This window comes from Herbaspirillum sp. LeCh32-8 (assembly GCF_017814915.1).
Taxonomy (GTDB): Bacteria; Pseudomonadota; Gammaproteobacteria; order Burkholderiales; family Burkholderiaceae_D; genus Herbaspirillum.
On sequence record NZ_JAGIPZ010000005.1, the window covers coordinates 57,672 to 114,505 of the forward strand.

Here is a 56,834-nt window from a genome sequence, read left to right on the forward strand (position 1 = left end):
CCATTGCAGTTTTAGTATTGGCGCCGGATCACGAATTTCATGCGCCGCGCAGGCGCCCTTTCACCGGAGCAAGCAATGAACAGCAAGGCCATCAGCAACGAGCAACTGCAGCAGCGCAAGAACGCCGCCACCCCGCGCGGCGTGGGCGTGATGTGCGACTTCTACGCCGAGCGCGCGTCCAATTCGGAGCTGTGGGACGTCGAGGGCCGCCGCTTCATCGACTTCGCCGCCGGCATCGCCGTGCTCAACACCGGTCACCGTCATCCCAAGCTGCTCGACGCCATGCGCGCGCAGATGGAAAAGTTCACCCACACCGCCTACCAGATCGTGCCCTACGCCAGCTATGTGGACCTGGCCGAGCGTATCAACGCGGTCACCCCGGGCGACTACGCCAAGAAGACCGCGTTCTTCTCCACCGGCGCCGAAGCGGTGGAAAACGCCGTCAAGATCGCCCGCGCCCATACCGGCCGCCCGGCCATCATCGCGTTCTCCGGCGGCTTCCACGGCCGCACGATGATGGGCATGGCGCTGACCGGCAAGGTCGCTCCCTACAAGCTGGGCTTCGGCCCCTTCCCCGGCGAAGTGTTCCACGCGCCCTACCCCAGCGCGCTGCACGATGTCAGCAGCGAAGACGCGCTCGACGCGGTCAAAGCCTTGTTCAAGAGCGACGTCGAGCCCAAGCGCGTGGCCGCCATCATCCTGGAGCCGGTGCAAGGCGAAGGCGGCTTCTATGCCGCGCCGGCAGAATTCATGCGCGGCCTGCGCGCGCTGTGCGACGAACACGGCATCCTGCTGATCGCCGATGAAGTGCAGACCGGCTTCGGCCGCACCGGCAAGCTGTTCGCCATGGAACATTACGACGTGCTGCCCGACCTGGTCACCATGGCCAAGAGCCTGGCCGGCGGCATGCCGCTGTCGGCCGTCTGCGGCCGCGCCGAGGTGATGGACGCGCCGGCCCCCGGCGGTCTGGGCGGCACCTATGCCGGCAACCCGCTGGCGGTGGCCTCGGCGCTGGCGGTGCTGGAAGTGATGGTCGAGGAAAACCTGGTGGCGCGCGGCGCCCGCCTGGGCGACAAGCTCAAGGCGCAACTCAACGAGCTGCGTTCGGCCGTGCCGCAGATCGCCGAGGTGCGCGGCCTGGGCGCCATGGTGGCCGTGGAATTCGCCGACCCCGCCACCGGCAAGCCGGATGCCGAGTACGCCAAGAAGGTCCAGCAGCATGCACTGAGCAAGGGACTGCTGCTGCTGACTTGCGGCAGCTACGGCAACGTCATCCGCTTCTTGTTCCCGCTGACCATTCCCGATACCGTGATGGATGAAGCGCTGGGCATCTTGTCGGCCGCCATGCGGCTGGCCTGACGTTGGCCCGACTTTTGCATCAGCGCCAAGGACAGACACATGAACGGAGACCAACATGGCGGCTAACGCTTTGAGGAAAGAGGACGCGCCGGCGCGCACGGCGACGTCCGACACGCTGGTGCAATTCTGCGGCGTGAAGAAGACCTACGATGGCGAAACGCTGATCGTCAAGAACCTCGACCTGGACATCCGCCGCGGCGAATTCCTGACCCTGCTCGGGCCCTCCGGCTCCGGCAAGACCACCTGCCTGATGATGCTGGCCGGCTTCGAATTTCCCACCGGCGGCGAGATCCGCCTGGACGGCCAGTTGCTCAATCGGGTGCCGCCGCACAAGCGCAACATCGGCATGGTGTTCCAGAACTACGCACTGTTCCCCCACATGACCATCGCCCAGAACGTGGCCTATCCGCTGTCGGTGCGAAAGATGGATCGCGCCGCGCGCGAAGCCAAGGTGAAGCAGGCGCTGGACATGGTGCAGATGGGCAAGTTCGGCGACCGCTATCCGACCCAGCTCTCCGGCGGCCAGCAGCAGCGCGTGGCGCTGGCCCGCACGCTGGTGTTCGATCCGCAGCTGGTGCTCATGGACGAACCGCTGGGCGCGCTTGACAAGCAGTTGCGCGAGCACATGCAGCTGGAACTGAAGGCGCTGCACAGGCGGCTCGGCGTGACCTTCGTCTACGTCACCCACGACCAGAGCGAGGCGCTCACCATGTCCGACCGCGTGGCCGTGTTCGACCAGGGCGTCATCCAGCAACTGGCGCCGGTGACCGACCTGTACGAATACCCGGAGAACGAATTCGTCGCCAACTTCATCGGCGACAACAACCGCTTCAAGGGCAGCGTCGACAGCGTCCAGGGCGAGCACTGCAGCGTGCGCCTGGCCGACGGCACGCGCTTGAACGGCATCAACGTGCACCGCGCGCATGCAGGCCAAAGCGTCACCGCCTGCGCCCGACCCGAGCGCATTCAGCTGGCAACAAGCGGCGACGCCCAGCACCTGCGGGCGCGCATCGCCGGCCTGATCTACTTCGGCGACCACGTGCGCGTGCGCTGCGCGGTAGCCGGCCAGGATGACTGCTTCGTCAAGCTGTCGCTATCGGATCCGGCGCTGGCCGGCTTGGCCGAAGGCAGCGAAGTCGGTCTGCACGTGGCGCCGCAGTACCTGCGCTGCTTCCTCTGAAGCGCGCTCTATCTCCCATCAAGGCAACCCAAGATTGCCGGCAGTTCCAACGCAGTCAAGCATCGCAACACATTACAAGTACAAAGTAACGATCTGCAAGATAACCAACGAGGAACACATGAAACGCCTATCTATCGCCCTGCTCTCCCCGCTCGCCCTGGGCATGCTGTTTTCCGCCGGCGCTGCGGCCGCGGCCGAACTGACCGTGGTCAACTTCGGCGGCGCCAACGCCAATGCGCAAAAGGTCGCTTACGTCGAGCCGTTCCAGAAGAGCACCGGCAACAAGGTGGTCAGCGCCGAATTCAACGGCGAGCTGGCCAAGGTCAAAGCCATGGTGGAAACCAAGAAGGTCAGCTGGGACGTGGTCGAAATCGACGGCGGCGACCTCAACCGCGCCTGTGACGACGGCCTGATCGAGAAGCTCGACCTGGCCAAGAGCATCAAGAAGGACGACTACATCCCCGAAGCGACGGTGAGCGAATGCGGCATGGGCGCCTTCGTCTGGTCCACCGTGCTGGCCTACAACGCCGACAAGCTCAAGACCGCGCCGACCGGCTGGGCCGATTTCTGGGACACCAAGAAGTACCCCGGCAAGCGCGGCATGAAGAAGAGCGCGCAGTTCAACCTGGAGTTTGCGCTGATGGCCGACGGCGTACCGACCAAGGACGTCTACAAGGTGCTGGCCACCAAGGAAGGCGTGGAGCGCGCCTTCAAGAAGCTGGACCAGCTCAAGCCGAACATCCAGTGGTGGGATGCAGGCGCACTGCCGGCGCAGTTCCTGGCCTCTGGCGACGTGGTGATGGCCAATGCCTTCAACGGCCGTATCGATGCCGCCCAGCGCGAGGGCAAGAACCTCAAGGTGGTGTGGGCCGGCAGCGTCTATACGCTGGATTACTGGGTGATTCCGAAGGGCTCGCCGAACAAGGCGCTGGGTGAGAAATTCATCGCCTTCGCCAGCCAGCCGGAAAACCAGAAGACCTACGCCAACCACATCGCCTACGGCCCGGTCAGCAAGGCCGCATTGAAGCTGCTGGACGCCAAGACCCTGGCCAACCTGCCGACCTCGGCCGCCAACGCCAAGGATTCGGTGCAGCTGAGCCTGCAGTTCTGGACCGACCATGGCGAGGAACTGGAACAACGCTTCGCCGCCTGGGTCGCGAAGTAAGAACGCCCGCGCCCTCGCCTGCAACTACACGACGGCCCGCCACTGACGGCGGGCCGTTGATGCAGGCGGCGCAGCAGGCGCTGCCGCCCACCATGCCGCACCACAGCCGCACATCAGCTGCAACCCGCCGCACCGGGAACACCGACACATGAACACCATCGCCACCAGCTCCGCCGCAGCCATGCCACTGGCCGAACCGACGCCCCAGCAACTCAAGCGCGACCTGCGCGCCGCGCAGACCCGCAAGCGGCTGGGCGCCCTGGCGCTGATCGCGCCGCTGGCGATTTTCCTGCTGCTGACCTTCGTCGCGCCCATCGTCGCCTTGCTGCAGCGCGCGGTGGAAAATCCGGAAGTCGCCACCACCCTGCCGCGCACTGTGGCCGCGCTGGGTAAATGGGATCGCCAGACGCTGCCGCCCGACCAGGCCTACGCCGAACTGGCCGAAGACCTGGCGCGCGCCAAGGAAGACACCACCGCCGGCCCGCTGGCGCGCCGCATCAACGTCGAGATTTCCGGCTCGCGCTCGCTGATCATGGGCACCACCCGCGCCATGCCGCTGCGCGATGCCAACGGCAAGCCGCTGCCCGCGCCCGCCGCCAGAGATGCGCTGATCGCCATCAACCCGCAATGGGGCCAGCCCGAGATCTGGCGCGTGATCGCGCAAAACGGTTCGCCGTATTCGCCCTACTATCTGCTGGCCTCGATGGACCTGCGTCAGAATCCCGACGGCCATATCGTCCAGGCCGCGCCCGAGGCCTCGATCTACCGCACCATCTTCGCCCGCACCTTGTGGATGAGCGCGGTGGTGACCCTGATCACGCTGCTGCTGGCCTATCCGCTGGCCTATTGGCTTTCCACCATGAGCGAGCGTCGCGCCAACCTGCTGATGATCCTGGTGCTGATTCCGTTCTGGACCTCGATCCTGGTGCGCGTGGCGGCCTGGATCGTGCTGCTGCAATCCGAGGGTCTGGTGAACAAGGCGCTGATGCTGAGCGGCCTCGTCCACACGCCGCTGGAAATGGTCTTCAACCGCGTCGGCGTATACGTCTCGATGACGCACATCCTGCTGCCGTTCATGATCCTGCCACTGTACAGCGTGATGAAATCGGTGCCGCCCACTTACCTCAAGGCCGCCGTCTCGCTGGGCAGCCATCCCTTCGCCGCCTTCTGGCGCGTGTACGTGCCGCAGACCTACCCGGGCGTCGGCGCCGGCGTGCTGCTGGTGTTCATCATGGCCGGCGGCTACTACATCACGCCGGCGCTGCTGGGCGGGCCGAATGAGCAGATGGTGAGCTACTTCATCGCCTATTTCATCAACACCACCATCAACTGGGGCATGGCCTGTGCGCTGGGCGCGCTGCTGCTGACCGGCACCCTGGCGCTGTACACCGTGTACCGCCGTTTTGCCAGGATCGACGTCGGCATCGGCTGACGCGCATCACCGCATCCACCCGATTCCGGAGACCGACATGAAAAAGCCGCCCCTCTTCCCGCCCTACGTATCGCTGGCCGAACGCGTATGGTTCTTCGCACACCGCAGCTTCAGCCTGCTGGTGCTGCTGTTCCTGGTACTGCCGATCCTGGTGATGATCCCGTTGTCGTTCTCCGACAGCAGCTTCCTGATGTATCCGATCAAGGGCTGGTCGCTGCGCTGGTACCAGAACCTGTTCGCCTCCGACGACTGGATCCGCGCCGCACAGAACAGCTTCATCGTCGCGCCCGCGGCCACCGTCATCGCCACCGTGCTGGGCACACTGGCCGCCGTCGGCCTGAACAAGGCCGACTTCCGCGGCAAGGGCGTGCTGATGGCGATCCTGATCTCGCCCATGATCGTGCCGGTAGTGGTGGTCGGCGTGGGCGTATACATGTTCTTCGCCCGCATCGGCCTGGCCGACAGCTACCTCGGCCTGATCCTGGCGCATGCAGCGCTGGGCGCGCCGTTCGTGGTCACCACCGTGCTGGCCACGCTGCAGGGGTTCAATCACAACCTGGTGCGCGCCAGCCTGAGCCTGGGCGCCGGGCCGCTGCGCACCTTCTGGCGCATCACGCTGCCGGTGATTGCGCCGGGCCTGATCTCGGGCGCGCTGTTCGCCTTCGCGACCTCGTTTGACGAAGTGGTGCTGACGCTCTTCGTGGCCGGCCCCAATCAGGCCACGCTGCCGCGCCAGATGTTCGCCGGCATCAAGGACAACATCAGCCCGACCATCGCCGCGCTGGCCACCATCCTCATCATCTTCTCGACCTGCCTGCTGCTGGCCCTGGAATGGCTGCGCGGGCGCAATAAGGCGGCCGCGCGCATCTGACGCGCCGCCCCATCACACTGGAACCCTCGCCATGCTGCAACTGAACGATCCCTCCCTGCTGCGCCAGCAAGCCTACATCGACGGCGCCTGGTGCGACGCCGATGACGGCGCCGCCTTCGACGTCGTCAACCCGGCCAACGGCCGGCGCTTGGGCCAGGTACCCATGATGGGCGCGGCCGAAACGCGCCGCGCCATCGAAGCCGCCGACGCCGCCTGGCCTGCATGGAAAAAGAAGACCGCCAAGGAGCGCAGCGTCATCCTGCGCCGTTGGCACGAACTGATGCTGGCCAACGCCAACGACCTGGCGTTGATCATGACCGCCGAACAGGGCAAGCCGCTGGCCGAAGCCCGGGGCGAGATCGGCTATGCCGCGTCCTTCATCGAATGGTTCGCCGAGGAAGGCAAGCGCACCTACGGCGACACCATTCCCTCGCCGTCGCCGTCCAGCCGCATCGTGGTGGTGAAAGAGGCGATCGGCGTCTGCGCGGCCATCACGCCGTGGAATTTCCCGGCGGCGATGATCACCCGCAAGGCCGGACCGGCGCTGGCCGCGGGTTGCCCGATGATCTTGAAGCCGGCCGAAGCCACGCCGTTCTCGGCGCTGGCGCTGGCGGTGCTGGCCGAACGCGCCGGCATCCCTGCCGGGGTGTTCAGCGTGGTCACCGGCTCGCCCAAGGAGATCGGCGGCGAAATGACCTCCAACCCCATCGTACGCAAGCTCTCCTTCACCGGCTCCACCGCCGTGGGCAAGCTGCTGATGCAGCAATGCGCCGCCAGCATCAAGAAGTTGTCGCTGGAGCTGGGCGGCAATGCGCCCTTCATCGTGTTCGACGATGCCGACCTGGACGCCGCGGTAGAGGGCGCGATCGCCTCCAAGTACCGCAACGCCGGCCAGACCTGCGTGTGCGCCAACCGTATCTATGTGCAGGACGGCGTCTATGACGCCTTCGCCGCCAAACTGGTGGCTGCGGTGCAACGACTGAAGGTCGGCGACGGCATGGAAAACGGCGTCACCACCGGCCCGCTGATCAACGAGCAGGCAGTGCAAAAGGTCGAGCAGCACGTCGCCGACGCCGTCGCCAAGGGCGCGCGCGTGCTGCTGGGCGGCCATCGCCATGCGTTGGGTCACGGCTTCTTTGAGCCGACCGTGCTGGCCGACGTGACGCCGGCCATGCGCGTGGCGCGCGAGGAAACCTTCGGCCCGATGGCGCCGCTGTTCCGCTTCAAGACCGATGAAGAAGCGGTGGCGCTGGCCAACGATACCGAGTTCGGCCTGGCCAGCTATTTCTACTCGCGCGACATCGGTCGCATCTGGCGCGTGGCCGAGGGGCTGGAGTCTGGCATGGTAGGCATAAACACCGGTTTGATTTCGAACGAGGTGGCGCCTTTCGGCGGCGTCAAGCAGTCCGGCCTGGGACGCGAGGGCTCGCACTACGGACTGGACGACTACCTGGTCATCAAGTACCTCTGCATGGGCGGCATCTGACGCGCCGCCCCCTTCTTTTTTCCCGATTTGCAGGATAGGAACCGGGACACTTTCCCGCCGTACGGCTCATCCTGAGCCGTGCGGCGCCGCCGCATTTGCGCCCGCCGCAAACCCGCGCCCAGTCTGGACGCACATAAGTCTGAGCAATATGCAAAATTAGAAATCATAATTTTTCTTATGACAACGAGGGACGTATAAATCTGTTCTCGCACCATCACTTCATAAAATAAACGGGAGAGCAGAACATGAGCAGCAGCATCGCCACTCAGCGTCACCAGCCGGTCCGCGCATCGCTGGCCGCCTTCGTCGGCACCATGATCGAATGGTACGACTTCTATATCTACGCCACGGCCGCCGCACTGGTGTTCGGCAAGCTGTTCTTCCCCACCACCACGGGCTTTTACGGCACGCTGGCCTCGTTCGGCACCTTCGCCGTCGGCTTCCTGGCGCGCCCCTTGGGCGGTGCGGTGTTCGGCTACGTCGGCGACCGCATCGGCCGCAAGAAGTCGCTGGTAGTGACCCTGTTGATGATGGGCACGGTCACGGTGCTGATCGGCCTGCTGCCGACCTACGCCAGCATCGGCGTGTGGGCCCCGGTGGCACTGGTGGCGCTGCGCTTCATCCAGGGCATCGCGGTAGGCGGCGAATGGGGCGGCGCGGTGCTGATGGCCAGCGAACATTCGCCCGATCGCAGCAAGCGCACCTTCCTGGCCTCCTTCGCCCAACTCGGCAGCCCGGCGGGCCTGATCCTGGCCACGCTGATGTTCAAACTGGTCAGCTCGCTGGACAACGAGGTCTTCCTCGACTGGGGCTGGCGCGTGCCCTTCCTGCTGAGCGCCGTGCTGCTGGCGGTGGGCTTTGCGATCCGCCTGTCGGTGAACGAATCGCCGGACTTTCTTGAAGAGCAGGCGCGGCGCGAGCAAGCCTCCCGCGAAGCCCGCGCCGCCAAGGACAGCGCGCCGCTGGCCGAAGTGCTCAAGAGCGCGCCCGGCCTGCTGGCCCTGGCCATCGGCGCCAACGTGCTGGGCATCGCCGGCTTCTATTTCACCAATACCTTCATGCTGGTCTACACCACGCAATACCTGCACCTGCAGCGCGGCCTGGTGCTGAACTGCCTGCTGGTGGTGTCGGTGATGCAGTTCTTCATCACGCCGCTGTCGGCGCACATCGCCCGCAAGGTCGGCAACCACCGCTTCCTGGTGCTGGCCTCGGCCTTGTCCATCCTTTCACCCTACGTCATGTTCTCGCTGGTGGACATCGGCTCGCTGCCGGCCGTCACGCTGGGCGTGGCCGTCGCGATCCTGTTCATCGGCGCCTATTACGCGGTGATCGCCGGCTTCATCAGCGACGCCTTCCCGACCCGCATCCGCTATACCGGCATCTCGATGGCCTACCAGGTCTCGGGCGCCATCTTCGGCGGCCTCACGCCGCTGCTGGGCACCGTGCTGGCGGAAAAATTCCAGGGCCACTGGTGGCCGCTGGCGTTGCTGTTCTCGGGCATCTCGCTGATCTCGCTGTTGTGCGTCTCGCGCCTGGGGCCGCAACGCCAGGCCGCCGCCGCCGCCTTCAAGCTGCAGCAGGAGATCTGATGAAAGCCTTCTACCATCCCGACCAGAAACTGCATCATCCGCAAAGCTACTATTCGCGCGGCAAGATGCGCGTGCCGCAGGAGGTGCCGCAGCGCCTGGACGAGCTGGCCGCGCTGGCCGGCCGCATCGGCTTCGACGTGCAGCGGCCGGCCGATGCAGGCGCGGCCGCCATCGGCGCCGTCCATGCGCTGGACTACCTGCAGTTCCTGCAGGACGCTCACGCGCAATGGATGGCCCTGCCCGACGACTGGGGCAACGAAGTAGTCTCCAACATCTTCGTGCGCGAACCCAACCCGCTGCGCGGGGTGCTGGCCAAGGCGGCGCACTACCTGGCCGACGGCAGCTGCCCGGTGGGGCCGCAGACCTGGCGCTCCGCCTACTGGTCGGCGCAATGCGCCATTGCCGGCGCCCAGGCGCTGCTGCAGGGTGAGCGCCAGGCCTACGCCATCTGCCGCCCGCCCGGCCATCACGCGCGACGCGATGCCGCCGGCGGTTTCTGCTACCTCAACAATGCCGCCATCGCCGCCCAGATGCTGAGCGAAAAGCACCAGCGCGTGCTGGTGCTGGACACCGACATGCACCACGGCCAGGGCATCCAGGAAATCTTCTACAGCCGGCGCGACGTGATGTACGTCTCCATCCACGGCGACCCGGAAAACTTCTATCCGGTAGTCGCCGGCTTCGAGGACGAGCGCGGCAGCGGCGAAGGCCATGGCTACAATCTCAACCTGCCGATGCCGCACCATTCGCCGGAGTCAGTCTTCTTCGAGCGGCTGGCGCAGGCATGCCGCGCCATCGAGCTGTACCAGCCGCAGGCGCTGGTATTGAGCCTGGGCTTCGACATCTTCGAGAAGGATCCGCAGGCCATGGTGGGCGTCACCGCCGCCGGCTTCGAGCGTCTGGGCCGAGCGGTCGGCCGCTTCGGCCTGCCTACGCTGGTGGTGCAGGAAGGCGGTTACTATATCGAGGGCCTGCAGGACAATGCCGAGCGCTTCTTCGCCGGACTGGCGCATCCTTGAGCGCCATCGGCGGCTGGCGGCCGGCTGCGGGCCGATGACCAACCACCCAGCCAGCCGCCCGATGACCATCGCCGACCACACCGCCCCGCGCCTCCTGCATCCCTCGCTCTCCTCCGAGCGCATGGACTGGAACCTGCTGCGCACCTTCATGTTCGTCGTCCAGGAGCGTGGCGTAGGGCGCGCCGCCAACGTGCTGTGCCTGAGCCAGCCGGCAGTCAGCCAGGCGCTGCGCCGGCTGGAGGAGACCGTGGGCGGGGTGCTGCTGCACCGGCGCAACGGCGAATTCCGCCTGACCACGCTGGGTGAGGAAATCTACGCCGTGGCGCGCGAGATGTACGGCATGGTCTCGCGCATCGACGGCGCCGCCGGCCATGCCACCGACGACGTGGCCGGCACCTTGCGCCTGATGCTCATGAGCCGGGTGCAGAGCGCGGCCTACGACGATTTTCTCGCGCAGTTCCACCGCCGCTACCCCAAGGTCGAGTTCCGCATCGACGTGATGCAAAGCGCCGCCATCCTCGATGCCCTGGCCAAGGGCACCACCGCGCTCGGCTTGTGCCTGTGCCGCAAACCGGTGGAAAAACTCGAACGCCGCCTGTTCCTGCGCCACCGTTACGTGATCGTATGCGGCCGCCACCACCCCCTGTTTGCCCAACGCGCGGTCGGCATCGACGACATCCTCGGCCAGAACTTCGTCTGCTTCGCCAGCGACCAGCTGGGCGATACGCTGTCGCCGTTGACGGTATTTCGCGACCAGCAGGGCTTCACCGGCCACATCGCCGGCACCTCGCCGCATGTGGAGGAAATCCGCCGCATGGTGGTGGCCGGCGTCGGCCTGAGCTTCCTGCCCGAGCATCTGATCCGCCAGGACGTCGCCGACGGCGAGCTCAAGATCCTGCAGGCCGGCGGCCCGGTGGCCGAGATCGATGTATTCCTGACCTGGCACCGGCAGCGCAAGCTGTCGGCGCCGGAGCAGGCCTTCCTCGATGCGTTCGAGCGCTTCCTGCAGCGCGTGCCGCTGGAAGTGCGCACCGCCTAGGCCGCCCCTGATCGTCAGGGTTGCGCAACATCCCCTTCCCCAAGTTCGAATTTCGACTGCGAAAAAAAAGCGGGCCGCAACATCCGCCGCGGCCCGCCAAGGTCATCGCCGCATCATGCAGCGCGACCGCCCAGGTACAGCTCCCGCACCTGCGGGTCGTTCATCAGCGCGTCGGCCTTGCCGGTCAGCGCCACCGCGCCCATCGACAACACATAGGCACGGTCGGAGATGCGCAGCGCCTCCATCGCGTTCTGCTCCACCATGAGGATGGTGACCTCCTCCTTGGCGCGCACCTCGCGGATGGCCTCGAACACTTCCAGCAGCACCTTGGGCGACAGGCCGGCCGAAGGCTCGTCGAGCAGCAGCAGGCGCGGGCGCGGCATCAGCGCGCGCGCCAGCGCCAGGATCTGGCGTTCGCCGCCGGACATGGACGCGGCCGGCGCGTTGAACTTCAGCTTCAGCACCGGATACAGCTCGCACAGCTCCTCCATGCGCAGGCGCGCATCGCGCTCGCGCATGTAGTGGCCGCCGACCTGCAGGTTCTCGCGGATGGTCAGCGCCGAAAACACGTTCTCGGTCTGCGGCACGAAACCGATGCCGCAATGGCGGATCTTGTGATGCACCGGCAGCGCCGAGACATCCTCGCCCAGCAGCGTGATGCTGCCCTCGCGCGGCTTGAGAAAGCCGGCGATGGTCTTGAGCAGCGTGGACTTGCCGCAGCCGTTGGGCCCCAGCAGCGTGACGATTTCCGCATGCGCGGCTTGCAGCGTCATGCCCTTGAGGATGTCGACCTCGGGGCTGTAGCCGGCGACGACGTGGTCGATGGTGATCATTGCGCGGCCTCCCCGGTCACGGTTTGCGGATGGACTTCCCGGTGCGCGCCGCCGCCCAGATAGGCTTGCAGCACGCGCTCGTTGGACGACAGCTGGTCCGGATGACAACTGGCCACGATGTGGCCGCGGTCCAGCACGATGCAGCGGGTGCAGACTTCACGGATGAAGTGCATGTCGTGCTCCACGATCACCAGCGTCATGCCCTGGCGGTTCAGACGCTTCAGGGCCTGCACGATGTCGTTGCGCAGGTTGGGGTGCACGCCGGCGGTGGGCTCGTCGAGCATCACCATCTGCGGGTTGCCCATCAGCGCGCAGACGATGCCCAGCAGCTTCTTCTGCCCGCCCGACAAGGCGGCGGCCGGCAGGTCGCGCACGTGGGTCAGCAGCAGCTCGTGCAACAGGCGCGTGGCCTTGTCGCGCGCGGCCGCCTCGGCGCCGCGCACGCCGGTGCTGTTGAGCAGCGTCTCCCAGAAGCCATGGTGGGTGGTGGCGGCGGCCATCGCCACTTCCATCACCGACATCATGGCCGGCATCGACGGCAGCTGGAAGGTGCGCGCGATGCCGCGGGCGACGATGCGGTCCGCGGCCAGCCTGCCGATCTCCTCGCCGCGATAGCGGATGGAGCCGCTGTCGATGGCCTCGAAGCCGGTGATGGTGTTCAACAGCGTGCTCTTGCCGGAGCCGTTGGGCCCCAGCAAGCCGACGATCTCGCCCTCAGCGATGCCGAAGCTCACATCCTGCAGCACGCGGTTGCCGCCGAAGGCCTTGGCCAGCGACGCCACCTGGAGCAATGGTTCTTGTTGCGGGGTCGTCATTGGATCTTCCTCAGTTTTTCAGGTACCAGGCCCTGGCTGCGCCACATCAGCGAAGCCAGCAGGATCAGGCCGATCAGGCCGATGCGCAGCGCGCCGGCGATGTCGGAGCCGAACTGGAAATAATCCTTGGCGAACGGCACCAGCGAATACGCCGCCTGCACCAGCACCACGCCGGTGATGACGCCGGCGGTGTTGCCCATGCCGCCGATCATCAGCATGGTCCACAGCATGAAGGTCTCCGAGGCCAGCATGTAGTCGGGACCGGCGAAGCTCATGTAGTGCGCGTACAGCGAGCCGGCGATGGCGGTCGCCGCAGCGCCGGCCATGATGGCGCGCGACTTGAGCGAGCGCAGGTCGTAACCCATGCAGGCGGCCAGCTTGGGTTCCTCGCGCATCAGGCGCAGCGCGCGCCCGAAGCGGCCGTTGCCCAGGCGCGCGCAAGCCAGCGCGAGCGCGGCCAGCACCGCCAGCACCAGCGCCATGAAGGCCAGCGCGTTCCACGGTTTGGGCAGGTCGCCGAACAGCGAGGGGATTGCGCTGATGCCCTGCGCGCCGCCGGTCAGCCAGTCCTCGTTGGTGGCGATGGTGCGCAGGATTTCGGCGATGGCCAGCGTAGCGATGCCCCAGTAGTCGGAACCGAGCTGGCGGCCCAGGCGGGCGATGCCCCAGCCCAGGGCGACGGCGAGCGCCACGCCGATGGCCGCGCCCAGCGCGGCCGGATAGCCGGCGGCGATGGTGATGCCGGTGGCGTAGGCGCCGATGCCGGCGAAGGCGATATGACCGAAATTGAGCAGGCCGGAATAGCCCGCCTGCAGGTTCAGGCCCAGCGCCATGATGGCGTAGATGCCGGCGATGGTGACGGAGAAGACCAAGAAATCAAACACGGCGCACCTCGCGGTCGAACAGGCCGTAGGGCTTGAACAGCAGCGCCAGCAGCAGGATCAGGAAAGAAGCGGCGCTGATGTAGGCCACCGGCAGGAACGCCACCGGCTTGCCGAACATCCAGCCGAAGTTCAGGTTGGTGACCATGGTCTCGGTCAGCGCGATCAGGAAGGCGCCGGCCACCGCGCCCAGCGGATTGCCCAGCCCGCCCAGGATGGCGGCGGCGAACACCGGCAGCAACATGTCGTAGCCCAGGTTCACATGGGCGCCGCTGGTCATGGCCAGCATGCTGCCGCCCAATGCGGCCAGCGCGCCGCTGCTGAAGTTGACCAGGCGCGTGATGCTTTCCGCATTCAGGCCGGAGGCGGCAGCCAGCGCGCGGTTGCTGGAGAGCGCGCGCATCGCGCGGCCGGTGCGGGTGTAGAACAGCAGGCCGGCGAACAGCGCCAGCAGCGCCACGGTGGTGGCCAGCGCATACAGCTGGGTCCAGCCGATGCGCACCTCGCCGATTACCAGCGGCGCCGCCAGCGGCAACTTGTACATCAGCGGGAAGGAGCCGGCCGCGCCGAGCGTGACGGCCACCACCAGCATGGCCAGCGCGAGCGAGCCGATCATGGTGATGGCCGGGCCCGAGCGCAGCAGGCGGCGAAACACCAGCAGGTGCATCAGCAGCGTGAGCACGCCGGTGACGCCGCAGGAGACGGCGATGGCAAGCACCATCGGCAGCCCGAGGCTGTGGAAAAGATAGGTCAGGTAAGCGCCCAGCATCGCGTATTGCACATGCGCGATGTTGGGAAACTTCACCAGTCCGTACACCATGGACAAACCCAGCGCCACCAGCGCCAGGTCCGAGGTGCGGACCAGTGTGTCGATCAGGAATTGGAACATCGGGAACTCCGGGAGGATACATACGGAGCCGCGCCATGCCGGCGCGGCTCGCTGCGGCAAACCTTGGCGGGACGCATCCCGCATCGGGCCTTACCTTGGGACGACCTTGCCGTCGTACTTCAACTTGGCATACGGCGGGTTCTGGCGTTGGCGGTCCTGGTCGAAGGTGATCGCGCCGGTGACGCCGGCGTAGTTCTTGCCGATTTCCTTGAGCGCGGCCTGCACGTCGGCCGGCTTGGTCGACCTGGCCTTGTTGATGGCGGCCGCGGTCATCAGCACGGCGTCATAGGCGTAGCCGGTGTAGGAGGTCTTCATGCCTTCCTTGTAGCGGGCGCGGAAGGCGTCGGCATAGGCGCGGCCGGCCGGGCCGTCGACCGATCCCACTTCCATGCCGAGCTGACCGTTGGCGATCTCGGCCGGCGTGTCGGACAAACACATCGACAGCAGGATGCCGTACCACGGGGTCTTGCGCAGGCCCAGCTCGAAGGCTTCACGGTTGATGATGGCCGACTCCTGGCCGTAGGCGGTGTAGACGTAGGCGTCAGGCGCGCTGCGGGCGATCTGTTGCAACTCGCGGCGATAGGTCGACTGGCCGGCGGTGTACAGCACCTCGGTCACGACCTGGCCGCCCAGCTTCTCGAACTCTTCCTTGAAGCCATGCGACACGCCTTGGCCGTAGGCGTTGTTGGGCGCGATCACGGCGACCTTGCGATAGCCCAGCGCCCAGGTGTCAGCGGCGGAGAACTTGTTGCCGAAGTTTTCCAGGCCGATCAGGTTGAAGGAGGTCGCGCCGATGTCGCGGATCTTCACGCTGGTGCTGGCGATGTTGATGTGGGTGACGCCTTCCTTGACCAGATACTGGCCCAGCGGGATGCTGATGCCCGACGAGTATTCGCCGATCACCACCGGCACCTTGTCCACCGACACCAGCTTGCGCGCCGCGTTCAGGGCCGTGGTCGGGTTGCCGCCCGAGTCTTCCACGATCACCGAGAACTTCTTGCCCAGCACGCCGCCCTGGCTGTTGACCTTCTCCACTGCGAGGTCGACTGCGCGGCGCACGTCCTCGCCCACGGTGGCGTTGGCCCCGGTCAGCGACAGCACGGCGCCCATCTGCACCGTCTCCTGCGCCGCGACGCCCCACGCGGCGGCGCACAGCGCCGCGCCCACGATTGCCTTCATCTTCAACATCATGTTCACTCCTTTTTTAAGAAAAGCCGGCCCCCTGCGGCGTGTGCCGCATGGCTGGCTTCGATTCATGGAATCCGCGGGCGCTGATCCGCTAACCCGCGGTGGAGACGGAACTGCATTGCCGCCGCACACCAACGCGACGGCGCACTACGGACGATCAGGGCTGGCGCTGCACGGGACTCCCCTCCCTCACTGTCATCCTCTTGCCGCGTGCCTCCGGCTTGCGCCGATCTCCCTGAAGCACGCGGTCGCTTCTTCTTTCTTTTGGCTCGCCCGCGTCACTTCCCCATATACGGGTAGGTGTAGTCGGTCGGCGGCGTGGAAGTTTCCTTGACGGTGCGCGGCGACACCCAGCGCAGCAGGTTCAGCGCCGATCCGGCCTTGTCGTTGGTGCCGCTGCGGCGCGCCCCGCCGAATGGCTGCTGGCCGACCACCGCGCCGGTGGGCTTGTCGTTGATGTAGAAGTTGCCGGCGGCGAAGCGCAACGCCTGCTGCGCCTGCAGGATGGCCGCGCGGTCGGTGGCGAACACCGCGCCGGTCAGGGCATAGGGACTGGTGCCGTCGACCAGGCCGAGCACCTCGTCCCAATCGGCGTCCTGGTAGACATAGACCGACAGCACCGGGCCGAAGATCTCGTTTTGCATCAGGCCGTGTTGCGGATCCTTCACCTCGATGACGGTGGGCTCAATGAAATGGCCCACACGGTCGTCGCACTTGCCGCCGACCAGCACGTCGGCGTTGGCGTCTTCGCGGGCGCGGTAGATGTAGCCGCGGATGCGGTCGAAGGCGCGGCGGTCGATCACCGCGCCCATGAAGTTGCCGAAGTCGCAGACATCGCCCATCTTGATGGACTCCACCATCGCCACCAGGCGCGCCTTGACCTGCGGCCACAGCGAGGCCGGCACATAGGCGCGCGAGGCGGCGCTGCATTTTTGCCCCTGATATTCGAAGGCGCCGCGCAGCAGGCCCACGGCCAGCGCCTCGGCGTCAGCCGACGGGTGCGCCAGCACGAAGTCCTTGCCGCCGGTCTCGCCGACCAGGCGCGGGTAGGAGCGGTAGCGCGCGACGTTCCGGCCGACTTCGCTCCACATGGCGTCGAACACCGCGGTGGAGCCGGTGAAGTGCACGCCGGCCAGCGCCGGATGCGACAACGCCTGGTTGCTGATCTCGATCGGGTCGCCCGGCACGAAGTTGATCACGCCGCGCGGCAGGCCGGCCGCCTCCAGCAGCTCCAGGAACAAATAGTTGGACAGCGACGCGGTGGCGGCCGGCTTCCACAGCACGGTGTTGCCCATCAGCGCCGGCGCGATGGCCAGGTTGCCGCCGATGGCGGTGAAATTGAACGGCGTGACGGCGTAGACGAAGCCTTCCAGCGGGCGGTACTCGCTGCGGTTGCGCACGCCGGCCGAACTTTGCGGCTGCATGCGGGCGATCTCGTGGGCGAACTGCACGTTGAAGCGCAGGAAGTCGATCAGCTCGCAGGCCGAATCGATCTCCGCCTGGTAGGCGGTCTTGCTCTGGCCCAGCATGGTGGCCGCGTTCAGGCGCGCGCGCCAGGGCCCGGCCAGCAGGTCGGCGGCTTTCAGGAACACCGCCGAGCGTTCCTGCAGCGACCAGCTGCTCCATTCACGCTGCGCCGCCAGCGCGCCGTCGATGGCGGCCTGCACCGTCTTCTGGTCGGCGTGATGCAGGTTGGCCAGCACGCGCTCGTGCTCGTGCGGGGCGCGCACCGTACTGGCAGTGGCGCCGAACACCCGCTCGCCGTTGACGACGGCGGGAATGTCGCGGCAGATCTGCTTCTGAGCGGCCAGTTCGGCTTGCAGGGCGGCGCGCTCGGGGCTGCCGGGGGCGTAGTTGAGGACCGGCTCGTTGGCGGCCAATGGATACGTCTCGATCATTATTTTATCCGATGATTTATTAATTGGATCCAATGTTAAATAATTGGATCCAGTCTATCAGAGGAAAACTTGAGGCACAATAGGAGCTTTTGAGAACCACGTTCTCAGATAATGCGAACGCTGTGAGAGACTGTTCACCGTCGGCATGACGGCCATGAGGCCGCATGCACGGCGTGCAGGACGCACCGCTGCGATCGCGGGGCGCTTCCCGGTGAGCCCGGAATCAATTTCGATACAAGAATTCAGTCATGCCTACGCAAGAAACCCGCGCCAAGACCACCGCCAAAGGGCTGCCGCAAATCATCCGCGATCAGCTACGCGGCGAAATCCTCAACGGCAGCATGCAGCCCGGCATCCAGCTGCGCCAGGACGCCCTGGCCGAACGCTTCAACACCAGCCGCCTGCCGGTGCGCGAGGCGCTGCGCCAGCTGGAGTCCGAGGGCCTGGTCACCTACCAGCGCAACCGCGGCGCGGTGGTGGCGGGCATGGACGTGCACCAGCTGTGCGAGCTGATGGACATCCGCATTGCGCTGGAATGCCACGCCGCCAAGATCGCCGTGCCCAACATGGTCCAGCGCGACTTCGCCCACCTGCAGGAAATCCTCGACCTCTACAACGCCTCCGACTCGGTGGCCGAATGGGGCGAATACAATCGCCGCTTCCACCTGGCGCTGTGCGCGCCGGCCAACAACACCAAGCTGCGCCTGCTGATCGAGGAGTTCTGCCTGAACACCGACCGTTATCTGCACGAGATGATGTCGCAGGCGACCGGCAAGGAAGGCCCGCAGTCGGACCATTTCGAGATCCTGGAAGCCTGCAAGCAGCGTGATCCCGCCAAGGTGGCGGCGCTGCTGGAACGCCATATCCTGGAAACCAAGAACAACCTGCTGGCCACCGAGCGCATGAAGCGCGAGAACGCGGCCGCGGGCGAGGATGTGCGGGATGCGGCCTGAGGCGCAGCCACAATCCTGACGCGACAATAAAAACAGCCGGTCCATGACCGGCTGTTTTTGTTTCTGCCTGCGCGCTCTCGATCGCCGCCAGGCGGGGTCAACGCCCCAACTTCGCCAGCAACCCCGCCCTCACCTCCGGCCATTCGTCATCGATGATGGAAAAGCGCACCGAGTCGCGCTTGCGCCCGTCGGGCATGATGCGCTCGTGCCGCACGATCCCCTCCTGCTTCGCGCCGATGCGCAGGATCGCCGCGCGCGAGCGCTCGTTGAGGACATCGGTGGTGAACTGCACGCGCACGCACGCCATCTGCTCGAAGGCATGGCGCAGCAGCAGGAACTTGGCTTCGGTATTGGCGCCGCTGCGCTGGAAGGACAGCGACAGCCAGGTATGGCCGATCTCCAGCTTGCGGTTGGCGCGGTCGATCTTCCAGAAACGGGTGGTGCCGATGGGACGGCCGCAGGCGCGATCAACAATCAGGAAAGCCATCACGCGGCCGTCGGTATGTCCTTGCAAGGCGGTGGACAAATAATTGTCGACGTTTTGCTCGCCGGGCACCACGGTCAGCGTCATGTTCCAGAGCTCGCCATCGGCGGCGGCTTCCAGCAAGGCGTTGCGGTGGTCGGCGGCCAGCGGCCTGAGCTCGACGAGCTCACCGGTCAGCACCGGCAGTGGAGGAAGGGAAGCGGGCATCGGTTTTCGGTGTGGACAAGTCGGACGTTGCGTCATGATGCCTCATCACGCATCTGCCCTCCACACACAGTTTGGCCCGCGGGAGGCCGCAACAGACGGCCCCCCCGAGGCGTCGCGTCAGCGCGCCGGCAGCGCCTTGATGAACTGGTCCAGCTGCTGCGCGTAGAACTTCGCCATGCCGGTGGTGCCGTGGCCGCGCGTCTCGGCGCTGCCCGGGATCAGCATCAGGCCGGCATTGGGCATGTCCTTCAGCAGCGCCTGCAGGATGCCGGTCTCGGGCGGGTTGCGCTCGTCGTCGGCGGAGTTGATCGCCAGCACCGGCACCTTGATGCGCGGCAGGCCCGGCATGGCGTTGTAGTCGGCCGACGAACCCCACTGGTAGATGAAGTCGTTGGCGTCCGCCGTCACCGGCGCGGCCAGTCGCTCGTCGACCAGCTTGTCGGCTTGCGCACGGGTGCCGGCAATGTGCTGGTAGGCCAGCGTGCCGCCGTTGGTGGCGAAGATGAACATGTTGTTGGCCAGGCGCAGCGACGGTGGCTGCGCGGTGTAGTTGCCGTTGTTCCAGGCCGGATCCTGTTTGATCGACTCCACCAGCATGCGCCGCATGATCCAGTTGCGGCTGGACATCTCGGTCGGCTGCGAAGCCATCGGCACCAGGCCGTCGGCAAAGCCCGGATACGTGCCGCCCCACAGCCAGGTCTGCATGCCGCCCATGGAGTTGCCGATGATCAGGCGCAGGTGCTTGATGCCCAGGCCTTCGGTCACCATGCGGTATTGCGCCAGCACCATGTCGGCGTAGTTGTATTGCGGGAAGGCCGCGCGCAGGCCGTCGGATGGCTTGGTCGACTTGCCCACGCCGATGCCGTCGGGAATCACGATGAAATACTTGCTGGCGTCCAGCGGCTGGCCCGGCCCGAACAGCTGGCCGCCGAAGTCCTTGGACAACATCGCCTGCGCAGTCTGGTACGTGCCGTGCAGCACCAGCACCGCCGGATTGCTGCGTTCGCCGATGGTGACGTAGTGCAGACGCAGCTGCTCCAGCGACTGTCCGGTATGGAACACGAAGTTCGGCGCGACCCAGTCGCCCTCGACCGGGGACGGATGGTCGGCCGCCTGCGCAGAGGCGGCGCCCAGCACGATTGCAGCGCACGACAGCAACATGCCGGCAGCGCGCCGGCAATGGGAGAACAGGCTCATTGGCATCTTTCTTGTTGATACGGCATGGAGGGAAGCGCCATGGTAGCTGCGGCCACGGCGCGCGCAAAGTTGCGGCGCAACAGGGATTCTGGATGTAACAACTGTAAAAGATCGTGTTACAGAGCCGCTAAAAACAGATTTTTTTCTATTATCCGGGGTCTACGAAACAGCTGACCGCCGCCGCCCGAAAGCGGCCACGGCAGCCCCCTCATTCTAGGACAGCGCATCACCAGCCCGACAGGAAGAACAATCATGAAAACACTGAACAAGATCACGGCCATTTCCCTTATCGCATTCACCCTGGCGGCGATGGGCGGCTGCAGCAACATGAGCCGCCGCGACAAGAACACCGCCGTCGGCGCCACCATCGGCGCGGTCGGCGGCGCCATCCTGACCGGCGGCAGCGGCATCGGCACCGCCGGCGGCGCAGCGGTGGGCGGCGTCATCGGTCACCAGATCGGTCACTGATCCTTCTCTTTCCGCGCAAACAACAACGGGCCGCACGCATCGCGTGGCGGCCCGTTTGCTTTGCAGCGCCCCGCGAACGAAAACTTAAACCGAGCGCATCAGGCCGCCGTCGACCTTGATGTTCTGGCCGGTGATGTAGGCGGCGCCCTCCGACGCCAGGAAGGCGATGGTCGCGGCCACTTCTTCGCTGGTGCCGTAACGCTGCATGGGCACGCTGGCCTGGCGCTCCTCGCGCTTGGGCAGGCTGTCGATCCAGCCGGGCAGCACGTTGTTGATGCGGATGTTTTCCTTGGCATAGTTGTCGGCGAAGATCTTGGTGAACGACGCCAGGCCGGCGCGAAACACCGCCGAAGTCGGGAACATCTCGCTCGGCTCGAACACCCATGCAGTCGAGATATTGATGATGACGCCGCCGCCCTGCTTCTGCATAAGCGGCGTGACCAGGCGGGTCGGGCGGATCACGTTGAGCAGGTAGGTGTCCATGCCGCGGTGCCAGTCCTCGTCGGAAATCTCCAGGATCGGCGCGCGCGGGCCGTGGCCGGCGCTGTTGACCAGCACATCGACGCGGCCCCACTTTTGCACCGCCAGGTCCACCAGCTTCTTCAGGTCGTCCGGCGACTGGTTGGAACCGGTCACGCCGATGCCGCCCAGCTCCCTGGCCAGCGCCTCGCCGCGGCCGGAGGACGACAGGATGGCGACGTGAAAGCCGTCGGCCGCGAGGCGGCGTGCGGCGGCGGCGCCCATGCCGCTGCCGGCGGCGGTGATCAGGGCTACTTTGCTGGTCATGCGAACTCCTTGTCTGCTTGTTGAATGGGCAAAACCTCCATTCTAAACAGAACGCCCTGTTTCTTCCCGTCGGCACCGACCTCCCCCAATGTGCGCGCCATGCCCGTCCCGGGCGCGTTTCGGCCGATTCGACCATGCCAGAAATTTGTGTTTGACAAAGCCGCGCACAGGCCGCATTCTGTATACAGAACACGATAACAAGAAAACCAGCTCGCAAGACGCCGCCGGCGCCAGCCCACGGCAATCCAGCCATCAACAGAGGAGACAAGCATGAAACTCACCCCGCAGCAGCTCAAGGATTTTGACGAACTGGGCTATCTGTTCCTGCCCGAATGCTTCACCGCCGACGAAGTCGCGCTGCTCAAGCAGGAGGCAAGCAAGGTCCTGGCGCAGCAGCGTCCCGAGATCTGGCGCGAGAAGAACGGCGCGCCGCGCACCGCCTTCGCCGCCCACACCTACAACGACGCCTGCAACATCCTGGCCTCGCATCCGCGCCTGGTCTCGCCGCTGCAGCAGCTGTTCGGCGAAGACGTCTACGTGCACCAGTTCAAGATCAACGCCAAGGCCGCCTTCACCGGCGAAGTCTGGCAGTGGCACCAGGATTTCCCGACCTGGCAGGCCGACGACGGCATGCCCGAAGCGCGCGCCATGAACATCGCCGTGTTCCTGGATGAAGTGATGCCGATCAACGGCCCGCTGATGCTGGTGCCGCGCAGCCACAAGTCGGGCGCGCTGAAGTCCGAGCACGACCTGGAGACCACCTCCTATCCGCTGTGGACGCTAGACCAGCCCACCGTCACCGAACTGGTCGAGAAGAACGGCATCGTCACCCCCACCGGCAAAGCCGGCGGCGTGCTGATGTTCCACGCCAACCTGGTGCACGGTTCGGCCGGCAACATCACGCCCTACCCGCGCCGCATCGTCTACCTGACCTTGAACGCCGTCTCCAACGCGATCGCCAAGCCGACCCGCCCGGAGTTCATCGCGCACCGCGACTTCACCCCGGTCAAGCCGACCGCAGACGATGCGCTGTTGCGCTACGCCGGCCAGAAGGCGGCGTAAGCGCCTGTCCCGCTTCCCCTGAAACCCTCCCGCCGCGGCGTGCAATGCGCCGCGCGCCGGGGTGGGCCGGGCCGCTTCAGCTTTTTGGCCCGTTACCATGCTGCCCCAGCCTGGCTGCAACATCTCCCGTGATTCCTGCTTTTGCTGTCTTGTCGTACGGCCTCACCCGCAGTCCGCGCTATTGCGCATCTGAGTACGTCGTATCTGAACACCCGCTCTGCATCTCGTAGCCACACGGCCGCGCAGCCGGCGGCCGCATGTGCCGGCCATCGCCGTCACATGCACCACACCAATAAAAGCCAACGGAGACCACCATGAAGCCCTTCCACACCACCTCGCGTCGCGATTTCCTCAAGACCGCCTCGGCCGCCTCGCTGGCGCTGGCCGCCGGCACCTGGGCCGGCAAGTCAGAAGCCGCCGAATTCGTGCTCAAGTACGCCAACAACCTGGCGACCACGCACCCTATGAACGTCCGCGCCAACGAGATGGCCAAGGCCATTTCCGAACAGACCAAGGGCCGCGTCGAGATCCAGATCTACCCCAACAACCAGCTCGGCGGCGATACCGACATGCTGGCCCAGGTGCGCTCGGGCGCCATCGACATGTTCACGCTGTCGTCGCTCACGCTGGGCACGCTGGTGCCGGTGGCGCAGATCTCCGGCATGGGCTTCGCCTTCAAGGATTACGACACCGTGTGGGCGGCGCTGGACGGCGACCTCGGCGCCCACATGCGCCAGGAGATCCAGGCCAAGTCCACGCTGTTTGCCTTCGAGAAGATCTGGGACAACGGCTACCGCCAGATCACCAACAGCAGCAAACCCATCAGCAAGCCGGACGACCTCAAGGGCATGAAGCTGCGCGTGCCGCCCAGCCCGTTGTGGACCTCGATGTTCAAGGCGCTGGGCGTGTCGCCCACCAGCATCAACTTCGCCGAGGTGTATTCGGCGCTGCAGACCGGCATCGTGCAGGGCCAGGAAAATCCGCTGGCCATCATCTACACCGGCAAGCTGTATGAAGTGCAGAAATTCTGTTCCATGACCAACCACATGTGGGACGGCTTCTGGATGCTGGGCAACAAGAAGTCCTTCGAGCGCCTGCCCAAGGACCTGCAGGACATCGTCCGCACCAACGTCAACGCCGCCGGCATGAAGCAGCGCGACGACGTGCGCAAGCTCAACGAATCGCTGGCCGGCGAGCTCAAGGGCAAAGGCATCCAGCTCAACGACGCCGACCACCAGGCCTTCCATGCGCGCCTGAAGGAGGTCAAGTTCTACGACGAGTGGCACAAGAAGTTCGGCGACCAGGCCTGGGCCATCCTGGAGAAATACAGCGGAAAGCTGTCCTGAGCCCGCCCCCACAGCAAGCGCAAGCCGGCAGGCGCATGACATGTTTGTCATGCGCTTGTTGCATTTCTGGGGCATCATCGCGCAATCGTTCAGCAGGCGCGTACATGCGTTCGGCCTGCCGCCGCAGATATCAGGAAATGCGCTTCGGGGCCGCCCATGGAAATCATCAACAACATCAACCTCAATTCGCTGGCCGACACCTTCATCAGCCTGACCGCCGCCTTCATCCTGGGCGGCGCCATCGGTCTTGAGCGCCAGTACCGCCAGCGCACCGCCGGCCTGCGCACCAACGTGCTGGTGGCGCTGGGCGCAGCCGTGTTCGTCGACATGGCCAACCGCATGGGGGGACATGAGGGCGCGGTGCATGTGGTGGCGTATGTGGTCTCGGGTGTGGGCTTTTTGGGCGCGGGCGTCATCATGCGCGAGGAAGGCAATGTGCGCGGCATCAACACCGCCGCCACGCTGTGGGGTTCGGCCGCGGTGGGCGCGGCCGCCGGCGCCGACCTGATCCTGGAGGCCATCGTCGCCACCTTGTTCGTGCTGGCCGCCAATACGCTGCTGCGCCCGGTGGTCAACACCATCAACCGCAAGCCGTTGGATGTACCGTCGGTGGAAGTCACCAACACCCTGCACCTCATCGTCGACAGCGAGCACCAGAAGGATGTGCTGGCGCAAGTGACGGACATGCTGGAAGAGAGTCGCTATCCGACGCACGACCTGGAAGTGCGTCCCTTCACGGAAGACGAAGTGGAAATCGAGGCGACGCTGGCCGCCACCTCGGTCGACGGCGACGAGCTGGATGCGCTGATCGACCGCCTGCTGGCGCTGCCCGCCGTCAAGCAGGCATTCTGGAGCCCCAGCACCACCGACTGAGGCCGCGTCCGGCCAGGTCTTATCTGCGCGCGGCGCTGAACTTGCCGCGCAGCCAGCGCACCGGGCCGCCGATGAGCGGCAGCTTCTGCCACAGCTCCTCGGCCGCGTCCCAGTAGTCGCGATGTTCGGCCACCTTTCCCTGCGCGTCGAAGCGCACGTGCGTGGCGCCCAGCACGGTATAGGGTTTTCCCTTCAAGCCGAATTCGAAACGCCAGGTGGCGAAGCCGCGCCCGTCCTGCGCCATGGACTCGACGATCACGAAGCGCGGCGCCTCGGTGGTCTCGAACATGTGCTCGAACACCGCGCCGATCGCGGGCAACCCGCGCACGTCGTTGAACGGATCCTTGAAGCGCGCGTCGTCGGCATAGAAGTCGCCGATGCGCACCAGGCTGGCGCGATCAAGGGTGATGTACCACTGCAGCAGTGCGTCGAGTTTTTCCATTCAGGTCAGCCATGCAAGAAACGTTGGAACAGCGCGCTGCGCCAGCGGAACGGCAGCAGGCGCAGCAGCTTGAGCGGCGCGGTAAACCGGCGAGGGAAATGGATCTCGAAGCGCCCCTCGGCGATGCCGCGCCAGATCTCCCTGGCCGCCGCCTCGGGCGTCTGCAGCGCCGGCATGGTGAAGCTGTTCTTGTCGGTCAGGCCGGTGCGCACGAAGCCTGGGTTGATCAGGTAGACGTTGATGCCCTTGGGCCGCAGGTCGCTGTAAAGAATTTCCGCCAGGTTGATCAGCGCCGCCTTGGCCGGGCCGTACACCGGCGCGCCGGGCAAGCCGACATAACCGGCCACGCTGGCCACCAGCGCGATGCCGCCGCTGCCGCGCGCCAGCATGTCCGGCAGCGCCGCGCCCAGCGCAGTATAGACGCTGGCGAGATTGGTGCGCACGGTGTGCTCGGCCTCGTCGTCGTTCACTTCCCAGCTGCGCTCGGGGCGATACTGGGCCACGCAAAATACCAGCAGGTCGATGCCGCCGAACGCGGCGCGCACGCGCGCATGCTGCTCGCGCCAGGCCTCATGCGACAACACATCCAGCGGCGCGATGAACGCCTGCGCATGGCCGCCCGCCACTTCTTCCAGCGCCTCGGTGCGCCGTGCCGACAAGGCCACGCGCGCGCCTGCGGCCAGCGCCTGCTGCGCCAGCGCCGCGCCGATGCCGCTGGAGGCGCCGACCACCCAGATGCGCAGGCCGGCCCAGTCGCGCACCGGCCGGTTCATCGGACCGAAGATCAGGCGCTGTGCACTATCAGTCGCCGCTACGGGCGACTGCTCACTGCCGGCGCGCACATCGGTGTTCATGGTTCATCCTTGCGGAAGAACAGGCTGACCTGTCCCACCTCGACGCCGAACTTGCGCATGCTGGTGCGATTGATCATGGTGCGGCCGTCCAGCTGGTACATCCAGTCGTCCATGCTGACCTCGTAAACCTTGTCCCCTACCGGCAGGCGCATCGTGTAACGCCAGTGCAAGGCATTGCCCGCCACTTCGCCGACGGCCTCGCCCACCACGTCCCCGGCGCTGCCGCGCCAACTGCCGTCGGCTTGCCGCGTCAGCGTCCAGACGCGTTGCTGGGTCTGGCCGTCGTCATAGCGGAAGCGCTCGTCCAGCGTCAGTCGCTCGCCCTCGCTGCGCCCTTCGATGACCACATGAAAGCGCCGCGCCACCTCGCCGCCGCGCTTCTGGAACATACCCCAGGCCTCGGTGCGGCCGGCAAAGAAACGGACGGGATCGAAGGCCGGCGTCTTGCCCGCGTAATCCGAAATATCCTGCGAGGCGCAGCCCGCCAGGGCCAGCGCCAGTCCGATGCCGGCAGCAACTCCCCGCAACCGGTTGCACCGCTGGGCGATCCGCATGATCACTCCTTGTGCAAGAGGAACTGCACCACGTCGGTCTGGCCTTCGTCGAAACCGACTTCGCAATACACGTAATACAGCTGCCACAGGCGCAGGAAACGCTGGTCGAACCCCTGGCGCGCGATCTCCTCGCGCTGCGACAGAAACAGCGCGCACCAGCGGCGCAGCGTCTCGGCGTAGTCGGGCCCGAAGTGAAAGCGCTCGGCGGTGCGCAGGCCGCTCGCCTGCGCTGCCTTGCTGAAGCGCTCATGGCTGGGCAGCATGCCGCCGGGGAAGATGAACTCGCGAATGAAATCTGAGCTGGCGCGATACTGCGCAAAGCGCGCCTCGTCGATGGTGATGGTTTGCACCAGCGCGCGGCCGCCCGCTTTCAAGCGTGCGGCGACGGTGTCGAAATAGCCTTGCCAGTAACGCTCGCCGACGGCCTCGAACATTTCGATCGACACCACCGCGTCGTACTGGCCATCGAGGTCGCGATAGTCGCGCAGCTCCAGCCGCGCCAGGCCGTCGAGGTGCCGGCGATGCAAACGTTCCTGGCCGACCGCCAGCTGCGCCGGCGAGATTGTCACGCCGTGCACCGCGACTCCGCGCGCGGCAGCGTACTCGGCGAAACCGCCCCAGCCGCAGCCGATCTCCAGCACGCGGTCGCCGGCGCACAGCTGCAGCCGGTCGAGGATGCGCTGATATTTGACGCCCTGGGCTGACGCCAGGCTCTGCTCCGGCCCGGTGAAGATGGCGCTGGAGTAAGTCATGCTCTCGTCCAGCCACAAACGGTAGAAGTCATTGCCCAGGTCGTAGTGCGCCTGGATGTTGCGGCGACTGCCCTGGCGCGTGTTGGGTCGCAACAGGTGGCGCAGGCGATACCACCATGCGCTCAGGCGATTGCCGCTCATCATGTTCTCCAGCACCGCGCGGTTGCGCATGGCCAGGCGCAGCAAGGCGGCGAGATCCGGCGTCTCCACCCAGCCTGCGGCGTATGCCTCGGCAAATCCGATGTCGCCCGAGCGCAGGATGGCCGCGCAGGCACGCCAGTCGACGATGCGCAGTTGCGCGCTGGGCGGTTGGCGCAAGTCGCCGAATGTGAGCGCGGTGGCGTGCGGCGTCAGCACTTCCAGATGACCGTGGGCCAGGCGTTCCAGCAGGCGCAGGAACACGCGCGCGGCAACCGGTGCGCCGGGAGGATGGCCGGTGTGTGCGAAGAAACTGTTGGAGCTGCGGTTCACGGTGAAATTTCCTTTTCAGATGAAAGCGGTACATCGACGGCCGCACGAGCGCGGATGGGCGCCTTGCCGAACCACGGCACGCGCTTTTTCCACAACAACAAGGCTTGCCAGTGGATACGCGCGACCACCCCGACGGTCAGCAACGGCTGCGCGCACAGTGCGGCCAGCGCCGAGGCCGACGTCATCGGCTGCAGGCGCCCGCCGATGGAAGTGCGCATCAACGGCTCCTGCGTCGGCGCGGCGTCGCCGGCTTGCCCCTGGTCGTAGTAGTCGATCCCGACCAAGGCGCTGTCACCACGGTCGCGAAAGCGGAAACGGTAGAAGCCGCTGACCTCGCAGAACGGCGAAACATGCATCAGCTTGCTGCACGACAGCCGCGTGCGTTCGACGATCGCTGCGCCGTCGGGCGCGCTCAGCAGGTAGTGCTGGGTCCGCCCGAAAGTGTTGTTGACCTCGGCCAGCACCGCGCGCAAGTCGCCGCGCGCGTCATGGCAAAGGAAAAAACTGACCGGATTGAAAACGAAGCCGAACATGCGCGGGAAGGTCTGCAGCCAGATCGCGCCGTCGGCGTCGATGCCGACGCCGCGCACGCGAGCGCGCACCCAGGCCGCCAGGTCGCTGCCGTCGCGCGGGCCGTAGTCGCGCATGCGCACCGACATCAGGCGCCGGCGGTCGACGCCGAACCAGGCATTACCGGCTTGCGCCGCGCGATCCAGATCCACGCGCACGCAGAACACCGGATAGACGAAGCGATGCGGCGTCGGCCGCAGGCGCTGGTGCATCACCTGCCCGCGCAGGATGGTCGCGGCCGCGCTCTCGCCGGTGCAGTCGTGCGGGTTCATCCCGGCGCTCCCAGCCGCGCCCAGTCGGGCGCCACGTTGAAATCGGCCGCCACGCGCAGGGCCGAGCGCAGGCCGTCCTCATGAAAACCGTAACCGGTCCAGGCGCCGGCGAACCAGGCGCGATGACGGCCCTGTATCGAGGGCAGCGCAAGCTGGGCGTCGATGGCGGCCTGGTCCAGGATCGGATGTTCGTATTCGTAGCGCGCCAGGGTGCGCGCAGCGTTGGGCGCAAACGGCGGGTTCAGCGTCACCATCACGTCGGTCTTGCAGGGCAGATCCTGCAGGCGGTTGAGCCAGTAGCTCACGCATACGCCGTTGTGGCCGTCGGCGCCGCGCATGCCGAGGTAGTTCCAGGCCGACCACACCTTGCGCCGCTGCGGCATCAGCGCCGTGTCGGTGTGCAGCCAGGCGATGTTGGCCTGGTAACGCACCGCCGACAGCACGCGCTGCTCGTCCATCGTGGCGTCCTGCAACAGCGCCAGCGTCTGCGGCGCGTGGGTGGCGAACACCACCGCGTCGAACCGCTCTTCCGGCTGCTCGCCGGCGCTGCGCAACAGCACCCCGGACTCGGTGCGGTGCACGGCGGCCAGGCGACTGTTCAGGCGCACGTCGGGCAGCCGCGCGGCGATCTTGTTGACGTACTCGCGCGAGCCGCCGCGCACGGTGCGCCAGCGCGGCCGATCGGTAATCTGCAGCAGGCCGTGGTTGAGGCAAAAGCGCAGGAAGGTGGCAGCGGGAAAATCGAGGATATCGGACGGCGCGCTGGACCAGATCGCGGCGGCCATCGGCAGCAGGTACGCGTCGCGGAACATGGCGCCATAGCTGCCCGCTGCCAGCAGCTTGCGCAAGGTGACCGGGTGCTGCCGGCACGCCGTCAGGTTGCCCTCGGCCGCGCGATTGAAGCGCAGGATGTCGCGCAGCATGCCGAGGAAGGCCGGGCTGGCCAGGTGGCGACGCTGGGCGAACACGGTGTCGAGATTGGTGCCGGCCCATTCGAACTCGCCGTGTTCCATCGACACGCCGAAGGACATGTCGGTGGCGTAGCTTTCCACCTTCAACTCGTCGAACAGAGCGATCAGGTAGGGATAGGTGCGGTCGTTGAACACCAGAAAACCGGTGTCGACCGGGAAAGGCCGGCCTTCGGGCGCAATGTCCACGGTATTGGCATGTCCGCCCAGCGTGGGTGCCGCCTCGAACAGCACCACCTCATGCCGGCGCGCCAGCAGGTAGGCGCTGGCCAGCCCTGAAATGCCGCCGCCGATCACCGCAATGCGTTGCCTGCCTTGATGAGCCCCTTGAACCATCACTATGCGCCGCCCTCTCACTTTTAATACCACTTGCCGGCCGCGCCGGCAGTCGCTGTTTTAACGAAGGAATGGCCCTTTCCGGGCTGCGTGGTGCTAAGATTACTACCAATGAAAAATAAAATCTACTGATTAGTAACTAAATATACCAATGAGTATTTTTGGCAAACTGAGCTTCAAGGACCAGGCATTCAAGCTGCGTGAGAACGCCATCCTGGATGCCGCGACGTCCGTGCTGGGCAGCAAGGGTTACGACCTCATGACCATGGACGACGTGGCCGGCCTGGTCGGCATCTCCAAACCCAGCCTGTACAAGCATTTCAAATCCAAGGAAGACCTGGTCGGCGAGACCATGATCCGGCTCATCGACGGCGCCGTCGAACAACTGGCGCAGCTGGACGACATCGCCAGTCCGCGCGGCAAGCTGGCAGCGCTGCTGGAATGGGCGTTGCGCGTGCGCCTGGACGGCGGCCTGCCCTTCCTTCCCGCCACCAGCGCCCACGTGCGCGACATGCTGATGCGCAACATCAAGTACGTCACGCGCGTACTCAAGCTCAATGGCCAGCTGGAAAAACTGGTGAAGGAAGCGCAGAAGAAAGGCGAGATCGACGCCGCCCTGCCCAGCGACGTCGTGCTGTTCAGCTACTACGCGCGCACCTGCGACCCGGCGGTGGAATATCTGCAGAAATTCAGCAAGATGGGCAACGAAGACATCGTGCGCCACATGCTGCAGGTCGCCTTCCAGGGCTTCGTCGCCGGCAGCGCGACGCCTTGACCATGCACGCGCTCATGTCCGCGCTCGGGCAGGCAATCGACTGGTCCGCCGTACTCGCGGTCTTGTCGGTGTATGTCACCGGCGTGATCATTCCCGGCCCCAACTTCGTGGCCGTGCTGCACAAGGCCGCCTCGGCCAGTCGCGCCGAGGCGCTGGCCGTGGTGGCCGGCATCGTGATCGTGAATCTGTTCTGGGCCGGCTGCGCCATCCTCGGCGTGGGCATCGTGTTCGCGGCGTTTCCGTGGGTGGCGCTGGCGGTGAAGATCGCCGGCGCCGGCTACCTGCTGTGGTTCGGCGCACGCCTGATCGGCAAGGCCAGCGCACGCGCTCGCGCCGAACCCGGTCGCCAGCCGCAGGATGGCGGCTTGCGCGCGTCGTTCGTGCAGGGTTTCCTGACCAACATCGCCAATCCGAAATCGGTGGCCTTCTTCGCCGCGGTGTTCGCCTCGGCGACGCCGGCGCATGTCTCCTGGCCGACCTTCGCGGCCATGCTGTGCGTGGTGTTGGTGGTAGCGGGAAGCTGGTACAGCTTCCTGGCGCTGGCGATGTCGCACGGCGGCGTGGCCGCCCGTTACCGCAAGAGCACGGCGCTGGTGGACCGCCTGTGCGGCAGTCTCATCGTTTTTCTCGGCATCCGCCAGCTGCTGCGCTGACGACTTGCAGCGTCATTCCAATCCGTAGCAACGTGCGGCGGTACCGCCCCATAGCTGTTCCAACTCATTGCCCGACAAGCGCGTCGCCGCCCACTCCCTGACCACCGCCGCCACCTTGGCGTAGGACGCCGCCAGCAGGCACACCGGCCAGTCCGAACCGAACATCAGGCGCTCGGGGCCGAAGGCGTCCAGCGCGGTATCCAGGCACAGCACGATGTGTTCGTAATCCTTTTGCCGCAGGCCGCGCATCCAGTCGGCCTCGGTCACCAGACCGGACAACTTGCAGGCCACGTGCGGCAAGGCGGCCAGGGTCTCCAACTCACGCTTCCAGCGCGCATAGGCAAGCTCGCTGCGGCCGAACTCGGCCAGCGCCGGCTTGCCCAAGTGATCCAGCACCAGCCAGTGGCGGTCATGGCGCGCGCAGAAGGCCTGCACCTCCGGCAGCTGGCGCTCATAGACCAGCACGTCGTAGACGTAGCGCTGATCCTGCAGCCAGGCGATGCCCTCATTGAAAGCCGGCTGTTCGGTGAACACGGTCACGTCGCGCTCGTCCTGGATCTGATGGCGAAAGCCCAGCAGCTTGTCGCGCCCCCATTCGGCCACGCGCTCGGCCAGCTGCGGCGCGGCGATGTCTTCCCAGCCGATCACGCCGGCGATGCGCGCATCGCCCCGCGCCAGCTCCAGCAGGAAACCGGTCTCCTCGCGCCCGGCGCGTGCCTGCACCGCGATCGACGCGTCCAGGCCCTCGGCGCTGAGCATCGGGTGCAGCTCGCCCGGCAGCCTGTCCTGCGCCAGCAGTTCCATGCCACGGCCTATCCATGGATAGGCCTCGGGACGGTATTGCCAGAAATGCTGGTGGGCGTCGATGCGTTGCGGTTTCATGATGTTCCTGCGGCCCCGATGCGGGCGATGGAGTTAAAAAAGCAAACGGCGTCGCCAGGCAGGCGACGCCGGCATGTTCAGCCCGGCCATGCCGGCGAACATGAAAAAACGGATGCGCCGCCGGGGGAAACGGCGTCTCCGTCAGAAGTACGCTCAGTCGTACAGCTGCGAAGCGATCTTCGGATCGTCGATGTTGCTCTTGTCGTACCAGTAGTAACCGGTGTCGATGACCTTGGGCAGCTTCTCGCCCTTGATCGCCTTGACCGCGGCTTCCACCGTCTTGTAACCGATGCCGCCCGGGTTCTGGGTAATGGCGCCGGCCATGGTGCCGTCGCGGATCGCGTCCTTCTGCTGCTTGCCGGAGTCGTAGCCGATGACGATGATCTTGCGCTTCATTTCCTTCACGCCGTTGACCACGCCGATGGCCGACCCTTCATTGGTGCCGAACACGCCCTTCAGTTTCGGATAGGCCTGCAGGATGGACTTGGTGACCTCGGTCGACTTCAGGTGGTCGCCGCCGCCGTATTGCACGCTGACCACCTTGATCTTCGGATAGGCCGATTTGATGCGATCCAGGAAGCCGTCGCGACGGTCGATGGCGGTGCGGCTGGTCTGGTCGTGCGCCACCACGGCGACTTCGCCTTCCTTGCCGATCAGCTCGGCCATCTTGTCGGCGGCCACTGCGGCGGCGGCCTTGTTGTCGGTGGTGGCGGTGGTGGCCGGAATGTCGCTGTCAACGCCGGAGTCGAAGGCGATCACCGGGATCTTGGCGGCCTGCGCCTTCTTCAGCAGCGGCAGCGCGGCCTTGCTGTCGAGCGCGGCGAAGCCGATGGCCTGCGGCTTCTTGGCCAGCGCGGCTGAGAGCATGTCGATCTGCTTGTCGACCATGGCTTCGGTCTCCGGGCCTTCGAAGCTGACCTTGACCTTGTAGTCCTTGGCTGCCTGCTCGGCGCCCGCCTTCACGGCCTGCCAGAACTGGTGCTGGAAGCCCTTCGAAATCAGCGGGATGTACACCTCCTGGGCCTGCGCGCCGGCGCTGCCGACGGCGAAGGCCAGGCCTAAGGCGGCGGCGATGAGCTTGTTCTTGAACACGTTGAGTCTCCTTTTGTTATCGATGATGGAGTGCCGGTCGCCCGGCGCGGGATGAAATCGTTGCGTGGTGAATCAACAATCATGCGCGGCGCTTGCGGCGCAGGATGTCCAGGTACACGGCCAGGATGATGATCACGCCGGTGACCACGGTCTGCCATTCCTGCGCCACCGACATGATGCGCAGGCCGTTGACCAGCACGCTCATGATGAAGGCGCCGATGATGGTACCCAGAATGGTGCCTGTGCCGCCCGACAGCGAAGTGCCGCCGATCACCACCGCGGCAATCGCGTCCAGCTCGTAGCCCTGGCCCAGCGCCGGCTGCGCCGAGTTCAGGCGCGAAGCGATGATCAGGCCGGCGATGCCGCAGATGGCGCCGGAGAAGGTATAAACCGCGACCTTCCAGAAATCCACCTTCACGCCCGACAGGCGCAGCGCTTCTTCGTTGCTGCCCAGTGCGAAGGTATAACGGCCGAACACGGTCTTGTTGAGGATGACCGAAGACGCGATCGCCACCAGGAACAGGATGAGCACTGCGTTGGGAATCGGCAGCGAAGGAATCAGGTCGCCGATCAGCGAATCCTGGGCGATGGCCGAGAAGCCCTCGGTATCGTTGAAGTAGATCGGGCGCGTGCCGGAGATCACCAGCGACAGGCCCTTCAACAACATCATCATGCCCAGCGTCGCGATGAAGGGCGGCACCTTCAGCTTGGCGATCACCATGCCCGAAATCCAGCCCGACAGCGCGCCGAAGAACAGCGCCGCGGCGATGCCCAGCGGCAGCGGCATGCCCCAGTTGGTCAGCACCACGCCGGTCATCACGGCGCAGAAGGTCATCATGGTGCCCACCGAGAGATCGATGCCCGAAGTAATGATGACGTAGGTGCAGGCGATCGCCAGCACGCCGTTGACGGCGGTGGACTGCAGGATGCTGACCAAGTTGTCGACCTCAAGGAAATTGGGTGAGGCAAAACTGAAGAACACCATCAGCAGCAGCAGGCTGGCAAAGGCCAACAGCTTCTGGCGCGCGGCCGGGTTGAAGAGGCGTGCGCGCAAGCCGGCGCCGGCGGAGTTGTCTGGAGTGGACATGGGGGCGGAAGTGGCGGATTGAGTGTGGTTAGCCATGATCGTCTGGGTGCTTTCGGTTTATTGGACGACAGCCGATTCGCGCAAGGTCGCGAGCTGCATGATCTTTTCCTGGGTGGCCTCAGCGGCGGAGAGCTCGCCCGTGATGCGCCCTTCGCACATCACCAGGACGCGGTGGCTCATGCGCAGCACTTCAGGCAGCTCGGAGGAAATCATCACGATCGCCTTGCCCTGCGCGGCCAGGGCGTCGAGCAGCTTGTAGATCTCGCTCTTGGCGCCGACGTCGATGCCGCGCGTGGGTTCGTCGAAGAACAGGATGTCGCAGTCGCGCAGCAGCCACTTGGCGATCACGATCTTCTGCTGGTTGCCGCCCGACAGCAGGCGCGCCTGCTGCTCCACCGACGGCGTCTTGATCGCCAGCTGGCGCACGTAGGCCTGCGCGGTTTCGCGGATGGCGCGTTCGTTCATGAAGCCGGCTTTGGTGAAGCGCCCCATGCTGGACATGGCGATATTGGCCTGCACGTCCATGCCGGTGGCCAGGCCGAAGTGCTTGCGGTCCTCCGATAGATAGCCGATGCCGTGCGCCACCGCGTCGGCCGGCGTCCTGATGACGGCGCGCCCGCCGTGGATGAATATCTCGCCCGCCTCCAGCGGATCGGCGCCGAAGATGGCGCGCGCCACCTCGGTGCGCCCGGCGCCCATCAGGCCGGCGAAACCCAGGATCTCGCCGCGTCGCAGCTGGAAGCTGACGTTGCGGATCGCCCGCCCGCGCGACAGGCCTTTGACCTCCAGCATGACCTGGTTGGCGGAGGTGTCGGGCGGTTGGCGATGTTCGCCGTCCAGCTGGCGCCCCACCATCATGGAGATGATGGTGTCCATCGAGGTGCCCTCCATCGGCACGGTGGCGATGTAGCGGCCGTCGCGCATGATGGTGACGCGGTCGGCGATCTGGCGCAGCTCGTCCATCTTGTGCGAGATGTAGACGATGCCCACGCCCTGCGCCTGCAGGTCGCGGATGATGCGAAACAGCTCGGCGATCTCGGCGTTGTTCAGCGCTGCGGTCGGCTCGTCCATGATCAGCACGCGCGAATCGAACGAGAGCGCCTTGGCGATCTCCACCATCTGCTGGCGCGCCACGGTCAGCTGCCCGACCGGCGTACGCGGATCGAGGTCCAGACGCATGCGTTCGAAGATGACTGCGGCCTGGCGGTTCAACTGTTCTTCATCCAGGAACAGGCCGAAGCCCTTCTTCGGCTCGCGGCCGATGAAGATATTCTGCGCGGCCGACAGGTGGTTCATCAGGTTCAGTTCCTGATGGATGATGCCGATGCCCAGCGCCTGCGCGGTGCGCGGCTGGTCGATCTCGACCGGCTTGCCGTCGAGCAGGATCTCGCCCTCGTCCTTCTGGTACACGCCGGACAGGATCTTCATCAGCGTCGACTTGCCGGCGCCGTTCTCGCCCATCAGCGCGTGCACTTCGCCGGCCGCCAGGTCGAACTGACAGTTGTCCAGCGCCAGCACGCCGGGGAAGCGCTTGCTGACGTTGCGCAGGGCGATCAGCGGCGGCTGGTTGTTGCGGTTTGTCTCTTGGTCTTGTTGCATGCTCACCTCGGATGCATTGCGGCTCTTCTGGGTAGCCGTCGGTTTTCGTTTTTCACGCTTGCCTCGAACCACCAAGGATTCGAATTTCCACCTCCCTGTCGTCCTGACGAAGGTCAGGACCCGGCGTCGTTCAGCGGCCGTCGATGCGCCACGAACAACATCCGATCCTCGCCTGCGCCGGGATGACAGGACGTTTTATCAAGCCTGCGACGAAAGGTCGAAGATCTTGTCCATCGCAATCCACTTCTGCCCGGCCGGCGTCCACGGGGTCGGCGCCTGGAAGCGCCACATCAGCTCTTCCCATTCTCGCACCTTGGGGTCGTTCGCCATGGCGGCGGCCATCGCGGCGGCGTCGTAGCGCGCGTCGTCGGTCTCCATCACCATCGTCATGCGCGTGCCAAGTCGGTAAATCTCCATACCGGTCACGCCGTGGCGCTTCAGGTGTTCTGCAATCTCGGGCCAGATGCGGCGGTGGTGCTGTTCGTACTGCGCGATCAGCGCCGCGTCGTCCTTCAGGTCCAGTGCCAGAAGATGTCGCATCGCCGTCCTCTCAGCTCAGCGCGCGATCGAGATGGGTGTAGCCGCCGTCGACGAAGATCCACTGCCCGGTGGTGTGCGAAGAGCGTCCCGAGAGCAGGAACACCGCCATATCGGCCATCTCTTCCGAGGTGGTGAAGCGCTTGCCGAGCGGGATCTTGCTGGTGATGGCGTCGAGCTTCTCCTGCGGATTGTCGAAGGTGGCGATCCATTTTTCATACAGCGGCGTCATCACCTCGGCCGGGATCAGCGCGTTCACGCGTACGCCGTCGTTCAACAACGCCGCCGCCCATTCGCGCGTGAGCGACAGTTGCGCGCCCTTGGCGGCGGTATAGCCGCTGGTGTTGCCCTGGCCGGTGACGGCGGTCTTGGAGGAAACATTGACGATGGCGCCGCGCGTGGCCTTGAGATGCGGCACGCAGTAGTGCGCCATGGTGTAGTAATGGATCAGGTTGCGTTCCAGCGAGGCGACAAAAGCATCGCGCCCGGCGTCCAGGCCGATGCTGTCGTTGACGCCGGCGTTGTTGACCAGGCCGTCCAGGCGGCCGAAACGCTGCACCGTCTCGGCCACGGCGTCGCGGCACCTGGCGTCGTCCTGCAGCTCCAGCTGAAATAATGCGGCGCGCGGCTGCAGCGCCAGCAGGCGCGTCCAGAATTGCGCATCGGGCTCGCTGCGCGCGAATACCACCGGGATCGCGCCCTCGGCCGCCAGTTGCAGCGTGATGGCGCCGCCGATGCCGGAGGCGCCGCCGGTGACGATCACCACTTTGTCTTGCAGGTTCAGATCCACTTCTGTCTCCGTTGTCTTTGTACGTTCTTGTGTGTCTTTGTACGTTCAGCCTGCCGGTGGATGTGCTGCGTGGCGTTCTATCCGCGGAAGCGGTACTGCTCCAGCGACTCCGGCTTCATTTCGATCGAGAAGCCCGGCATGCTGGGCGGCATGTAGGCCGCGTTCTTCACCACGCAGGGGTCGACGAAGTGCTCGTGCAGGTGGTCGACGTATTCGGTGACGCGCCCTTCCTTGCTGCCGGAGATACACACGTAGTCGATCATCGACAGGTGCTGCACGTACTCGCACAAGCCGACGCCGCCGGCGTGCGGACAGACCACCAGCTTGTATTTGGCGGCCATCAGCATCACCGCCAGGATTTCGTTGACGCCGCCCAGGCGGCAGGAGTCGATCTGCACCACGTCGATGGCCTCGCGCATGATGAATTGCTTGAACAGCACGCGGTTCTGGCACATCTCGCCGGTGGCGACCTTGACCGCGCCGATGCCCGCGCGGATCTTGCGATGGCCTTCCACGTCGTCCGGGCTGGTCGGCTCTTCGATGAACCACGGCTTGGCAAAGGCCAGCTCCTTGACCCAGCTGATCGCCTGGTCGACTTCCCACACCTGGTTGGCATCGATCATCAACTGGCGATCCGGCCCCAGCACTTCGCGCGCGATGGTGACGCGGCGCTTGTCGTCGGCCAGATCGCGCCCGACCTTGAGCTTGACGTGGTTGAAGCCTTGGTCGATGGCTTCCTGGCACAGGCGGCGCAGCTTGGCGTCGTCGTAGCCCAGCCAGCCGGCCGAGGTGGTGTAGCAGGGATAGCCTTCCTGCTGCAAGGTGCGCATGCGCTCGGCCTTGCCGGCCTCCTTCTCGCGCAGCAGCGCCAGCGCCTCCTCGGGCGTGATGCAATCGGTGATGTAGCGGAAGTCGATGGTGCGCACCAGTTCTTCGGGCGACATGTCGGCCACCAGTTTCCACAGCGGCTTGCCTTCGGCCTTGGCCCAGAGGTCCCAGGCGGCGTTGACCACGGCGCCGGTGGCCAGGTGGATCGCACCCTTGTCCGGGCCGATCCAGCGCAGCTGGCTGTCGGAGGTGACGTGGCGCCAGAAGCGGCCCATGTCGGCGGCGATCCACTCCAGCTCCAGCCCGACTACCAGATGCTCCATAGCGCGGATGGCGGCGCAGCAGATCTCGTTGCCGCGGCCGATGGTGAAGGTCAGGCCGTGGCCCTTGAGCTTGTCGTTGTCGGTATCGAGGATGACGTAGGCGGCGGAATAATCCGGATCCGGGTTCATCGCGTCCGAACCGTCCAGCGATTGCGAGGTGGGAAAGCGCACGTCGAGGACGCGCATGGCAGTGATCTTGGTCATCGTTCAGTCGTTGCAGGTTACTGGCGGCGGCTGGTCATGCATGTCCGGGCTCGGCATGGATCATGCGCTTTGGCGGCGCCTTGTCGGCAGCCTGGAACCTGCCGCGGGCAGCCTGTTCCCTGTTTTATATATGGATGTCGCTCTACTGGATGCTGCGGATGCGGTGCGGTTACCGTGCTCCGTTGTCTCCTTCCGCAACTTTCAATCAATCACAAATAAAATTTATTTTTATATGTGAGATTCGTAGAATACCTGCGATTCTGCTCTGGCAGCCGAGGCAAAGCGATGATGTTTCCATCACGATCGATACCAATATTGAGATGTCAAATTGGCATTTAAATTGAATCAATAAAAAATACTTTTACAAATAAAATTTAATGACTTATAAAATCTTCTAGAATTTGCCCGCATAACGACACGCATCCGCCCCATGTCGATGCCGCCAAACCTGCCGACGCGATCAACAAAACAGGCCATCATGCCCAGAACCAGAAAAATCACCGCGCCCGAATCGGCCGCTCTCCAGACCGCGACCGATGCCGACGACGACGGCGCCGGCAGCAGCAAGAATCGCTACGCCGCCCCCGCGCTGGACAAGGGCCTGGATATCCTGGAACTGCTGTCGCGCTCCGAGCAGATGCTGACGCTGAACCAGATCTCGCGGCAGCTGGGTCGCAGCGTCAATGAAATCTTCCGCATGGTGGTGACGCTGGAACAGCGCGGCTACCTGATCGCCGACAACGACCACTACCGGCTCTCGCTCAAACTCTTCGAGCTGGCCCATTACCACCAGCCGATCCGCTCGCTGGTCAGCACCGCCCTGCCGCACATGCGCGAGCTGGCCAACCGCGCTGTACAGTCCTCGCACCTGACTGTCTACGAAGCCGGCCGCGTGATCGTGGTGGCCCAGGTCGACAGCCCGGAGCGCTGGGCCTTCGGCCTCAAGGTCGGGGCGCTGGTCAGCTTGACCGACACCGCGTCGGGCCATGTGCTGCTGGCGTTTCGCGACGAAGCCGAACGCGCCCGCATGCTGGCCGATCACGTGCGCATGGACGGCGAGCAGGAAATCGAAACCGCGCAGCTGGTGCGCCAGATCGACGACACCAGAAAGCGCGGCCACTCGCGCATGGACAGCCGCCAGATCCGCGGCGTGGTCAATCTTTCCTACCCCGTCATGGGCGCCAACAACCGCATGCTGGCGGCGCTGAACGTGCCCTACATCGAACGCATCGACAAGAAGGTCAACCCCAGCCTGGATGAAGTGCAGGGCATCGTGCAGGAAATCTCGGCGCGCCTGTCGCGCCTGATGGGCGACTCCAGCTTCGGCGCCTGAGCCCGATACCCTGCCCGGCCGTCAGCCGCCGAAGCGCGCCTCGGCCAGACCGCGCACGCCCTCCAGCCGCACCGAGAACAGCGCGCCGGCCAGCGCATCCTGCGCGCGCTGTTCGGAGGACATGCCTTCGTGCGCGGAGGTGACGTACAAGGTGGAAAAATCCTCGCCCCCGAAGGCGACGCAGCTCGGCTGCGAAGTCGGCATCTCGACCACACGGTCGATGCTGCCGTCGGGCGCGAAGCGCACCACGCGCGCGCCGCCCCATTGCGCATTCCAGACATGGCCGTCGGCGTCCACCGTGGATCCGTCCGGGCTGCCCGGCTGCTGCGCCAGATCGGCGAACACGCGCGGGTTGGACACCGCGCCGCTCAGCACGTCGTAGTCGGCGCACATGATGCGCTTGTCCAGCGTATCGCAGTGGTACATCAGGCTGCCGTCCGGGCTGAAGCAGATGCTGTTGGAGATGGCGATGCCGGGCAGCGCCAGGCGCTCCACGCTCAGGTCAGTATTGAGCCGGTAGAAGCTGGCGATGGGCTCGCGCGCGGCGTCTTCATTCAGGGTGCCGAACACGAACCGGCCCTGGCGGTCGCAACGACCGTCGTTCAGGCGCGTGCCGGGCAAGTCGGCTTCGATGTCGCAGATCGGCGCAATGGCGCCGGTGGCCAGGTTGAAGAAGGCCAGGCGCGACTCCAGGCCGAGCAGCAGCTGCTCGTCGTCGCCGGTGAAGGCATAGCAGCACAGCCGCTCGGGCATACCCCAGCTGCGCGTGGCGCCGCTTTGCGGATGATGGCTCCACAGTCGCGAGGCATGGATATCGGTCCAGAACACCGACTGGGTGCGCTCGCACCACAACACGCCCTCGCCCAATTCGTGACGGCCGTCCACGACCAGTTGCGCTTTCATCAATGAATCCCTGTCATACGTAATTAGCGGTTACGTTAAGAATACCCGCACGCACCGCGCAAGAAAATGGAAGAACAGAACAAGGCGGCAAAAAAAGAAAAAAGGGCAAGCTTGCGCCTGCCCTCAAACTACATCAAGACCACCTCAGGAAGGATTTCACATCATTAGAACGAGTGGGCAACGCCCCAGTACGCGCCGGTCTGGTTCAGGCCCGAAGCGCCGGCGGTATTGCCACCGTTTTCCAACTGGTGCGATGCACCGGTGCCGTTACGCACGGTACCGACATCGAAGTACAGCAGGGTGCGCTTGGACAGGAAGTAGTTCACGCCGGCCATGTACAGGTTGGCATTGCCGCCGCCGCCGGTGGTGCTGCCGGTGTTGGCAACGCTGCCGTTGTTGGCGTTGACGTGGAACACGGCGCCGACCAGTTGGAACTGCGGAGTGACGTCATAGTTGGCGCCGACCCAGTAGTGGTTGGCGCGGGTCGGATCACCGGCCTTGGCGTCAGGCGCGCGCAGGTTTTCGTAACCGACGAACAGTTTCAGCTTCTCGAACTTGTAGGTACCGCCGACGATCAGCTCCTTGGAGTGACCCCAGATGTCGCTGTAGTTGCCGTTGGCATCGCGCACCACGTCATAGATCAGGCGCAGTTCCAGGCCGTTCTTTTGGTAGGCCATCGAGATGCCGTCCTTGCGGCCGTCGCTGGAGCCGGCGTTGGGCACGCCGCCGCTGAACGAACCCGGCTTCTCGCCCAGGCTGGTCTGCAGGCCGACGGTGAAGCCGCCCATGTCAGGGCTGGCGTACTCGATCACGTTGCTGGCGCCCGGCCAGTTGCGGCCGTTGACCAGGCTGGCGGTGCCGATGGCTTGCTGGCCGGTCGGATCCAGATACCAGATGTCGTTGTTGATGAACAGGTTCTTACCGAACTTGATGGAACCGGCGCTGGCCGAACCCAGACCAACGTAGGAACGACGATTGAACAGCGCGGAGCTGTTGCTGGTGTCGGAACCGTTGAAGCTGCCCTTGGTTGCGTTGAAACCGGATTCCAGCAGGAAGAAGGCGTTGGTACCGCCGCCCAGGTCTTCCGTACCCTTGAAGCCGATCATGCTGGTGCCCCATTGGTTGCTCGCGGCACTCCACTTGGTGCCTTGGCCGTTGGTGCCGGCGTGAGTCAGAACGTCCATACCAGCCACCACGCGACCATAAATGGTCACGCTGCTTTGTGCGTGTGCTTGCGCGGAAAATGCACCCAGCAGCGCGAGCGCGCACAGGGTCTTTGCTCCAGTAAAGGATGGCTTCACTTGCTTCATGAATAGTCTCCGTGGATATTGCCGTTTAAATTTTTTTGGTCGGTGGGCTCGGTCGTGCAGCTTGCACTTCTGACCATCCGGAACCTGACGCGGCCCTGACGGTCTCCCAACTTTTTTGTTCTGGTGCTGCCCGACCTTCTCTTCTCTCATCCCGGATCGCTTGATTGGAATTTATGCGAGCCCGGAATGTGGCTAGATACTAAGTATTCAGAACATGTCTTTCCAATGAATTCTTTAGCAAATCCGATATGCGATTTGATATCATCATTCGCAGCAAAAAATTCCAACTAAAAAATTTAGAACAGTTCCTCGGAGACTTATGAAAAACAGTGACCCCAACTGGTTTCTCCGGGCGCGATTGAAAACACGCCAACTCCTGCTGTTAATCGCCCTCGACGACACTCGCAACATCCATCGCGCCTCCAGCGAGCTCAACATGACCCAGCCGGCTGCCTCCAAGCAGCTCAAGGACCTGGAAGACATGCTGGGCGTCTCGCTGTTCGAGCGCCTGCCGCGCGGCATGCGGCCCACCATCTACGGCGAGGCGATGATCCGCCACGCGCGCATGGCGCTGACCAGCCTGTCCAAGGCGCATGAAGATATCGTGGCGCTGAAGTCAGGCCTGTCAGGTCAGGTGGATGTGGGCGTGATTCTCTCGCCGGGCATGGCGCTGCTGCCGCCGGCGATCGCGCGGGTCAAGGAGAACGCGCCGATGCTGCGCATCGGCGTGGAAGTGGAGAGCAGCAACATCCTGCTGTCGCGGCTGCTGCACGGGGAACTGGACTTCATCATCGGCCGCATCCTCGACGAGGAAGCCAAGAGCGGGCTGCACTATGAAGAACTGGCCGACGAGCCGGTGTGCGCTGTGGCCCGCGTGGGCCACCCGCTGCAGGCGCGCACCGACCTGAAGCTGTCGGACCTCACCAGCGAGCCTTGGATCATGGCGCCCAAGGGCAGCATCCTGCGTGCGCGCTGCGACCAGATGTTCCGCGAGGAAGGCCTGACGCCGCCCTCCAACGTGGTCGACACCACCGCCATCCTGTTCATCACCAGCCTGTTGCAGCAGACCGATTTCCTGTACGCGATGCCGACCGAAGTGGCGCGCTACTACACCCAGGCGCGCCTGATGGACATCCTGCCCATCGACCTGCCCTGCCGCATGGCCGGCTTCGGCATCATCACGCGCCAGGACAACCTGCTATCGCCCGGCGCCTCCATGCTGCTGCAGGCGATCCGCGAAGTCGCGAAGATGATCTACTGATCGCTCCCGCAGCAGTCCTGCTGCGCGGTCGCAACGGCATCGACGCAACATTATGCTGCCGCTGGACAGCCTCGCGACGCCGAGTTTTATTAAGAAATGTAAGGAAGCGTAATCTTGCCCGGCATGTCGCCGGCAGCAGCGCTCCGGACGCGCAAGTCTCCCCCCGAAAAAAATATTTTCCCGTCGCAGAAAATAAAAAAGAGTCGCCGATTGGCGACTCTTTTTGCTTGGCGCAGGCGCCGGGATATCGGTTTCGATATCCACGATGCCCCCCCTGCGCGTCACACCCAGCCGGCGTCGACGATGAACTCTTGCGCGGTGCACATCGCGCTGTCGTCGGCGGCCAGGAACAGCGTCATGCGCGCCAGGTGCCAGGGCAGCAGATCGCCCTGCAGGCATTGGTTGCGGGCGATCGCCTTCTTGCCTTCCTCATCCAGCCACAGCTTGATCTGGCGCTCGGTCATCACCCAGCCCGGGGTCACGGTGTTGACGCGGATCTTGTGTGCGCCGAGGTCGCGCGCCAGGCCGCGGGTCAGCCCCAGGGTCGATGCCTTGGCCGTGGTGTAGACCGGGAAGCCGCCGCTGGACTGGTGCCAGCTGATCGAGCTGAAGTTGATGATGGAACCGCCGCCGCGGCGCTTCATGCCCTCTACCACCGACTGCACCGCAAAGAAGGACGGACGCTGGTTGATTGCGATGCGCTCGTTCCAGTAATCCAGCGTGACGTCTTCCAGCTTGTGGCGCTCGTCGTTGGCGGCGTTGTTGACCAGCACGTCGAAGTCGCCAAGCTCGCCCTGCAGATCGGCGATGATCTGCTGGAAAGAGGGAATGTCGCGCAGGTCGCAATGACGGAACAGCGGCTTGGGATAGCCGGCCTCGGCCAGTTCGCGGCACAGCGCTTCGCTCGGTTCTTTGGCGATGTCGACGAAGGCGACCTGTGCGCCTTGCTGGGCGAAGCCCTCGACGATGGCCGCGCCGATGCCGGTGCCACCGCCGGTGATGAAGACGCGTTTGCCCTTCAGGCTGGGGAAAGTGGCCAGCTGGACATTCTGCGGATTACTGCTCATGTGTTCTCCTTGGTCGCGGGCTTCACGCGAAGCCCGCGCATGTTGATCTTGTCGTTGGTGCTTGCTTCAATGCGAGTGTTTGGGCACGGCGGCGCCGCGGCAACCGACCAGGAAGTCGAAGTCGCAGCCTTGGTCCGCTTGCAGCACGCGGTCCACGTACAGCGACTGATAGCCGCCGACCATGGCCGGCTGTTGCGCGGCCAGCTTCTTTGCACGCTCATCCAGGCGACGCGCCAGTTCCTCGTCGCTGATGTCGAGCTGCAGCTTGCCGGCGTAGGCATCGAGTTCGATGAAGTCGCCGTCCTGCACGATGCCCAGCGGTCCGCCGGCGGCCGCTTCCGGCGCCACATGCAGGATCACCGTGCCGTAGGCGGTGCCGCTCATGCGCGCGTCCGAGATGCGCACCATGTCCTTCACGCCGGTGGCCAGCACCTTGGGCGGCAGGCCCATGTTGCCCACTTCGGCCATGCCGGGGTAACCCTTGGGGCCGCAGTTCTTCATCACCAGCACGCAGCTTGCATCCACATCCAGCTCGGGATCGTTGATGCGTTCCTTGTAGTGCGTGAAGTCCTCGAACACCACGGCGCGGCCGCGGTGCTTCATCAGCTCGGGCGACGCGGCCGACGGCTTCAGCACGGCGCCGCGCGGCGCCAGGTTGCCGCGCAGGATGCACATGCCGCCGTCGTCGATCAGCGGGTTCTTCAGCGGGCGCACCACTTCATCGTTATAGATCGGCGCATCCTTGACGTTCTCCCACATGGTCTTGCCGTTGGCGGTCAGCGCGTCCGGGTGCGGCAGCAGGTCGGCCTCGCCCAGGCGGCGCATCACCGCCGGCAGGCCGCCGGCGTAGTAGAACTCTTCCATCAGGTAGCGGCCCGAGGGCTGCAGGTCGACGATGGTCGGCGTGCCGCGGCCGACGCGGGTCCAGTCTTCCAGTTCCAGGTCGACACCGATGCGGCCGGCGATCGCCTTCAGGTGGATCACCGCGTTGGTGGAGCCGCCGATGGCGGCATTGGTGCGGATCGCGTTCTCGAAGGCCTTGCGGGTCAGGATCTTGGACAGCTTCAGGTCTTCCCACACCATGTCGACGATGCGCATGCCGGACATGTGCGCGAGCACATAGCGGCGCGCATCAACCGCCGGGATCGCGGCGTTGTGCGGCAGCGATACGCCCAGCGATTCGGCCATGCAGGCCATGGTCGACGCGGTGCCCATGGTGTTGCAGGTGCCGGCCGAGCGCGACATGCCGGCCTCGGCCGCCATGAAATCGTGAATGCTGATCTCGCCCGCCTTGACCTGCTCGGAGAGCTGCCACACCACGGTGCCCGAACCGATGTCGCGGCCCTGGTGCTTGCCGTTCAACATCGGGCCGCCGGTCACCACGATGGCCGGCACGTCGACGCTGGCCGCGCCCATCAGGAGCGCCGGCGTGGTCTTGTCGCAGCCGGTCAGCAGCACCACGCCGTCGATCGGGTTGCCGCGGATCGATTCCTCGACGTCCATGCTGGCCAGGTTGCGCGTGAGCATGGCGGTAGGGCGCAGGTTGGATTCGCCGTTGGAGAACACCGGGAACTCCACCGGGAAGCCGCCGGCCTCGATGATGCCGCGTCGCACGTGTTCGGCGATCTTGCGGAAGTGGGCGTTGCAAGGCGTCAGTTCGGACCAGGTGTTGCAGATGCCGATCACCGGCTTGCCCTGGAACTCGTGGTCGGGGATGCCTTGGTTCTTCATCCAGCTGCGGTACATGAAGCCGTTCTTGTCGGCGGTGCCGAACCAGCCGGCCGAGCGCAGCTGGCGGCTCTTGTCTTTCTTGTCACTGCTCATTCTGGGGTCCTGTATTTGCTTGGGTCTTGAATGCGAAAAGCGGGCATCGCTGCCCGCTTCGTTCTGCTTGTTACTTGTTCTTGTTGTAGACGTCGAAGCACACTGCCATCAACAGCACGAAGCCCTTGATCATCTGCTGGTAGTCGATGCCGATGCCCATGATGGACATGCCGTTGTTCATCACGCCCATCACGAAGGCGCCGATGACCGCGCCCATCACCTTGCCCACGCCGCCGGAGGCCGAGGCGCCGCCGATGAAGCAGGCCGCGATCACGTCCAGCTCGAAGCCGAGGCCGGCCTTGGGGGTGGCGGTGTTCAGGCGGGCCGCAAAGATCAGGCCGGCCAGCGCCGACAGCACGCCCATGTTGACGAAGGTGAAGAAGGACACGCGCTCGGTCTTGATGCCCGACAGCTTGGCCGCCTTCTCGTTGCCGCCCACGGCGTAGACGCGACGGCCCAGCGTGGTGCGGTTGGTGATGAAGGTGTACAGCACCATCAGCGCGAACATGATGATCAGCACGTTGGGCATGCCGCGATAGGTCGCCATCAGGTAGCTGAAGGCGATGATGGCGGCGGCGAACAGGCCGTTCTTCAACAGGAAGAACAGTTGCGGTTCATCTTCCATGCCGTGCTTGGTCTGCTTGCGGCGCGCATGGATCTTGACCAGGATCAGCACCACCGACGCCACCACGCCGACGATCAGCGAGGTCGTGCGGAACTGTGTGTTGCCGGTCAGCTCAGGGATGAAGCCCGAGGACAGCATCTGGAAGGCCGGCGGGAACGGGCCCAGGGACTGGCCCTGCAGCAGCGCCAACGCCATCCCCTTGAACACCAGCATGCCGGCCAGGGTGACGATGAAGGACGGGATCTTGAAGTACGCGATCCAGTAGCCCTGCGCCGCACCGATGATGGCGCCGGCGATGATGCAGACCACCGAGGCGGTCACGAAGTCCCAGCCGTAGTCCACCATCAGCACTGCCGCCAGCGCGCCGATCAGGCCCACCACCGAACCGACCGAGAGGTCGATGTGGCCGGCCACGATCACCATCAGCATGCCCAGCGCCATGATCACGATGTAGCTGTTCTGCAGCACCAGGTTGGTCAGGTTCAGCGGACGCATCAGTGTGCCGTCGGTCATGATCTGGAAGAACGCCATGATCGCCACCAGCGACAGCAGCATGCCGTACTCGCGCATGTTGTTCTTCAGGAAGCTGCCGTAGTCCTTCTTCTCAGCGGGTCCGCCGCCGGCTGCCAGCGACTCTTTCTTGCTCATGTTCATGGTCTCCATGTTTTACTCCTCAGATTCTCTTGTTGCGCATGATGGCGCGCATGATGCTTTCCTGGCTGGCCTCTTCGCGCGGGAACTGGCCCACGAACTGGCCTTCGTTCATCACGTAGATGCGGTCGCACATGCCCAGCAGTTCCGGCATCTCCGACGAGATCATGATGATGCACTTGCCCTCGGCCGCCAGCTTGCTGATGATGTTGTAGATCTCGAACTTGGCGCCGACGTCGATGCCGCGCGTGGGCTCGTCCAGGATCAGCACTTCCGGCTGCGAGAACAGCCATTTGGAAAGCACCACCTTCTGCTGGTTGCCGCCGGACAGGTTGACCACCTTCTGCAGTACGCTGGAGCAGCGGATGCGCATCTGGCTCTTGAAGTCGGCCGCGACCTTGTACTCGCGCGCCTCGTCGATCACGGTACGCTCGGAGACGCCGCCGAGATTGGCCAGCGAAATGTTCTTCTTGATGTCTTCTTCCAGCACCAGGCCGTCGCCCTTGCGGTCTTCGGTGACATACGCGATGCCGTGGCCGATCGCCTTCTGGATGGTCGACAGGTCGACCTCCTTGCCGTGCAGGAAGGCCTGGCCGGTGATCTTTTTGCCGTAGGCGCGCCCGAAGATGCTCTTGGCCAGCTCGGTGCGACCGGCACCCATCAGGCCGGCAATGCCGACGATTTCGCCGGCGCGCACGCTCATGTTGACGTCCTTGATCGCCAGGCGATCGGCATGCAGCGGATGGTGCACGCGCCAGTCGCGCACCTCGAAGATCACGTCGCCGATCTGCGGGTCGCGCTGCGGATAGCGGTCGGCCATCTCGCGGCCCACCATGTGCTGGATGATGCGGTCTTCGCTGATCGGCTCGGCGCGGCAGTCGAAGGTGTCGACGGTGGTGCCGTCGCGCAGCACGGTGATCGAGTCGGCGACCTTGGAAATTTCGTTGAGCTTGTGCGAGATCAGGATGGAGGAGATGCCCTGGGTCTTCAGCTCCAGCAGCAGCTCCAGCAGTGCATCGCTGTCGCTCTCGTTCAGGCTGGCGGTGGGTTCGTCGAGGATCAGCAGCTTCACTTCCTTGGAGAGCGCCTTGGCGATCTCGATCAACTGCTGCTTGCCCACGCCCAGGTCGCCCACCAGCGTCAGCGGCGACTCCTTCAGGCCGACCTTGGCCAGCAGCTCCTTGGCGCGCGCATAGGAATGCTCCCAGTCGATGATGCCGCCGCGCGCCTGCTCGTTGCCCAGGAACAGGTTTTCCATCACCGACAGCAGCGGCACCAAGGCCAGCTCCTGGTGGATGATGATGATGCCCAGGTGTTCGCTGTCGCGGATGTCCTTGAAGGAGCGCACGTCGCCCTTGTAGACGATGTCGCCGGAATAGGAACCGTGGGGATAGACGCCGGAGAGAACCTTCATCAGCGTCGACTTGCCGGCGCCGTTCTCGCCGACGACGGCGTGGATTTCGCCTTCGCGCACCGCCAGGTTGACGTTGTTCAACGCCTTCACACCCGGGAAACTCTTCTCGATGCTGCGCATTTCCAGAATGTTGCTCATGATGCGGACCTCTTGTTTGCCGACCGTCCGTTCGTGGCGGGGCCGGGCTTTTTTGTCTCGTTTGCGTCGGCTTGCCGCCGGCGCAACTTCCTGAATGTAATAGTCCCGCACAGGAGCGGGACTATGCTTTTCTTATGAGTGGTCGTACCGCGAAAGATTCAGCGGGCGGCGCTTGTTGTTGCTTGTCATCGCGCCGCCCGTCTGTACTTACTTGACCTGTGCCTCGGTGTAGTAGCCGCTGTCGATCAGGATAGGCTTCCAGTTCGACTTGTCGACGACGACCGGCTTCAACAGGAAGGAAGGCACAACCTTCACGCCGTTGTTGTAGGTCTTGGTGTCGTTGATCTGCGGTTGCTTGCCGCCCAGCACGGCGTCAACCATGCCGACGGTGACCTTGGCCAGTTCGCGGGTGTCCTTGAAGATGGTCGAATACTGCTCGCCGCGGATGATGGACTTGACCGACGGCACTTCAGCATCCTGGCCGGACACGAACGGGAACGGCTGCGATGCCGAACCGTAACCCACGCCGCGCAGCGACGACAGGATGCCGATCGACAGGCCGTCATACGGCGACAGCACTGCGTTCACCTTGGCGTTGGTGTAGTAGGCCGACAGCAGGTTGTCCATACGGGCTTGTGCGGTAGCCGGATCCCAGCGCAGGGTCGCGACCTTGTCCATGCCCATCTGCTTGGAGCGCACCACCAGCTTGCCGCTGTCGATGTAGGGCTTCAGCACCGACATGGCGCCGTTGTAGAAGAAGAAGGCATTGTTGTCGTCCGAAGAGCCGCCGAACAGTTCGATGTTGAACGGACCCTTGCCATCCTTCAGGCCCAGCGCCTTTTCCAGCGATTGCGCCTGCAGCACGCCGACCTGGAAGTTATCGAAGGTCGCGTAGTAGTCGACGTTCTTGGAGCCGCGGATCAGGCGGTCATAGGCGATGACCTTGACGCCCTTGTCGGCGGCCTTTTGCAGCACGTCGGTCAGAGTGGTGCCGTCGATGGCGGCGATCACCAGCACCTTGGCGCCCTTGGTCAGCATGTTCTCGATCTGGGACAGCTGGTTGGGGATGTCGTCTTCAGCGTACTGCAGGTCGGTGTTGTAGCCCTTTTCCTTCAGGACCTTGACCATGTTGTTGCCGTCGGCGATCCAGCGTGCCGAGGACTTGGTGGGCATTGCCACGCCGACCAGCGACTTCGATTGTGCGCTCACTTGCGCGCTGACGGACATCAGTGTTACGCCCAAGCCGAGCGCCAGCCCGGTCAATACCGATTTGATCTTCATGCCGTATGTCTCCTGTTATTTATAGATGGCGTGTTGTTGTTCTCTACACAGCGCCGCGTTGATCTACTGTGGTTCGCAGAGGTACTGTTTTGCGGCCTCTACATTAATCACTTTACCAATACATTTCTAATGATTTTTTGAGCGTAATGGATATGTTTTTTAGTATGACTCCCTCTATGTAAAGTTATCTTAAATTATCTGAACAAATCCTCGCTATCCCAGCGCCGGCGCGGCTTTCGCCGCCTTGGCCGCCGACGCGGATTTGGCGCGCGCGGCGCCCAGCGAGATGACCCGCTGCGCCACGCAGAAAATGAACAGCAAGGCGCCGATGAAGATCTTGGTCCACCACGAACTGAGGGTGCCGTCGAAGGCGATCAGGGTCTGGATCACGCCCAGAATCAGCACCCCGGTCAGGGTGCCGGCGACGTAGCCATAGCCGCCGGTCAACAGCGTGCCGCCGATCACCACGGCGGCAATGGCGTCCAGTTCCGCTCCCTGCGCATGCAGGCCGTAGCCGGACAACATATAAAAGGAAAACAGTACGCCGCCCAGCGCCGCGCAAAATCCGCTGAAGGCATAGATCAGCACCTTGGTGCGCCCCACCGGCAAGCCCATCAGCATGGCCGACTGCTCGTTGCCGCCGATGGCATAGACCGCGCGGCCAAAGCGCGTGCAGTGCGCCAGCCAGATCGCCACGGCCAGCATCGCCACGGCGATCACCACGCTGGGCGAGACGAACAGTTCGCCGAACTCGATACGCGTCTGCGACATGGCGGTAAACAGCGGATCGTCGATGGTGATGGAGTTGATGCTGATCAGGTAGCACAGCCCGCGCGCCAGGAACATGCCGGCCAACGTGACGATGAAGGCCTGCAGCTTGAAGTAGTGGATCAGCGCGCCCATCGCCGCGCCGAAGGCCGCGCCCAGGCCCAGCACGATGGCGATCACCAGGATCGGGTTCCAGTGCCAGCTCTGCAGCATCCAGGCCGACAGCATGGTGGTCAGCGCCAGCACCGAGCCGACCGACAGGTCGATGCCGCCCGAGAGAATCACGAAGGTCATGCCGATGGCCACCACCAGCAGGAAGGAATTGTCGATCAGCAGGTTCAGCATCACCTGCGGCGAGAGGAAACCGTCGTAACCGGCCGCGCCCGCCAGCAGCATGATCACCAGCAACGCTACCGTCACCAGCGACGTGAACCAGGGCGCCGCCGAAGCGCGGCGCAGGAAGGGAATCGCACTCATGATTTCACCGATTTGAAGATGCGGCGGAATTCCGGCGACTGCGACAGGCAGACCAGGAACACCACGATGGACTTGACCACCATGTTCACCTCGGGCGGCACGCCCAGCGAATAGATGGTGTAGGTCAGGGTCTGGATGATGAGCGCGCCGATCACGCTGCCCACCAGGCTGAACTTGCCGCCGGCCAGCGAGGTGCCGCCCAGCGTCACTGCGAGGATGGCGTCGAGCTCCAGCAGCAGGCCGGCGTTGTTGGCGTCGGCGCTCTTGATGTTGGAGGCGATCATCAGCCCGGCCAGCCCGGCGCAGGCGCTGCAGAACATGTAGACGAAGAAGATCAGCGCCGCCGTGCGGATGCCGGCCAGCCTGGACGCCACCGGATTGATGCCGACCGACTGGATGAACAGGCCGAGCGCGGTCTTCTTCATCAGCAGCGCCAGCAGCAGGAACATCGCGCCGGCGATGTACAAGGAGAACGGCAACCCGAACAGGTAGCCGCCGCCCAGGAAGAAGAACGGCTTGTAATAGACCGTGACGATCTGGCCGTCGGTGAGCAGCTGCGCCAGGCCGCGCCCGGCCACCATCAGGATCAGCGTGGCGATGATGGGCTGCAGACCCAGCGCCGCCACCAGCAGCCCGTTCCATGCACCGCACAGCAGCGCCGCGCCCATGGCCGCGCACAGCGCCCACACCATCGGCACGTTGCTGACGTACTGCGGCGCACCGTCGATCACCACCATCTTGCCGCCGATCAGGATCGCCGCCACCGCGCCGGAAATCGCCACCACCGCGCCCACCGAGATGTCCACGCCGCGCGTGGCGATCACCAGCGTCATGCCCAGCGCCGCCAGCATCAGCGGCGCGGCGCGATTGACGATGTCGACCAGCGCGCCGTACAGGTGGCCGTCCTTGATCTCCAGTCGGAAGAAACCCGGCACCAGGAAGAAGTCGATCAGCAGCAGCACAGCCAGCGCGGCCAGCGGACGCGCCAGCGGGTGGCGCATCAGCCAGGCCAGCGCGGGTTGCGTATTGTCTTGCGTGGTATCAGGTATCAATTTGGATTCCATGGAGGCGCTCATGCGGCTTCTCCTGCGATCACCTGCAGCACCGACTGCTCGTCGAGTTCGCCGCGCTGGTATTGGCCGCAGGGGCGACGGTCGCGCAGCACCAGCATGCGGTCACTGCAGCGGATGACTTCCGGAATTTCGGAAGAGATGAAGAGGATGGCCATGCCCTTGCGGCACATGGCGATGACGAAATCCATGATCTCCTGCTTGGCGCGCACATCGATGCCGCGCGTCGGTTCGTCCAGGATCAGCATGCCCGGATCGGTCGCCAGCCAGCGCGCCAGCAGCGCCTTTTGCTGGTTGCCGCCGGAGAGCGAGCCGATCGGCGTCTCCAGGTCGGCGGTCTTGATGCCCAGCCATTTCACGTAGTCCGAAGCGATCTGGTTCTGGCGCTTCCTCGGCAACACGCGGAACAATCCCTGGCGCGCCTGCAGTGCGAGGATGATGTTCTCGCGCACCGACAGTTCGAGGATCGCGCCTTCCTTCTTGCGGTCTTCCGAGCAGAAACCGATGCCGGCTGCGATGGCGTCGCGCGGCACGTTTAGCTTCACGGTCTTGCCGCCCACGCTGAGCTCGCCGCTGTCGGCGCGATCCGCACCGAACAGCAGTCGCGCCATCTCGGTGCGGCCGGAGCCGAGCAGGCCGCACAGGCCGAACACCTCACCACGGCGCAGCTCCAGATCCTGCGGCGCCAGCATGCCGCGGCGACCGAAGCCGCGCGCCTGCAGGAACACTTCGCCGCGACCGGCTTCATCGGCCGACAACTCCTGCGCCAGCGCCTCGGCGCCGGCTTCGACCTTGCGCTGGTCGACTGCGGTGACACCCACCATCTTGTTGACCAGCTCCAGCCGCGACAACTCGGAGACCGCGTATTCACCTTCGCGCACGCCGTTGCGCAGCACCGTGATGCGGTCGGAAATCTCGTAGGTCTGGTCCAGGAAATGGGTAACGAAGAGGATCGCCATGCCCTGCTCGCGCAGTCGGCGCAGCACTTTGAAGAGCTGCTGCACTTCGGCCTCGTCGAGGCTGGAGGTGGGCTCATCGAGGATCAGCACCTTGGCCGACACCGACAGCGCGCGCGAGATCGCCACCATCTGCTGGATAGCCAGCGGATAGGACGATAGCTGCGCACTCACGTCGATGTCGATCTGCAGTTGCTGCAGCAAACGCTGCGACTCGGCATGCACCGTCTTCCAGTCGATGCGACCGAAGCGGCGCGGATAGCGGCCCACGAAAATGTTCTCCGCCACCGACAGGTTGGGGCAGAGATTGACTTCCTGGTAGACGGTACTGATGCCCAGCGCTTGCGCCTGCAGGGTGGACGAGGGGGCGATCTCGCGTCCGTCCAGCTCGATGCGCCCGCTGTCAGGCTCATACACGCCGGTGAGAACCTTGATTAAGGTGGATTTTCCTGCGCCGTTCTGCCCCATCAAGGTATGCACCTCCCCGGGGAACAAGCGCAAGCCGACGCCGGCCAGCGCTTTCACGCCGGCAAACGCCTTGTCGATACCGCTCAACTCCAACATGGGACGCGCCTGCGTCCCGACAGACATCGTCATTGCAACTCCTGCCAAGATACCAAGGCCCTGACGAAGATCAGGACCCGACGTCGTTCAGCGTTCCTTGAGGCGCGACAAACGACACTGGGTCCCCGCTTTCGCGGGGACGACGAGCAAGGGATCACCTCGAACAACCGAGGGTTCAAGCTCCCTCTTCCCTGTCGTCCTGACGGAGGTCAGGACCCAGCGTCGTTCAGCGTCCCTTGAGGCGCAATCAACGACACTGGATCCCCGCTGTCGCGGGGACGACACAGCGGTGACAGCCAAGACCGCCGACTGCTCAAGCAACTCACCACCCGTCGTTCCTGCGAAAGCAGGAACCCAGCGTCGTTCAGCGACCGTCGAGACCCGACCGACGCCGCGGATGCGATCAATACTTGCGGTTCGGGAATTCCTTGGCCGCGACTTCTGCCGGGAACACGCTTTCTTCGGTGGTGATGCGCTTGGGCACTTCCTTGCCGGCCTTCACGTCCTTGGCGATCTGCATCAGCTGCGGTCCCAGCAGCGGGCTGCATTCGACGGTGACGTTGAGCTTGCCGGCCATCATGGCTTCGAACGCGCCCTTCACGCCGTCGATCGAGATCACCAGGATGTCCTTGCCCGGCTTCATGCCGGCCTCTTCGATCGCCTGGATGGCGCCGATGGCCATGTCGTCGTTATGCGCATAGAGCACATTGATCTTCTTGCCGTCGGCCTTCAAGAAGGCTTCCATCACTTCCTTGCCCTTGGCGCGGGTGAAGTCGCCGGTCTGCGAGCGGATGATCTTGAAGCGCGGGTCGGTCTTGATGATTTCCTCGAAACCGGCCTTGCGGTCGATCGCCGGGGCCGAGCCGACGGTGCCTTGCAGCTCGACGATATTGATGTCGCCGGCCGGCAGGGTCTTGGCCTTCTCCTGCAGCCAGCGCGCGGCGCGGCGGCCTTCTTCCACGAAGTCGGAGCCGATGAAGGTCACGTACAGCGACTTGTCGGAAACGTTGACGGCGCGGTCGGTCAGGATCACCGGGATCTTGGCGGCCTTGGCTTCACGCAGCACGGTTTCCCAGCCGGATTCGACCACCGGCGAGAAGGCGATCACGTCGACCTTTTGCGCGATGAAGGAGCGGATCGCCTTGACCTGGTTTTCCTGCTTCTGCTGCGCGTCGGCGAACTTCAGGTTCACGCCGGCCTGCTTGGCGGCGTCCTTGATCGACACGGTATTGGCGGTGCGCCATTCGCTCTCGGCGCCGACCTGCGAGAAACCCAGGGTCAACGGCTTGTCGGCGGCGAATGCGGGCAGGCCGGCGATGGTGCTGCCCAGGCCGATGCAAATGGCTGCGCCCAGAAGCGCTCTTCTCTTCGTTTTCATGTTTGTCTCCATTGGCCGGAAATCGTCGATTTCCCTGTTATGTGCAAGAAGTGCTTGCGCTGCGCCGGCGGTGCTTAGGTCTTGTTGATGTTCGGCGCGGTGCTGTCTCAAATTGCAGGAAGAATCTGTCCCGTCAATTCGCGGTCAATAGTAGAAGAGCGAAAAATATCCATCCAATGAATTTTTGAAGAAATTCGATATCGTTTCGCACATCGCTGAGCCGGCCTCACCGGCGCTGCGCAAGCGAGCAACGACGCCCCGATTTCACCCAATGCATGCTCACAGTTTTGATATCGCTTGTGTTCTTTTTTTCATTATTCCGCATCAAACCCCGGTGATAGGATCGGCGTGTTTTTTTTGAAGCACATTGCGTGAGAAGACGTGAGTGCGACCTTACGTGAGCAATCCTCTCCTTCATGCGATGGCCTTCCGCGCCACTGACACACAATGTCGTCCGGCACGCGTTGCATCCCATAACAACACAGAGCGAGACATGCCCTCCCGAGCAACCGATGCCCTCTCCGCAGGCTCCAAGACGCTGCCGGAAATCCATACCCTGACCTCCGGCCGCCAGCGGCTGCGCGTGATGCCCACGCTGGGCGGCAGCATCGCCTCCTGGGATTGGCAGCGCGACGGACGGTGGTTGCCGCTGTTTCGCCCGTGGGACGAGCAGGGCGCCAATCTCTACGCCACCGCCTGCTTTCCGCTGCTGCCCTGGTCCAATCGCATCACCGACGGCGGCTTCGAATTCAACGGCAAAAAGCACGCGGTTCGCCCCAACCGCGACGGCGAACCCTATCCCATC

The 56,834-nt window shown here is 64.7% G+C and carries 53 protein-coding genes (1 of these 53 only partly in view); 20 read left to right on the forward strand and 33 right to left on the reverse strand.

Annotated features, from left to right (window positions below; translation table 11 throughout):
* The first annotated feature begins 90 nt into the window (after positions 1-90).
* From gabT to J8I26_RS11125, 9 genes are all read left to right on the forward strand, one after another.
* Entirely contained in the window at positions 91-1,359 is a 1,269-nt protein-coding gene (gabT, locus tag J8I26_RS11085) for a 4-aminobutyrate--2-oxoglutarate transaminase (protein WP_209607376.1), read from the forward strand.
* 55 nt (positions 1,360-1,414) lie between these two features.
* Positions 1,415-2,539, forward strand: a complete 1,125-nt coding sequence (locus J8I26_RS11090) for an ABC transporter ATP-binding protein (RefSeq protein ID WP_209607110.1) — start codon at positions 1,415-1,417, stop codon at positions 2,537-2,539.
* Positions 2,540-2,657: 118 nt separating this feature from the next.
* Positions 2,658-3,704, forward strand: coding sequence for an ABC transporter substrate-binding protein (locus tag J8I26_RS11095; protein ID WP_209607112.1), 1,047 nt, complete (start codon positions 2,658-2,660; stop codon positions 3,702-3,704).
* Between the two features lie 148 nt (positions 3,705-3,852).
* Positions 3,853-5,136 carry an ABC transporter permease gene (locus J8I26_RS11100; protein WP_209607115.1) on the forward strand — a complete coding sequence of 428 codons (1,284 nt, stop codon included), beginning with the start codon at positions 3,853-3,855 and terminating at the stop codon, positions 5,134-5,136.
* A gap of 37 nt (positions 5,137-5,173) precedes the next feature.
* Complete coding sequence (locus J8I26_RS11105; RefSeq protein WP_209607117.1) at positions 5,174-6,007, forward strand: ABC transporter permease; 834 nt, start codon at positions 5,174-5,176, stop codon at positions 6,005-6,007.
* A gap of 31 nt (positions 6,008-6,038) precedes the next feature.
* Positions 6,039-7,493, forward strand: coding sequence for an NADP-dependent succinate-semialdehyde dehydrogenase (gabD, locus tag J8I26_RS11110; protein ID WP_209607119.1), 1,455 nt, complete (start codon positions 6,039-6,041; stop codon positions 7,491-7,493).
* A 245-nt stretch (positions 7,494-7,738) separates the two neighbouring features.
* Entirely contained in the window at positions 7,739-9,082 is a 1,344-nt protein-coding gene (locus tag J8I26_RS11115) for an MFS transporter (RefSeq protein ID WP_209607121.1), read from the forward strand.
* Entirely contained in the window at positions 9,082-10,101 is a 1,020-nt protein-coding gene (locus tag J8I26_RS11120) for a histone deacetylase family protein (RefSeq protein WP_209607123.1), read from the forward strand. Before J8I26_RS11115 ends, J8I26_RS11120 begins: the two co-directional genes overlap by 1 nt.
* Before the next feature lie 121 nt (positions 10,102-10,222).
* Positions 10,223-11,140: a LysR family transcriptional regulator gene (locus J8I26_RS11125; protein WP_209607377.1), complete on the forward strand. Its 918-nt coding sequence runs from the start codon at positions 10,223-10,225 to the stop codon at positions 11,138-11,140.
* Positions 11,141-11,253: 113 nt separating this feature from the next.
* Here J8I26_RS11125 and J8I26_RS11130 read toward each other — a convergent pair whose 3' ends face one another.
* From J8I26_RS11130 to pruA, 6 genes are all read right to left on the reverse strand, one after another.
* Positions 11,254-11,973 (reverse strand): ABC transporter ATP-binding protein, encoded by a 720-nt coding sequence (locus tag J8I26_RS11130; RefSeq protein ID WP_209607124.1) that lies wholly within the window; start codon positions 11,971-11,973, stop codon positions 11,254-11,256.
* Entirely contained in the window at positions 11,970-12,788 is an 819-nt protein-coding gene (locus tag J8I26_RS11135; protein ID WP_209607126.1) for an ABC transporter ATP-binding protein, read from the reverse strand. The genes J8I26_RS11130 and J8I26_RS11135 overlap by 4 nt, the downstream gene beginning before the upstream one ends.
* Positions 12,785-13,672: a branched-chain amino acid ABC transporter permease gene (locus J8I26_RS11140; RefSeq protein ID WP_209607128.1), complete on the reverse strand. Its 888-nt coding sequence runs from the start codon at positions 13,670-13,672 to the stop codon at positions 12,785-12,787. Before J8I26_RS11140 ends, J8I26_RS11135 begins: the two co-directional genes overlap by 4 nt.
* On the reverse strand, positions 13,665-14,558 hold the full coding sequence (locus J8I26_RS11145) for a branched-chain amino acid ABC transporter permease (RefSeq protein ID WP_209607130.1): 894 nt from the start codon (positions 14,556-14,558) through the stop codon (positions 13,665-13,667). Before J8I26_RS11145 ends, J8I26_RS11140 begins: the two co-directional genes overlap by 8 nt.
* 90 nt (positions 14,559-14,648) lie before the next feature.
* Positions 14,649-15,749: an ABC transporter substrate-binding protein gene (locus J8I26_RS11150; RefSeq protein ID WP_209607132.1), complete on the reverse strand. Its 1,101-nt coding sequence runs from the start codon at positions 15,747-15,749 to the stop codon at positions 14,649-14,651.
* A gap of 275 nt (positions 15,750-16,024) precedes the next feature.
* Positions 16,025-17,644: an L-glutamate gamma-semialdehyde dehydrogenase gene (gene pruA / locus J8I26_RS11155; protein ID WP_209607134.1), complete on the reverse strand. Its 1,620-nt coding sequence runs from the start codon at positions 17,642-17,644 to the stop codon at positions 16,025-16,027.
* A 248-nt stretch (positions 17,645-17,892) separates the two neighbouring features.
* Here pruA and J8I26_RS11160 point away from each other — a divergent pair, with 248 nt between their 5' ends.
* On the forward strand, positions 17,893-18,597 hold the full coding sequence (locus J8I26_RS11160; RefSeq protein WP_209607136.1) for a GntR family transcriptional regulator: 705 nt from the start codon (positions 17,893-17,895) through the stop codon (positions 18,595-18,597).
* Between the two features lie 97 nt (positions 18,598-18,694).
* Here J8I26_RS11160 and J8I26_RS11165 read toward each other — a convergent pair whose 3' ends face one another.
* Together J8I26_RS11165 and J8I26_RS11170 are read right to left on the reverse strand one after the other, a co-directional pair.
* Positions 18,695-19,288 carry a GNAT family protein gene (locus J8I26_RS11165; RefSeq protein ID WP_209607137.1) on the reverse strand — a complete coding sequence of 198 codons (594 nt, stop codon included), beginning with the start codon at positions 19,286-19,288 and terminating at the stop codon, positions 18,695-18,697.
* A gap of 117 nt (positions 19,289-19,405) precedes the next feature.
* Positions 19,406-20,485, reverse strand: a complete 1,080-nt coding sequence (locus tag J8I26_RS11170; protein WP_209607139.1) for an alpha/beta fold hydrolase — start codon at positions 20,483-20,485, stop codon at positions 19,406-19,408.
* Between the two features lie 252 nt (positions 20,486-20,737).
* Here J8I26_RS11170 and J8I26_RS11175 point away from each other — a divergent pair, with 252 nt between their 5' ends.
* The gene (locus J8I26_RS11175; protein ID WP_209607140.1) at positions 20,738-20,953 is read left to right on the forward strand and encodes a glycine zipper 2TM domain-containing protein; all 216 of its coding nucleotides are present in this window, start codon (positions 20,738-20,740) and stop codon (positions 20,951-20,953) included.
* Positions 20,954-21,037: 84 nt separating this feature from the next.
* On the opposite strand, the gene J8I26_RS11180 is transcribed toward J8I26_RS11175, so the two are convergent.
* Entirely contained in the window at positions 21,038-21,739 is a 702-nt protein-coding gene (locus tag J8I26_RS11180) for an SDR family oxidoreductase (RefSeq protein WP_209607143.1), read from the reverse strand.
* 270 nt (positions 21,740-22,009) lie between these two features.
* On the opposite strand from J8I26_RS11180, the gene J8I26_RS11185 reads away from it, so the two are divergent.
* The 3 genes from J8I26_RS11185 to J8I26_RS11195 all read left to right on the forward strand — a co-directional run bounded on the left by J8I26_RS11185 (position 22,010) and on the right by J8I26_RS11195 (position 25,020).
* Positions 22,010-22,801, forward strand: coding sequence for a phytanoyl-CoA dioxygenase family protein (locus tag J8I26_RS11185; protein ID WP_209607145.1), 792 nt, complete (start codon positions 22,010-22,012; stop codon positions 22,799-22,801).
* 314 nt (positions 22,802-23,115) lie between these two features.
* Positions 23,116-24,147, forward strand: coding sequence for a TRAP transporter substrate-binding protein (locus tag J8I26_RS11190; RefSeq protein ID WP_209607147.1), 1,032 nt, complete (start codon positions 23,116-23,118; stop codon positions 24,145-24,147).
* 156 nt (positions 24,148-24,303) lie between these two features.
* Positions 24,304-25,020, forward strand: a complete 717-nt coding sequence (locus J8I26_RS11195) for an MgtC/SapB family protein (RefSeq protein ID WP_209607149.1) — start codon at positions 24,304-24,306, stop codon at positions 25,018-25,020.
* Positions 25,021-25,039: 19 nt separating this feature from the next.
* On the opposite strand, the gene J8I26_RS11200 is transcribed toward J8I26_RS11195, so the two are convergent.
* The 6 genes from J8I26_RS11200 to J8I26_RS11225 form a co-directional block, all read right to left on the reverse strand.
* On the reverse strand, positions 25,040-25,462 hold the full coding sequence (locus J8I26_RS11200; protein WP_209607152.1) for a nuclear transport factor 2 family protein: 423 nt from the start codon (positions 25,460-25,462) through the stop codon (positions 25,040-25,042).
* Between the two features lie 5 nt (positions 25,463-25,467).
* Entirely contained in the window at positions 25,468-26,235 is a 768-nt protein-coding gene (locus J8I26_RS11205; RefSeq protein WP_209607378.1) for an SDR family NAD(P)-dependent oxidoreductase, read from the reverse strand.
* A 77-nt stretch (positions 26,236-26,312) separates the two neighbouring features.
* Positions 26,313-26,870: a DUF3833 domain-containing protein gene (locus tag J8I26_RS11210; RefSeq protein ID WP_209607154.1), complete on the reverse strand. Its 558-nt coding sequence runs from the start codon at positions 26,868-26,870 to the stop codon at positions 26,313-26,315.
* A gap of 2 nt (positions 26,871-26,872) precedes the next feature.
* Positions 26,873-28,093: a cyclopropane-fatty-acyl-phospholipid synthase family protein gene (locus J8I26_RS11215; protein WP_209607156.1), complete on the reverse strand. Its 1,221-nt coding sequence runs from the start codon at positions 28,091-28,093 to the stop codon at positions 26,873-26,875.
* Positions 28,090-28,935, reverse strand: a complete 846-nt coding sequence (locus J8I26_RS11220; RefSeq protein ID WP_209607158.1) for a DUF1365 domain-containing protein — start codon at positions 28,933-28,935, stop codon at positions 28,090-28,092. The genes J8I26_RS11215 and J8I26_RS11220 overlap by 4 nt, the downstream gene beginning before the upstream one ends.
* Positions 28,932-30,239: an FAD-dependent oxidoreductase gene (locus J8I26_RS11225; protein WP_209607160.1), complete on the reverse strand. Its 1,308-nt coding sequence runs from the start codon at positions 30,237-30,239 to the stop codon at positions 28,932-28,934. Before J8I26_RS11225 ends, J8I26_RS11220 begins: the two co-directional genes overlap by 4 nt.
* A 151-nt stretch (positions 30,240-30,390) precedes the next feature.
* Between J8I26_RS11225 and J8I26_RS11230 the strand changes: the two genes are divergently transcribed.
* Complete coding sequence (locus J8I26_RS11230) at positions 30,391-31,014, forward strand: TetR/AcrR family transcriptional regulator (protein WP_209607163.1); 624 nt, start codon at positions 30,391-30,393, stop codon at positions 31,012-31,014.
* 14 nt (positions 31,015-31,028) lie between these two features.
* Positions 31,029-31,667 (forward strand): LysE family translocator, encoded by a 639-nt coding sequence (locus J8I26_RS11235; protein WP_209607165.1) that lies wholly within the window; start codon positions 31,029-31,031, stop codon positions 31,665-31,667.
* Positions 31,668-31,679: 12 nt separating this feature from the next.
* Here J8I26_RS11235 and J8I26_RS11240 read toward each other — a convergent pair whose 3' ends face one another.
* From J8I26_RS11240 to J8I26_RS11270, 7 genes are all read right to left on the reverse strand, one after another.
* Positions 31,680-32,549: an amidohydrolase family protein gene (locus tag J8I26_RS11240; RefSeq protein WP_209607167.1), complete on the reverse strand. Its 870-nt coding sequence runs from the start codon at positions 32,547-32,549 to the stop codon at positions 31,680-31,682.
* Positions 32,550-32,702: 153 nt separating this feature from the next.
* Positions 32,703-33,641 (reverse strand): ABC transporter substrate-binding protein, encoded by a 939-nt coding sequence (locus J8I26_RS11245; protein WP_209607168.1) that lies wholly within the window; start codon positions 33,639-33,641, stop codon positions 32,703-32,705.
* A 79-nt stretch (positions 33,642-33,720) separates the two neighbouring features.
* Positions 33,721-34,764: an ABC transporter permease gene (locus tag J8I26_RS11250; RefSeq protein WP_209607170.1), complete on the reverse strand. Its 1,044-nt coding sequence runs from the start codon at positions 34,762-34,764 to the stop codon at positions 33,721-33,723.
* Positions 34,765-34,785: 21 nt separating this feature from the next.
* Positions 34,786-36,327: a sugar ABC transporter ATP-binding protein gene (locus J8I26_RS11255; RefSeq protein ID WP_209607172.1), complete on the reverse strand. Its 1,542-nt coding sequence runs from the start codon at positions 36,325-36,327 to the stop codon at positions 34,786-34,788.
* A 198-nt stretch (positions 36,328-36,525) separates the two neighbouring features.
* Complete coding sequence (locus tag J8I26_RS11260) at positions 36,526-36,867, reverse strand: L-rhamnose mutarotase (RefSeq protein WP_209607174.1); 342 nt, start codon at positions 36,865-36,867, stop codon at positions 36,526-36,528.
* Positions 36,868-36,877: 10 nt separating this feature from the next.
* Positions 36,878-37,654, reverse strand: coding sequence for an SDR family oxidoreductase (locus tag J8I26_RS11265; protein ID WP_209607176.1), 777 nt, complete (start codon positions 37,652-37,654; stop codon positions 36,878-36,880).
* Between the two features lie 77 nt (positions 37,655-37,731).
* Complete coding sequence (locus tag J8I26_RS11270; protein WP_209607177.1) at positions 37,732-39,009, reverse strand: L-fuconate dehydratase; 1,278 nt, start codon at positions 39,007-39,009, stop codon at positions 37,732-37,734.
* On the opposite strand from J8I26_RS11270, the gene J8I26_RS11275 reads away from it, so the two are divergent.
* A complete protein-coding gene (locus tag J8I26_RS11275; protein WP_209607179.1) occupies positions 38,990-39,247 on the forward strand; it encodes a hypothetical protein in 258 nt (85 codons plus the stop codon). The two genes, J8I26_RS11270 and J8I26_RS11275, sit on opposite strands and share 20 nt — an antisense overlap.
* Before the next feature lie 240 nt (positions 39,248-39,487).
* Positions 39,488-40,342, forward strand: coding sequence for an IclR family transcriptional regulator (locus tag J8I26_RS11280; protein ID WP_209607181.1), 855 nt, complete (start codon positions 39,488-39,490; stop codon positions 40,340-40,342).
* A 21-nt stretch (positions 40,343-40,363) separates the two neighbouring features.
* Here J8I26_RS11280 and J8I26_RS11285 read toward each other — a convergent pair whose 3' ends face one another.
* Both J8I26_RS11285 and J8I26_RS11290 read right to left on the reverse strand, forming a co-directional pair.
* Entirely contained in the window at positions 40,364-41,245 is an 882-nt protein-coding gene (locus J8I26_RS11285; protein WP_209607183.1) for an SMP-30/gluconolactonase/LRE family protein, read from the reverse strand.
* A gap of 164 nt (positions 41,246-41,409) precedes the next feature.
* The gene (locus tag J8I26_RS11290; protein WP_209607185.1) at positions 41,410-42,555 is read right to left on the reverse strand and encodes a porin; all 1,146 of its coding nucleotides are present in this window, start codon (positions 42,553-42,555) and stop codon (positions 41,410-41,412) included.
* Between the two features lie 319 nt (positions 42,556-42,874).
* Here J8I26_RS11290 and J8I26_RS11295 point away from each other — a divergent pair, with 319 nt between their 5' ends.
* Entirely contained in the window at positions 42,875-43,816 is a 942-nt protein-coding gene (locus J8I26_RS11295; protein ID WP_209607186.1) for a LysR family transcriptional regulator, read from the forward strand.
* A gap of 281 nt (positions 43,817-44,097) precedes the next feature.
* Here J8I26_RS11295 and J8I26_RS11300 read toward each other — a convergent pair whose 3' ends face one another.
* From J8I26_RS11300 to J8I26_RS11340, 9 genes are all read right to left on the reverse strand, one after another.
* Positions 44,098-44,883 carry an SDR family oxidoreductase gene (locus J8I26_RS11300; RefSeq protein WP_209607188.1) on the reverse strand — a complete coding sequence of 262 codons (786 nt, stop codon included), beginning with the start codon at positions 44,881-44,883 and terminating at the stop codon, positions 44,098-44,100.
* Between the two features lie 66 nt (positions 44,884-44,949).
* Positions 44,950-46,707 (reverse strand): IlvD/Edd family dehydratase, encoded by a 1,758-nt coding sequence (locus J8I26_RS11305; RefSeq protein ID WP_209607191.1) that lies wholly within the window; start codon positions 46,705-46,707, stop codon positions 44,950-44,952.
* A 70-nt stretch (positions 46,708-46,777) separates the two neighbouring features.
* Positions 46,778-47,995: a multiple monosaccharide ABC transporter permease gene (gene mmsB, locus J8I26_RS11310; protein ID WP_209607193.1), complete on the reverse strand. Its 1,218-nt coding sequence runs from the start codon at positions 47,993-47,995 to the stop codon at positions 46,778-46,780.
* A gap of 10 nt (positions 47,996-48,005) precedes the next feature.
* On the reverse strand, positions 48,006-49,535 hold the full coding sequence (gene mmsA / locus J8I26_RS11315; protein ID WP_245200268.1) for a multiple monosaccharide ABC transporter ATP-binding protein: 1,530 nt from the start codon (positions 49,533-49,535) through the stop codon (positions 48,006-48,008).
* A 207-nt stretch (positions 49,536-49,742) separates the two neighbouring features.
* Positions 49,743-50,816 carry a multiple monosaccharide ABC transporter substrate-binding protein gene (gene chvE, locus J8I26_RS11320; protein WP_209607195.1) on the reverse strand — a complete coding sequence of 358 codons (1,074 nt, stop codon included), beginning with the start codon at positions 50,814-50,816 and terminating at the stop codon, positions 49,743-49,745.
* A 213-nt stretch (positions 50,817-51,029) separates the two neighbouring features.
* Entirely contained in the window at positions 51,030-52,061 is a 1,032-nt protein-coding gene (yjfF, locus tag J8I26_RS11325; RefSeq protein ID WP_209607197.1) for a galactofuranose ABC transporter, permease protein YjfF, read from the reverse strand.
* Positions 52,058-53,137 carry an ABC transporter permease gene (locus J8I26_RS11330; protein ID WP_209607199.1) on the reverse strand — a complete coding sequence of 360 codons (1,080 nt, stop codon included), beginning with the start codon at positions 53,135-53,137 and terminating at the stop codon, positions 52,058-52,060. Before J8I26_RS11330 ends, yjfF begins: the two co-directional genes overlap by 4 nt.
* Complete coding sequence (locus J8I26_RS11335; RefSeq protein WP_209607201.1) at positions 53,134-54,684, reverse strand: sugar ABC transporter ATP-binding protein; 1,551 nt, start codon at positions 54,682-54,684, stop codon at positions 53,134-53,136. Before J8I26_RS11335 ends, J8I26_RS11330 begins: the two co-directional genes overlap by 4 nt.
* A 370-nt stretch (positions 54,685-55,054) precedes the next feature.
* Complete coding sequence (locus J8I26_RS11340; protein ID WP_209607203.1) at positions 55,055-56,029, reverse strand: ABC transporter substrate-binding protein; 975 nt, start codon at positions 56,027-56,029, stop codon at positions 55,055-55,057.
* A gap of 493 nt (positions 56,030-56,522) precedes the next feature.
* Between J8I26_RS11340 and J8I26_RS11345 the strand changes: the two genes are divergently transcribed.
* Positions 56,523-56,834, forward strand: partial view of an aldose 1-epimerase gene (locus J8I26_RS11345; protein ID WP_209607205.1) — the beginning only. It continues 615 nt past the right edge of the window; 312 of the gene's 927 nt are visible here — the first part of the coding sequence; the start codon lies at positions 56,523-56,525; its stop codon lies beyond the right edge, outside the window.

Coding starts and splice junctions, on each gene's coding strand:
- J8I26_RS11290 (WP_209607185.1), bottom strand. CDS start 42,555: ATGAAGCAAGTGAAGCCATCCTTTACTGGAGCAAAGACCCTGTGCGCG.
- yjfF (WP_209607197.1), bottom strand. CDS start 52,061: ATGAGTGCGATTCCCTTCCTGCGCCGCGCTTCGGCGGCGCCCTGGTTC.
- J8I26_RS11300 (WP_209607188.1), bottom strand. CDS start 44,883: ATGAGCAGTAATCCGCAGAATGTCCAGCTGGCCACTTTCCCCAGCCTG.
- J8I26_RS11145 (WP_209607130.1), bottom strand. CDS start 14,558: ATGTTCCAATTCCTGATCGACACACTGGTCCGCACCTCGGACCTGGCG.
- J8I26_RS11090 (WP_209607110.1), top strand. CDS start 1,415: ATGGCGGCTAACGCTTTGAGGAAAGAGGACGCGCCGGCGCGCACGGCG.
- J8I26_RS11125 (WP_209607377.1), top strand. CDS start 10,223: ATGGACTGGAACCTGCTGCGCACCTTCATGTTCGTCGTCCAGGAGCGT.
- J8I26_RS11185 (WP_209607145.1), top strand. CDS start 22,010: ATGAAACTCACCCCGCAGCAGCTCAAGGATTTTGACGAACTGGGCTAT.
- J8I26_RS11225 (WP_209607160.1), bottom strand. CDS start 30,239: ATGGTTCAAGGGGCTCATCAAGGCAGGCAACGCATTGCGGTGATCGGC.
- J8I26_RS11105 (WP_209607117.1), top strand. CDS start 5,174: ATGAAAAAGCCGCCCCTCTTCCCGCCCTACGTATCGCTGGCCGAACGC.
- J8I26_RS11295 (WP_209607186.1), top strand. CDS start 42,875: ATGAAAAACAGTGACCCCAACTGGTTTCTCCGGGCGCGATTGAAAACA.
- J8I26_RS11195 (WP_209607149.1), top strand. CDS start 24,304: ATGGAAATCATCAACAACATCAACCTCAATTCGCTGGCCGACACCTTC.
- J8I26_RS11180 (WP_209607143.1), bottom strand. CDS start 21,739: ATGACCAGCAAAGTAGCCCTGATCACCGCCGCCGGCAGCGGCATGGGC.
- J8I26_RS11135 (WP_209607126.1), bottom strand. CDS start 12,788: ATGACGACCCCGCAACAAGAACCATTGCTCCAGGTGGCGTCGCTGGCC.
- J8I26_RS11160 (WP_209607136.1), top strand. CDS start 17,893: ATGCCTACGCAAGAAACCCGCGCCAAGACCACCGCCAAAGGGCTGCCG.
- J8I26_RS11190 (WP_209607147.1), top strand. CDS start 23,116: ATGAAGCCCTTCCACACCACCTCGCGTCGCGATTTCCTCAAGACCGCC.
- J8I26_RS11120 (WP_209607123.1), top strand. CDS start 9,082: ATGAAAGCCTTCTACCATCCCGACCAGAAACTGCATCATCCGCAAAGC.
- J8I26_RS11285 (WP_209607183.1), bottom strand. CDS start 41,245: ATGAAAGCGCAACTGGTCGTGGACGGCCGTCACGAATTGGGCGAGGGC.
- J8I26_RS11210 (WP_209607154.1), bottom strand. CDS start 26,870: ATGCGGATCGCCCAGCGGTGCAACCGGTTGCGGGGAGTTGCTGCCGGC.
- J8I26_RS11280 (WP_209607181.1), top strand. CDS start 39,488: ATGCCCAGAACCAGAAAAATCACCGCGCCCGAATCGGCCGCTCTCCAG.
- mmsA (WP_245200268.1), bottom strand. CDS start 49,535: ATGAGCAACATTCTGGAAATGCGCAGCATCGAGAAGAGTTTCCCGGGT.
- J8I26_RS11220 (WP_209607158.1), bottom strand. CDS start 28,935: ATGAACCCGCACGACTGCACCGGCGAGAGCGCGGCCGCGACCATCCTG.
- J8I26_RS11200 (WP_209607152.1), bottom strand. CDS start 25,462: ATGGAAAAACTCGACGCACTGCTGCAGTGGTACATCACCCTTGATCGC.
- J8I26_RS11115 (WP_209607121.1), top strand. CDS start 7,739: ATGAGCAGCAGCATCGCCACTCAGCGTCACCAGCCGGTCCGCGCATCG.
- J8I26_RS11230 (WP_209607163.1), top strand. CDS start 30,391: ATGAGTATTTTTGGCAAACTGAGCTTCAAGGACCAGGCATTCAAGCTG.
- J8I26_RS11100 (WP_209607115.1), top strand. CDS start 3,853: ATGAACACCATCGCCACCAGCTCCGCCGCAGCCATGCCACTGGCCGAA.
- J8I26_RS11335 (WP_209607201.1), bottom strand. CDS start 54,684: ATGACGATGTCTGTCGGGACGCAGGCGCGTCCCATGTTGGAGTTGAGC.
- J8I26_RS11260 (WP_209607174.1), bottom strand. CDS start 36,867: ATGCGACATCTTCTGGCACTGGACCTGAAGGACGACGCGGCGCTGATC.
- J8I26_RS11205 (WP_209607378.1), bottom strand. CDS start 26,235: ATGAACCGGCCGGTGCGCGACTGGGCCGGCCTGCGCATCTGGGTGGTC.
- J8I26_RS11255 (WP_209607172.1), bottom strand. CDS start 36,327: ATGCAACAAGACCAAGAGACAAACCGCAACAACCAGCCGCCGCTGATC.
- J8I26_RS11235 (WP_209607165.1), top strand. CDS start 31,029: ATGTCCGCGCTCGGGCAGGCAATCGACTGGTCCGCCGTACTCGCGGTC.
- J8I26_RS11240 (WP_209607167.1), bottom strand. CDS start 32,549: ATGAAACCGCAACGCATCGACGCCCACCAGCATTTCTGGCAATACCGT.
- J8I26_RS11305 (WP_209607191.1), bottom strand. CDS start 46,707: ATGAGCAGTGACAAGAAAGACAAGAGCCGCCAGCTGCGCTCGGCCGGC.
- J8I26_RS11165 (WP_209607137.1), bottom strand. CDS start 19,288: ATGCCCGCTTCCCTTCCTCCACTGCCGGTGCTGACCGGTGAGCTCGTC.
- J8I26_RS11175 (WP_209607140.1), top strand. CDS start 20,738: ATGAAAACACTGAACAAGATCACGGCCATTTCCCTTATCGCATTCACC.
- J8I26_RS11095 (WP_209607112.1), top strand. CDS start 2,658: ATGAAACGCCTATCTATCGCCCTGCTCTCCCCGCTCGCCCTGGGCATG.
- J8I26_RS11130 (WP_209607124.1), bottom strand. CDS start 11,973: ATGATCACCATCGACCACGTCGTCGCCGGCTACAGCCCCGAGGTCGAC.
- J8I26_RS11340 (WP_209607203.1), bottom strand. CDS start 56,029: ATGAAAACGAAGAGAAGAGCGCTTCTGGGCGCAGCCATTTGCATCGGC.
- gabD (WP_209607119.1), top strand. CDS start 6,039: ATGCTGCAACTGAACGATCCCTCCCTGCTGCGCCAGCAAGCCTACATC.
- J8I26_RS11270 (WP_209607177.1), bottom strand. CDS start 39,009: ATGACCAAGATCACTGCCATGCGCGTCCTCGACGTGCGCTTTCCCACC.
- mmsB (WP_209607193.1), bottom strand. CDS start 47,995: ATGGAGACCATGAACATGAGCAAGAAAGAGTCGCTGGCAGCCGGCGGC.
- J8I26_RS11170 (WP_209607139.1), bottom strand. CDS start 20,485: ATGAGCCTGTTCTCCCATTGCCGGCGCGCTGCCGGCATGTTGCTGTCG.
- J8I26_RS11275 (WP_209607179.1), top strand. CDS start 38,990: ATGGCAGTGATCTTGGTCATCGTTCAGTCGTTGCAGGTTACTGGCGGC.
- chvE (WP_209607195.1), bottom strand. CDS start 50,816: ATGAAGATCAAATCGGTATTGACCGGGCTGGCGCTCGGCTTGGGCGTA.
- J8I26_RS11150 (WP_209607132.1), bottom strand. CDS start 15,749: ATGATGTTGAAGATGAAGGCAATCGTGGGCGCGGCGCTGTGCGCCGCC.
- J8I26_RS11330 (WP_209607199.1), bottom strand. CDS start 53,137: ATGAGCGCCTCCATGGAATCCAAATTGATACCTGATACCACGCAAGAC.
- J8I26_RS11250 (WP_209607170.1), bottom strand. CDS start 34,764: ATGGCTAACCACACTCAATCCGCCACTTCCGCCCCCATGTCCACTCCA.
- pruA (WP_209607134.1), bottom strand. CDS start 17,644: ATGATCGAGACGTATCCATTGGCCGCCAACGAGCCGGTCCTCAACTAC.